Origin of the sequence: Cupriavidus sp. CuC1, from assembly GCF_044627735.1 — a bacterium.
Taxonomy (GTDB): Bacteria; Pseudomonadota; Gammaproteobacteria; order Burkholderiales; family Burkholderiaceae; genus Cupriavidus; species Cupriavidus ulmosensis.
In genome coordinates, this window is record NZ_JBIUHC010000006.1 from 52,957 (window position 1) to 109,299 (window position 56,343).

The window sequence follows — 56,343 nt, forward strand, 5'->3', positions numbered from 1 at the left end:
GCGCACCCTGATGGACGTGCTGAAAAACGATCCGTCGATCCAGGATGCCACCCAGGCCGGCGCTTACGAGACCGTGCGCATTCGCGGCTTCTTTGTCGACTGGACCAATACCATCCGGCGCGATGGCATGTCGGTGGCGCCATACTATGAGATCCCGCTGGAGAACATCGAGCAGATCGACGTGCTCAAGGGCCCGTCGGGCTTCCTGTACGGCATCAACTCGCCGGGCGGCACCATCAACTATGTGATCAAGCGCCCCACCCGCGAGCGCTTTGCCAGCGTCAAGGCGGCCGTCCGCGATCACGACGGCTACTACGCCAGCGTGGACGCCGGCGGCCCGCTAGGCGACGGCCGCTTTGGCTACCGGCTCAATGCAGCAGGTGAGAAGGTCGGCAACTTCGGCCACAACGGCGACGTGTCCCGCAAGTTCATTGCCGGCGCCTTCGACTGGGGCATCACGCCGCAAGCCCTGCTGCAGCTGAACTTCGACTACCAGGAACGCAGGATCGCCGCCCAGCCCGCGGTGGGCCCTTACCTGGATGGCACGCTGCCGTCGCCGGTCAACCCGCGCGTGCTGCTGGGCCAGCCCTGGCTGCAGTACGAGACCAAGACCTACAACGTCGGCGCGGACTTCAACTACCGCTTCAACGACGACTGGAGGCTCACCAGCCGCGTAGCACAGTCGTACAACGACCGGGTCGCGGCGTTTCCCGATATCTACAACGTCAGCCGCGGCGGCGACATCCTCTCCGGCGATATCTACCTGAACCCGGACCAGAACTTCCGCGTTCTCTCCACCGATACCTACATCTCCGGCAACTTCAACACCGGGCCGATCCGGCACCAGATGGTGGCGGGCATCTCCACGCGCAATTTCAGCGCGGTGGAATCCGGCTTCACCGTGCTTGGGACCACGGTGGGCAATATCTACCAGCCGGTCTACTCGCCGCAGCCAACGAACCTGACCTTCCCGAAAAAGAATATCTCGAAGAACTACCAGCCCAGCATCTTCATCAGCGACGTGATGGCGCTGTCGCCCAAGTGGGACCTGCTGATGGGTCTGCGCCATATCCGCTACAAGAACGACAGCATGCCCGCCTCGGGCAAGAACACCGAGCAAAGCGCCAGCGTCAACGCGCCCTCCTTCGCGCTGACGTTCAAGCCGCTGGCGAGCCTGTCGGCCTACGTCAGCTACGCCGAAGGCTATGAGCAGCCCGGCCCCGCCGGCTACGACACCAACAATGCGGGCGAGAACATGCCGCCGCTGAAGACGCGGCAATACGAGTTCGGCGTGAAGTCGAAGGTGACGGACAACCTGTTGCTGACCGGCGCAGTGTTCCGCCTGGAAAAGACCCTGCAGTATGTGAACGCGGACCACTTCACCGTGCAAGGCGGCACCCAGCGCCATACCGGGCTGGAACTCACCGCCAATGGCCGGCTAACCGGCGCGCTGTCGGTGGTGAGCGGCCTGGCGCTGCTGCACACCGAGGCAGACAGCCCGGCCGACCCGACCGTGGCTGGCAAGCGCATTGCCGATGTGCCGAACTTCCAGGCGAGCACCTTCCTCGACTACCGGATCGGCGCGCTGCCGGGAATGAGCCTCAATGGCGGGGTGTATTACGTTGGCCGCCGAGCCCTGAACGCGCAGAACACCAGCTGGATGGCGGGCTACACCCGCTTCGATGCCGGTGCGCGCTACGCCACGCGGTTGGGGAGCTACCGCACCACATTTGCGCTCAGCATCCAGAACCTGACCGACAAGCGCTTCTGGGCAGCCGGCGACCCGAGCATCAACGGCGCCTGGGCCGGCAGGCCGCGCACGGTCTGGCTGTCGGCGCAGTTCGACATGTGAGCATGGGGCTGGCGGGCATGGCCAGCCCGCCAGCCTTAAGAGTTTCTTAAGCCGCTGTGCCCTATCCTTGTCGCATCGCCAGAATCCCACGTGCCCGATGCCGACGCTCCTTGCCCTGAACCTCACGCTGTTCCAGCACCTGAACGCCCCCGCCGGGCTGTCAGGCGCCGGCTTGTGGGTGGCCGCCTTCCTCGCCGAAGCGCTGATCGCGGCCGCGCCGCTGGTGCTGGCCGCCGGCTGGCTGCGCGGGCGGCCGGGTGAGCGCCAGATGGTGATCAGCGCACTGGCGGCCGTGGCACTGGGCGGGCTCTGCTCGACCTTGTTCAGCCTGCTGCTGCCGATGCCGCGGCCCTTCATGGCTGGCATCGGACACACCTACCTGGCGCATACCGCCGACCCCTCCTTTCCGAGCGACCACGTCACGCTGCTGGCCGCGCTGGCCTTCGTCCTGCTGCGCGCGCCTGGCAGGGCCCAGCGCCTGAGCGGGACCGGCTTGCTGGTAGCCGCGGCACTAACGGGCTGGGCCCGTGTCTTCCTCGGCGTACACTTTCCACTGGACATCGTCGGCGCGTTCGCGATCGCGGCATGCTGCGCGGCCGTGGCTACGTCTGCCTTCGCGCGCCCGGTGCTTGCCGCTGTCACGGTGCGTGCAGAGCAACTTTACCGACACCTGCTGGCCTACCCCATCGCACGCGGATGGCTCAACCCATGACAACCACTGACACGCTGCCGCCCCTTGCCGCCGTTGGCGCCCTGCCGTCAACGCGCGATGCCGACGCCAGCCTTGGCATCATCGGCCTCGAAGGCGCCGGCCGCGGGCCGTTCAGCCTCACCGTCGAGCCCGGCAGTTGCGTGATCCTGTCCGGCGCTTCCGGCGCGGGCAAGAGCCTGCTGTTGCGCATGATTGCCGATCTCGACCCCAATCGCGGGCAGGTCCGGCTGGGCCAGTCCCCGCGCGAGAGCATGAGCGGACCGGCCTGGCGGCGCCAGGTCATGTACGTGGCGGCCGAGTCCGGCTGGTGGGGCGACGACGTGCTCGAACATATGGCGGACGTGCCGGCGGCCCAGGCGCTGCTGGCGCGGCTGCGCCTGCCCGCGGACATCCTGCAGGCGCCCGTGAGCCGCCTGTCCACCGGCGAGCGCCAGCGCCTCGCGCTGATTCGCGCGCTGGTGCGCCGTCCGCGCTTCCTGCTGCTGGATGAGCCGACCTCGGCGCTGGACGCCGAGACCACGCTGGCCGTCGAAGCGCTGCTGCACGACTGCAAGGCACAGGGGCTCGGGCTGCTGATCGTCTCGCACAATCCCGCGCAGGCGGCACGCCTGCAGGACCGGCACTATCGCCTCGGCGCCGCCGGGCTGGAAGCGGTGGCGGCATGAGCCCGATCCCGCTCACAGCCTATGACCTGGCGCTGGCCAGCCTGCTGGTGCTGGCTGGCGCGGGTGCCTCGCTGGCAATGTCGCTGGACGTGCACCGCAGCCTGCTCTGGGCCGCGGGCCGCATGGTGGTGCAGCTGCTGCTGGTCGGCCTGGTGCTGCGCACGGTGTTTGGCTTGTCGTCGCCGCTGGTGACCGCGTTGACGGTGGCAGCCATGATCGCAGCGGCCGCCCGCGAGGTGGGCAGCCGGCAGGAGCGACGCCTGGCGGGGCCCTGGCACGCGCTGATCGGCGCCGCCGCGGTGAGCCTGCCGACGCTGCTGGTGACCGTGCTGGCGCTGACCACGGCCTTGCGCCCGACACCCTGGTATGACGCCCGCCACGCCATCCCGCTGGCCGGCATCATCCTGGGCAATGTGATGAACGCTGCGAGCCTGGCGCTCAACGGCGCCTTTACCGCGGTCTGGCACCAGCGCGCCGCCATCGATGCGCGCCTGGCACTGGGCGACGACCGCCATGCGGCGCTGCGCGTGATCGTGCGCCAGGCGGTGCGCAGCGGCATGCTGCCCACCATGAACACCATGGCGGCGGCCGGCATCATCACCATGCCAGGCATCATGACCGGCCAGATCCTGGCCGGGATGGACCCGATCGCCGCGGCCCGGTACCAGATCCTGCTGATGTTCCTGCTCGCCGGCGGCAGCATGCTGGGCGTGATCCTGGCCGCCACGCTGGCGGTCCGGCGCCTGACCGACCACCGCCACCGCTTGCGCCTGGACCGGCTGCAACGCCGTTGACCCCGGGACACCAGCGAATCACCCATAAACCAAGGAACCCTTGCCATGCGCCTGCTGCTGGTGGAAGACGACCCGATGATCGGTGAAAGCGTGGAGGAAGGCCTGCGGGCCGAAGGCTACGCGGTCGACTGGGTCAGGGATGGCCGCCTCGCCGATGCCGCGCTGGCCGCCAATGCGCCAGGCACCTACGATGCCGTGCTGCTCGACCTTGGCCTGCCCGGCCGCTCCGGCGAGGAGGTGCTGCGGCAACTGCGCGCCCGCGGGCTGGCGCTGCCGGTGCTGATCCTGACCGCGCGCGACGCCACCGCCGACCGCGTGCGCGGCCTGGACGCCGGCGCCGACGACTACCTGGTCAAGCCGTTCGACCTGGACGAGTTGTTCGCGCGCATCCGGGCCCTGCTGCGCCGTAGCGCCGGGCGCGTCAGCACCGAGCTGGCGCATGGCCCGGTGCGCCTGGACCCCGCCACGCGCGAGGTGCGCTGCGCCGGCGAGATCGTTGCGCTGTCGATGCGCGAGTTCATGGTGCTGCAAGCCTTGATGGAGCAGCCCGGCCACGTTGTGACCCACGAGCGCCTGCGCGAGGCGGTCTACAACATGAACGAGGAAATCAGCAGCAATACGGTGGAAGTCCATATCCACGCGCTGCGCAAGAAGCTTGGCGCCGACTTCATCCGCAATGTGCGCGGTGTCGGCTACAAGCTGGGCGGCCCGGCATGAGGACGATCCGCGCCCAGTTGCTGGCCGGCCTGCTCGGGGCCATGCTCGCGTGCGCCCTGGTGGCGGGCGCCGCCGCTTATTTCAAGGTGCGGCGCGAAGCTAACGAGGTCTTCGATGCGCAACTGCAGCAAGCGGCGCGCATGCTGCCACCCCATCTGGAGCGCGACGCCACGCCGCCGCTGGGCGGTAGCGAACTTGACGAAGAGATCGTGGTGCAAGCCTGGGATGTGCAGGGTCGCCAGATCTACGCCTCGCATCCGGTCAAGCTGCCGCGCGCGGACCTGCCGGGCTTTCATGACCTGCAAGTGAGCGGCAGCGAATGGCGCATCTACGGCGTGCTCACCGGGGATCGCTATGTGCAGGCTGCGCAATCGGTGGTGTTTCGCCGCAAGCTGGCGGCCTCGCTGTCGCTTGGCGCGCTGCTGCCCATCCTGGCGCTGGTGCCGGTGCTTGGCTTGTTGATCCACCTGGTGGTCAGGCGCTCGCTGCGCCCGGTGGAGGAGATCGCGCACGCGGTCGGCAGCCGCTCGGCGGACACCCTCGCGCCGCTGCACGCGCACGGCTGGCCGCCGGAGCTGGTGCCGGTGGTGGAAGCCCTCAATGCCCTGCTGGCCCGCCTGCAGCAATCCATGGACACCCAGCGCGCCTTTGTCGCCGACGCCGCGCACGAACTGCGCACGCCGCTCACCGCGCTCAAGCTGCAACTGCAGCTGGCCCTGCGTGCCGACAGCGAAGACAAGCAGAAACTGGCACTCGCCAAGCTGGGCGAGCGCCTGGACCGCACCACCCACCTGGTGGCGCAGTTGCTGACGCTGGCACGCAGCGAGGACGGCGCCCCTGCCACCCAGGCCCCGCTCGCCGAAGTGCGCTTGCACGATGTGGCGGTGCAGGTGGTGCGCGAGTTGCTGCCCATGGCGGAAGCCAAGGATGTGGACCTGGGCCTGGACGCGAGCGCGCCCGAATGCCGGGTGCGCGGCGTGGCCGGCGATCTCTTCATCCTGCTGCGCAACCTGGCTGACAACGCGATCCGCTACACCAGCCCCGGCGGCCGGGTCGACCTGCGCATCGAATGGCGCAACGGCGCGCCGATGCTGGGCGTGAGCGACACCGGCCCAGGCATCGCGCCGGCCGAGCGCGATAATGTGTTCCATCGCTTTCACCGCGGCGACGCCAGCGACGCGCATGGCAGCGGACTGGGCCTGGCGATCGTGCAGAGCATTGCCGCGCGCCATGGCGCCACGGTGCTGCTGGAGGACGGACCCGGGGGCCGCGGGCTTACGGTGGCCGTGGTGTTCCCGCCCGAGGGCGGCGCATGAGCAAGCCTGCCCGCATGGCCGCCTGCCTGCCCCTGCTGCTGGCGGCCGGCTGCACGCTCTATCGCCCGCAGCCCCTGCCCACGGCCACGGACTTTGCCGCGGACCCGGCGCATGTGCAGGTCGACGCCGCCAGCATGTCGTTGCCCGCACTGGCCGCGCACCGCTTCGATCCCGCCAACGGGCTTGATATCACCGACGTGGCCATGCTGGCTGTGGTGAACAATCCCGATCTCAAGATTGCCCGCGCCGGGGCGCATGTGTCGCAGGCGCAGGCCTTCGCCGCCCGGCTGCTGCCCGACCCGCAGTTCAACCTGACGCGGGACTTCCCCGTCATCGGCGGCCCCGGCACGTCCACCGCGTTCAACGCCGCGCTTAGCTATGCGGTGAGCAGCCTGCTCACCTATGGCAGCACGCGCGACGCTGCCCGCGCCGAAGCGCAACAGGCCGATCTCAACCTGCTGTGGCAGGAGTGGCAGGTGGTGGCGCAGGCGCGCATCTTGTTCGTCCGCCTCGACGCCGCCGCCCGGCGCATGGCGCTGCTGGCGCGCACGCGCGCGGTGCTGGCCGATCGCTACCAGCGCACCAGCGCCGCGCTGGACCGTGGCCTGCTCACGCTGGATGTGGTCACGCCCAACCTGAGCGCGCTGCAGGATGTCGACAAGCAGATCCACGACCTGGAGCGCCAGGTCAACCAGGCTCGGCACGATCTCAACCAGTTGCTCGGCATCGCCCCCACCACGGAGCTAGCGCTCAAGGACGGCATGGCGCCGGCGGCGCTCGATGCTGCGGCGGTACGCGCGCTGCTGCCCGCGCTGCCGCGCCGCCGCCCGGACCTGCTTGCGCTGCAAGCCGGCTACGCCGCGCAGGACGCGCGCTACCGCGCCGCCATCCTGGGCCAGTTTCCCAGCCTCAATGTGGGCGTGCAGCGCACCCGCGACACCAGCAATACGTATACCCGCGGCTTTGGCATCACCATGAGCCTGCCCATCTTCAACGGCAACCGGGGCGAAGTGGCGATCCAGCAAGCCACCCGCGACAAGCTGCGCACGGAGTACCAGCAGCGCCTGAATGCCAGCAACGCCGAGATCGAGCGCCTGCTGGCAGAGCAGCAGATCAACCAGCGCCAGCTGGCCGAGACCAGCGCCGCGCTGGCGGGCCTGCGCCAGGCCAGCGAGCGCATGCGCGCCGCATTTGCCGCCCGCAACATCGACGCGCTGGCGCTGGCCACGCTGGAGCTGAGCGTGCTGGCCAAGGAAGTCGAGCGGGTCGACCTGGAGCAAGCCATGCGCGAACAGCAGATCGGCCTGCAAGCCCTGCTCGGTGGCGATCCGCCCGGCGCGCCGCCGGCCTGAGTCCCACGCAATACCTTAATGCGCCGCTTCGGCCGCCCTTCGTCATGCCCCCTTTGAGAAAACCCTTGATCCTGTGCGGCGCCCTCGCGCTGGCCGCCGCGGCCGGCTGGGCCTGGCTGCGCCCGGCAGCACCGCCTCCCAAGGACGGCGCCGAGGTGGTCGCCAGCGTGTCGACCGTGGCCGCCCGCAGCGCAACCCTGCCACTCATCATGACCGTCTTCGGGGAGATCTCGCCCGGGCGCGAGCAGAGCATCAGCTTTCCCCGCGCCGGCCAGGTGCAGCGCCTGCCCGTGCTGCCGGGGCAGCGCGTGGCCAAGGGCGAGCCGCTGGCCACACTGGTCAGCGATCCCATGGCCGAGGCGGCCTATCGCCAGGCGCTGGCGGCCCTGACGCTGGCCGAGGGAGAAGCCCAACGCACGGGCGAGCTGTTCGCGCTGCAACTGGCCACCGCCGGCCAGGTCCAGACGGCCAGCAAGGCCGTGGCAGACGCGCGAGCCAATGCCGAGGCGCAGCGCAAGCTGGGCGGCGATGTGGCCAGCGCGGTGGTGGCCGCGCCCTTCGATGGCGTGGTGGTGGCGGTCAACGTGGCCCAGGGCGAGCGCGTGCAGCCCGGCACGGCGCTGGTCCGGCTCGGACGCATCGATAGCCTGCGCGTGGTGCTTGGCATCGAGCCGGCGGAGCGCATGCGCGTGCATCCCGGCGATGCCGTTACGCTGTCGCCGCTGCAGGCGCCCGCCACCACCGCGCAGGGCAGCATCGGCGAACTGCAGGACCTGATCAATCCCAAGACCCAGTTGATCGATGCCGTGGTCACGCTGCCCGCGCGTGCCGCGGTGGATTTCGTGCCCGGCATGCGAGTGCGCGCGGAGATCCGCACCGGCGAGCAAGCGGGCTGGGTGGTGCCCAGGCTGGCGGTGCTCAACGATGCGGCCGGCGCCTATCTCTACCAGGTGCGGCAAGGCAAGGCCCGCCGGGTAGCGGTGCGCGTGCTGGCCGAACAGGACCAGTCGCTGAGCGTGAACGGCCCGCTGGACGCCGCGCTGCCGGTGGTGAGCCGTGGCAACTATGAGCTGGCCGATGGCATGAAAATACGCCTGGGGGCCGCGGAGCCGGCACGATGAGCACCGCGCGCTGGGTCCACGGCCATCGCCGCTCCATCCTCTTCCTGGTGGCGCTGCTCGCCATTGCCGGCCTGGTCTCGGCCTTGCGCCTGCCGGTCTCGCTGTTCCCGACGGTGGAATTTCCGCGCGTGGCGCTCTCGCTCGACGCCGGCGACCGCCCCGCCAGCCAGATGGAGCTGGAGGTGACGCGGCCGGTGGAAGAAGCGGTGCGCCGCATTCCAGGGGTGGCCAACGTGCGCTCGCGCACCAGCCGCGGCAGCGCCGAGGTCTCGGTCAATTTTGCCTGGGGCACGGACATGGCGGCCGCCACGCTGCAGGTCAGCGCGGCGGTGGGCCAGATCCTGCCGCAGTTGCCGGCCGGCACGCGCCTGACCACGCGGCGCATGGACCCGACCGTGTTCCCGATCATCGCCTATAGCCTGACCGCGAGCGGGACCTCGCTCACCGCGCTGCGGGACCTGGCCGAGTACCAGTTGCGGCCCCTGCTGACCGGCGTGGCGGGCGTGGCAAGCGTGCAGGTGTCCGGCGGCGCCGTGGAGGAAACCCGCGTCAGTGTCGATCCGCGCCGGCTGCAGGCCTATGGCCTGTCGATGGACGACGTGGGCCGGGCGCTGAGCGCGGCCAATGTGATCAGCGCGGTGGGCCGCCTGGAGGACCACTACAAGCTCTACCTGGTGGTCTCGGACACGCGCTTCAAGGATCTCGGCGCCATTCGCCAGACAGTGCTCGCCTCCGGCACCAACGGTCTGGTGCGGCTGGACGACGTAGCCACTGTCGAGCGCTCGACCCGGCCGGAGTGGCTGCGCGTCACCGCCGACGGCAAGGACGCGGTGGTGCTGGCGGTATTCCAGCAGCCCGGCAGCAACAGCGTGCAGATCGCGCGGGACATCCGTGCCGCGCTCGATGGCTACGCCGCGCAGTTGCCGCGCGACGTCAAGCTGTCGAACTGGTACGACCAGAGCCAGCTGGTGACCGCATCGGCCACCAGCGTGCGCGATGCCATCCTGATCGGGGTGGCGCTGGCAGCCGTGGTGCTGATGCTGTTCCTGCGCAGCTTGCGCATCACCGTGATCGCCGTGCTGGTGGTGCCGGCGGTTCTGGCCACCACGGTGGTGGTGCTGCAATTGTTCGGCATGAGCTTCAACATCATGACGCTGGGCGGCATGGCGGCCGCGGTGGGCCTGATCATCGACGATGCCATCGTCATGATCGAGCATATCGAGCGGCGCCTGGCCGCCGCTACCGGCGGCCATGAGGACACGCCCCGCCGGGTAATGCTGGCGGCCATCGAGTTCTTCCGCCCGCTGGCCGGCTCCAGCGCCGCCACCCTGATCGTGTTTGCCCCGTTGGCCCTGCTGACCGGCGTCACCGGCGCCTTCTTCAAGGCGCTGTCCATCACCATGGCCTCCGGCCTGGCGATCTCGTTCCTGCTGACCTGGCTGGCGGTGCCGCTGCTGGCGCAATACCTGCTGCGCGGACACCGCCCGGCGGCTGCGTCCGGCAGGTTCACCGCCTGGTGCCACCGCCGCTACGGGCTCTGGCTGGCGCGCGCGCTGGCGCGGCCGTGGCAGGTATTCGCCGCGATGGCCGTGCTGCTGGCAGCCGGCGCGATCGCGTTCCAGCATGTGGGCTCGGGCTTCATGCCGGCCATGGACGAAGGCGGCTTTGTGCTGGATTACCGCTCCCCGCCAGGCACGGCGCTGTCGGAGACCGACCGGCTGCTGCGCCAGGTGGAGGGCATCCTCGCGGCCACGCCCGAGGTCGAGACCTATTCGCGGCGCACCGGCACCGGCCTGGGCGGCGGACTGTCGGAAACCAACCAGGGTGACCTCTTTATCCGGCTCAAGAACGGGCCGCGCCGCCCGGTCGACCAGGTCATGCAGGACATCCGCGCACGCATCGAGCACGAGGTGCCGGGCCTGAGCGTGGAACTGGCGCAGTTGATGGAAGACCTGATCGGCGACCTGACCGCGGTGCCGCAGCCGGTGGAGATCAAGCTGTTCGCCCAGGACGCCGCCACGCTGCCGGCGCTGGCCGACCGGGTCGCCGCCAGCATCGGCAAGATCAACGGCATCGTCGACGTGAAGAACGGCATCAATCCCGCCGGCGACGCCATCAATGTGCGGGTCGACCGGGTCAAGGCCGCCGTGGAAGGACTGGACCCGGACGCCATCACGCGGGCGCTGCAGACCTACCTGGCGGGCACGGTCACCACCTCGGTGGCGCAAGGGCCCAAGATGGTCGACGTGCGGCTCTGGACCCCGCCCGGGCTGCGCGCCACCGACGCCAGCCTGGGCGAGCTGCCGCTGCGCGCGCCGGATGGCCACCTGGTGCCGCTGCGGCGGGTAGCCACGCTGGAGCCGGTCAGCGGCCAGGCCCAGATCACGCGCGAAAACCTCAAGCAGATGGTGGCGGTGACCGCGCGCATCGAAGGCCGCGACCTGGGCTCGGTGATCGCCGACGTCAAGGCAGCGCTGGCACGGCCGGGCGCGCTGCCGCGCGGCAGCTACTACGCGCTGGGCGGCCTCTACGAGCAGCAGCAGATCGCCTTCCACGGGCTGATGATGGTGTTCGCCGCGGCCGCCGCGCTGGTCTACCTGCTGTTACTCTTCCTGTACGAGAGTTTTCGGCTGGCGAGCGCCATCCTGTGCGTGTCGCTGCTGTCGGTGTCCGCGGTCTTCATCGGCCTGTGGGTCACCGGCACCGAGCTGAACATTTCCGCCATGATGGGCATGACCATGATCATCGGCATCGTCACCGAGGTGGCGATCTTCTATTTCTCGGAGCAGCGGGCGCTGGCCGGCGACGGCGCGCCCACGCGCGAGGGCCTGGCGCACAGCCTGGTGGAAGCCGGCAAGCAACGCATGCGGCCGATCGCCATGACCACGCTCGCCGCCATCCTCACCCTGCTGCCGCTGGCCCTCGCGCTGGGCCAGGGTTCCGAGATGCAGCAGCCGCTGGCCATCGCCATCATCGCGGGCCTGCTCGTGCAGTTGCCGCTCGTGCTGCTGCTGATGCCGGTGCTGTATGCGCTGATGCACCGCAAGGCCGCGCGCGCCTGAGGCCCAGATCCATGTCAAACCAGTCCGGAGTTCCGATGCATCCCCAATCCGACTCTCGCTCCCCTGCGTTCTTCGCCCGGCGGGTGGCCGGCCTGCCCACGGCCCCGTGGCTGCTCGCCGGGCTGCTGATCCTGCTGCTGTGGTTCGGCACGCTCGATTTCCGGCACCTGCTCAGCTCCGATGAAGGCCGCTACGCCGAGATCTCGCGCGAGATGTTCGCCAGCGGCGACTGGGTGACGATCCGCTACAACGCGCTCAAGTACTTCGAGAAACCGCCTTTCCATATGTGGGTGACGGCGCTGTCGTACACCCTGTTCGACGTGGGCGACTGGCAGGCGCGGCTGAGCGTGGCGCTGTTCGGCATGGTCGGGCTCATCGCGTCGATGTTCGCGGCCACCCGTTGGTACGGCATCCGCGCCGGCCTGCTGACCGGCCTGGTCCTGGTGGCCGCGCCGATGTGGAGCGTGGCTTCGCACTTCAACTCCGTGGACATGACGCTGTCCGGCGCCATGGCCTGCGTGCTGGCCTTCATGCTGGTGGCGCAGCATCCTGCTGCCACGCCGGCGGCCCGGCGCTACTGGATGTGGGCTTGCTGGGTAGCGATGGGCGTGGCGATCCTGACCAAGGGGCTGGTGGGCATTGCCCTGCCCGGCCTCGTGCTGGTCATCTACACCCTGATCTCCCGGGATTTCGGCCTGTGGCGCCGCCTGCACCTGATCACCGGCATCGCGCTGATGCTGATCGTCACGGTGCCCTGGTTCTGGCTGGTGTCGGAGCGCAACCCCGAATTCCTGAATTTCTTCTTTATCCACGAGCACTGGCAGCGCTACACCTCGACGGTGCACTCGCGCAAGGGCCCGCTGTGGTACTTCGTGCCGTTGCTGGTGGCGGGCTTCGTCCCCTGGCTGGGGCTGGCGCCGCGCATGTGGGAGGTGGTCCGCGAGGATGGCGCCGCGGCGCGCGTGGCGGCGGTGCGGCCGTTCCGGCCGGCGCTGTTGCTGGCCGTGTGGGCCGTTGCGATCTTTGTTTTCTTCAGCCTGTCCGGCTCCAAGCTGCCCGGCTATATCGTGCCGATCTTCCCGGCGCTGGGCATGCTGGCAGCCATGGCGCTGGAGCGCATCGACGAGCGGGGCTGGCGCCGGCAACTCAACGCCATGCTGGTGATCATGGCGATCGGCTTGCTGGCCAGCCCGGTGGTGGCCACGCTGCATTCCAACCATACCGCGACCGCAGACTACCGCCGCTACGCGGTCTGGGTGGCCGCTGCGTTTGTCGTGATGCTGACGGGCCTGTGGCTGGCGCGCCGGCTGCTGCGCACCCACGGCCTGATGCCGAGCATCCTGGTCTACACGCTAGCGCTGTTCACGGGCTTTACCACCGCGCTGCTCGGACACGAATCGATCGGCGGCGCGGCCTCGGGCGCCAGCCTGGTGCCGGCCATCCGGGCGGTGCTCAAGGACGACATGCCGATCTATGGCGTGCGCACGCTGGACCATACCCTGCCGTTCTACCTGCGCCATACCACCGTGATGGTGGAGCACCCCGACGAGCTGGAGTTCGGCACCCAGCAGGAGCCGCAGAAATGGCTGCCTACGCTCGACAGCTTTATCGCGCGCTGGCGCGAGGGGCCGCCGGCGCTGGCGATCATGTCCGCCGATACCTATCGCGAGCTGACCACGCGGCAGGTGCCGATGCACCTGGTTGCGCAAGACCAGCGGCGTATCGTGGTGGCCAATTTTCCGGTGCCGCCTTCGCCTGGCCGCTGAGCGCGGCTCAGGCGTATTCAGAACACCACGCCATCCAGCTTCTCATGGTGGCTGGCGCACAAATAGTAACGATTATCATTTATAATCCGCGCCCAACCCTTCCCTTGTTCCAGACCCCTTCTCACGCGCGGTGCCCTCCGATCCCGATAACCAGAATCTGCTCGCCACCCTGGTCCGGCATTACGAGGACCTTGTTGAGCACGTGCGGCGCCGTTTCTCCGGCCGCAGCTTCGCGCGCGACGTAGTGCACGACCTGTGCGTGCAACTGCTGGAGCGCCCTGCGCGCGAAACGGCCCGCCAGCCGCTGGCGTTTCTGCGGCGCGCCTCGCTCTACCGCGCCATCGACCGCCAGCGCGCCGAGTCCAGCTATGCGAATATCGTGGTCTCGGTTGATGAACTGCCCGAGCTGCCTGGTCACGAGGGCGATGGCGCGCAGCAGCTCCACCTTGCGCAGCAGATCCAGGCGCTGCGCAAGGCCATCGAATCCCTGCCGACACGCTGCCGCCAGGTCTTCCTGCTGCACCGCCTGCACGACATGACGCAAGAAGAGGTAGCCAGCGCGCTCGGCATCACGCGCAATATGGTGGCCCGCCACATGGCGCGCGCCATGCAGACGCTCAGGCCGGCACTGGACCTGCCCGTGATGGCGCCCGCGCTGCCTGCGGCGCGGCCAATGCCCGCCGCGATACCACCCAATGCCACCGTGAGGCCGCCAGATGGACAAGCCGCCTAGCACCGCACGCAAGATGCCGCCCTCGCCCGCCGATCCGCTGGCGCCGTTCAAGGACGAACTGCGCCCGTACTTCCCCAGCAAGGATGCCCTGCTGAAGGAGGCCCGCGCGTACCGCCGGGGGCGATCGCGCACGATCAAGGCAGTGGCCGCACTGGCCCTGGCCTTCAGCGCGCTATGGCTTGCCGATCCGGCCTGGCAGACCGAGCACCTGGCCACGCGCATTGGCGAGCGCAGCGAATGGACACTGCGCGACGGCACCCGCATCCAGCTCAACACCGCCTCGGCGCTCGTCGTCGAGAACCACTTGCGCAGCCGCCGCCTGCGGCTGGAGCAAGGCGAAGCCATGTTTACCGTTGCGCATGGGTGGCGCAGTTTCGTGGTGACGGCGGCCGGTGCCGAGATCCGCGATATCGGCACCGTGTTCAATGTACGCAGAGATGGCGCCACGGTAAGCGTGGCGGTGGTGCAAGGCGCGGTTGAGGTGTCGCCGCGAGCGGGCAACCGGGGTACGCTGCTGGCCGGCGGCCAGGCCATGTCCGTCAGCGCTGGACAGCTCGGCGTGCCGGCCGGCTTCGGGGCGGACATCGTGGCCTGGGCCGACGGCAAGCTGGTGCTGGATGGCACGCCGCTGCGCCAGGTGGTGGCCGAGATGCAGCGCTACCGCCGCGCGCCGATCCGCTTGCGCGACGACCGTGCCGGCAACCTGCGCCTCTCAGGCGAATACCGCATCAATGACATGGAATCCCTGGTCGATGCGCTGCCCGATATCCTGCCGATCAGCATGACCCGCGCAGCGGATGGCGCCATCGACATCAGCTCTCGTTGAGTTCAGGCCGGTGAAGATGCGGGGGCCGGCGCCATCAGGTCTTCGAGAAAATACGCTGAAAGCTGGTGGCGCCCTTCCAGTTCGGCCTTGGCGTACACATTGGCGGCATGCTGGCGCACCGTCTTGGCGCGGCTCTCGCGCAGCGCTGCGATCTCTTCCAGCGACAGCCCCTTGACCAGCAGCAGCGCCACATCTTTCTCCGCCGGGGTCAGCTTCCAGCTTTCGAACTGGTCCTGCATCAGTTGCAGGAAATTGCGCGTCAAGGCGCGGGCGGCGTCGTCACGTTCGGCCCTCGCGCGCTCGCCGGCGTGCGCCGCGTTGCGCAGCGCCACCAGGTCGCGCGCGGCGCGCTCCCGTTCCCGCACAAACACATAGAGGATCCACACGAAGACCAGCGTGGCGATGGCCTCCACCACCAGATGGTAGTTGACGCCGCCGGTCAGGTGGATCTGACTCAGGTCCCAGACCTGGTAGGCCGGGAAGAAGGCGAGCAAAAATAAAAGCTTGGGCGACATTGGGATGGATTTCCGGGCATGCGGGCAACGAAAACCCGCTCGCGCTGACGGCGCGAGAACGAAATGTAACTGATTCTCGTTACCAAGAAAAGCCCAAACTTCGGTGGCGTCTCGGATCGGCCAAAAAAGCGCCTCTTTCGATACCTATCCGTACCGGGACATATGTCCCGCAGCCCTTCCGTAACACCCGCAAGGCCAATGCCCACGCGGCAAACAGCCCGCGCACACAGGGCAGATGTCCAGCCCGCGCGAACTTCCGTTGAATACAAGAATGATTCGCATTAACCTCCGCTGACTTCTGCTCCGAGGGCATTGCAGCCCGCTGCGAGCGGGCTTTCCACTCTCTGCATCCAGCCAACTTTTCCGCGAGTTTTTCTTTCATGTCACGTGATTCCCGTCCCGGCTTCGTCCCACGCCCCCACGCCATTGCGGCACTGGCTTCCGCGCTGATCGCCGGCCTGCCGCTCGCAGTGCGGGCGCAGGCCGCCCAGTCTTCGCAGTCGGAACAGACCCTGCCCCAGGTCACCACCTCTGCCGGCAAGGTGGCGCCCGGCAGCCTGCGCGACACGGTGACGACCGGCACCAAGACGGACACCCCCTTGCGCGACATCCCGGCCGCCATCACCGTCATTCCCGACAGCGTGCTGCGCGAGCAAGGCGCGGTGGACATGAACTACGCGCTGCAGAACTCCGCCGGGGTGCAGCCTCTGCTGGCCGGAGGCTACGGCTTTGCCAACAACTACACCATCCGCGGCCTGGGCATGCGCTTCCTGCGCGACGGCTACCTCGACGGCCCCACCCAGAACGGCTACTACCGCACCATGTACGACGTGGACCGGATCGAAGTGCTCAAGGGCCCCGGCTCGGCGTTGTACGGCTCCGGCCAGCCTGGTGGCACCGTCAACGTCGTCACCAAGGCGCCGCTCTCGAAGTTCGGCGCGGAGATCGGTGCGTTCGGCGGCAGCTTCGGCACCTGGGGCACGTATGTGGACGTGGGCGGGCCGGTCAGCTCGCAGCTCTCCACCCGGCTGATCGCCGATGTGGAAAAGAGCGACGGCTACCGCGGGCTGTCGCGCGACATCAAGGAGGTCTCGCCCTCGCTGAGCTGGGCGTATGACAACAACAAGACACTGACGCTGGATTACGACCACCGCGATATCCGCATCAAGCCAGACAACTACGGCATCGTGTTCAATGCCCAGGGCAACATCGCCTCGGCCCCGCGCGACTCGCGCTACTACAGCCCGTTCAACGACACCCGGCAAACCATCGACCGCGTCACGCTGAGCCACGACTGGCATATCGATCCCGCGCTCAGCATGCGCACCGCCTTTATCTATGACGAGCGCGGCCTCAACATGACGCGCAATGCCGGCGGCAACGGCGGCAATGCCGCCAACCAGATGACCGGGCGCGCCGTGCGCACCCAGGTGGACGACAGCCAGTTCGCGCTGGTGCAAAACGAACTGGTCTGGAAAACCCGCACCGGCCCGGTCGATCACACCGTGCTGTTCGGCCTGGAATACGCCGACACGCGCATCGACACGGTCCGCACCGGCTACAACCTGCCCAACATCCTCAATATCAACGCGCCGGTGGTCCCGGAGACCACCCTCAACGGCCTCGCGCCGGTGCCGGCGCAGGGCTTCAACCGCAAGCTCAAGCAGGAGGATTTTGGCGTCTACCTGCAGGACCAGCTGGCGCTTGGCGAGCAGTTCAAGCTGCGTGCGGCGGTGCGGACCGACCGCGTCAAGTTCAGCGACGTGGGCACGGCGGGTGGCGCCTTCCGCTCCATCGGCGATACGCAGAACCTGACATCCGGCTCGCTCGGCGCAGTCTGGCAGCCCCGTCAGTCGCTGTCCTTCTATGCCGGGGTTTCGACCAGCAAGTTCATCAACGTCTCTACCGAGCCCGCAGCCCTGAGCCCGCAGCCGGAGAGCGCGTTGCAAAAGGAAATCGGCGTCAAGGCGGACTTCCTGGACGGGCGCCTGCAGACCAACGTCGCCCTGTTCGAGACCGAGCGCAAGAACTACTACATCACGCTGCCCGGCGCGCTCAACCCCACCCCGGACGGCCGCGACCGCTCGCGCGGGCTTGAGCTGGAAGTCACCGCACGGCCTCTGGCCGGCTGGTCGGTGCTGGCGAACTTTGTGGTGCAGAACGTCAAGGTCGAATCCAATGCCCTGGCCTCGAATGCACCGATGGGCGTCGCCAACCGGAGCATCGCTGGCACGCGCCCGACCGGCGTGGCGCGCACCGGCGGACGCCTGTGGACCACCTACGACTTCCAGCAGATGGCACTGCACGGCTGGGGGGTCGGCCTCGGCCTGACCTATAAGGGCGATAGCTACGCCGACAGCCTGAACCTGTACCGCGTGCCGGCCTACGTGGTGCTTGACGCCGCGGTCTACTATCGTCAAAAGACCTGGGACTTGACGCTAAACCTGCGCAACCTGACCGACAAGACCTATTACATCTCGCCGACCTTCTCAGGCGCGCTCCCGGGCGACACCCGCAGCGCGATGCTGACCGCACGCTATCGTTTCCAGTAAGGACATCATGATGCAGACAACCTTGGCCCATAGCGCGCGCAGCACCCGCCGCCGCCCAGGCGCGATCGCACGCATCGCCCTGACGCTCGCCGGCATTGCCCTGGCGGCGCCTGCAGGCGCGCACTACCTGTGGCTGGAACCCGGCAAGCCCCTTGCGCATCTCTACTTCGGCGAGTTCGAGGAAGGCTTGCGCGAGCGCTCGCCGGGGCGTCTGGACGAGATGCCCGCGCCAGAAATCAGCGCCCCGGACGGCGCCGGCAAAACCGTCGCGCTCGATGCCACTCGTGGCCCGCAAGGCTTCAGCTTTGCCATGCCGGCCCAGCGCAAAGCCGTCGTGGCCAGCGAGGGCCGGTACGCCGTAAAAGACTGGACGCATGCGGGGCTCGGCGTGGTCAAGCCGATGTTCTATGCGCGCCTGCTGGGCGAGGCCAAGGCAGGCATGGCCGCGGTGCCGCCCGATACGATCCAGGCGCTCGATATCCTGCCGACGGGCAAGGCCGGGGAATTCCGCGTGGTGTTCCAGGGCGCGCCGCTCCCCGCTACCGACGTGCGGATCATCGCGCCGAATGCCTGGACCCGCGAAGTGGCGACCGATAGCCAGGGCCTGGTCAGTTTCAAGTTCCCGTGGCGGGGCCAGTACATCCTGCACGTAATCCACCTGGAGCGCACGGCAGGCACGTTCGAGGGTGCGCCCTACGCGGCCATCCGCCATCGCGCCACGGCCACCTTGACGACCTCCAGCGGCGCCCGGACCGAAACCCCCACGGCATGGCGCGCCTCCCCAGCGCACTGATGCGGCTTCGGCAAGGTGCAGGCAGAACGCGCGTGAAGTCGCTGCCCGCACGATGCTGAAGGTCACCCGGCGCGCCGGCGCCGCCCTCGCCCTTGCTCCCGGCGGCATGGCGCGCGCCGCCACGCAGGGATCCATCTGGGGAGAGGCCGGCAAAGCTGCCGCCCAAGAGATTGCGGCGAGCGGGCTTGCGGCTTCCATTGCCCGGATCTCGGTGTTGCTGGTGATGCGGCAGTTTCCGTCGCGGCACGCCACCGCCGAGCAGATCTGCCGGGAGATGCTGCTATCCCCGTACCGCACGCCGCTTTCGACGTTCAGGACGGCCATCTACGAGCTCACGGATTCTGGCCTGCTGTGGCGGCTATCCGTGCCCGCCAGCGACCATGCCCCGGCGCATTACTACGAGCTGGCCGACCGCCCCCCGCATGAGCACCTCTATTGCCTTCAATGCCACCGCATGGAAGAGGTGTGCGACGAGCCGCTGATGGGCTTGCAGCGCGCGCGGCTTGCGGCGCAGGGATTGCGTCCCGCCAACATACGCAGCGCGCTCATTGGCCGATGCAGGGATTGCGCCGGCCACAAGGCGCGGCAACAGGACTGAGATCAAACGCCAAAGCGCCGGAACGCATGCCCGGCAGGGTTCAGTCGCGGCCGGTTGCCTTGCGCCCCATGACCTGGTGGATCCAGAACAACGCACAGACAACGACGCCGCCGCCCCAGTGCAGCCACTCCGTCGCGTTGCGCAAGGCTTCGCCATTGAAGTAATAGAGGCCGAAGCCGGTTGCGACCAGTAATGCCACAATGCCGCCGAACAAGCCCCCGGCAAGGCGATTGTGGCGCCGCGTCCAGCAGTACCGGATGTGCACCGACCAGATGACGCCAAGCAGGAACGTGACATAGAACGCCGCTGCCCCGTGCACTCGCATGCTCCAGGCCTGCCACGGCGCGGTGGTTTCCGGCTCGAACGCAAGAAAATGCACAAGCAACCATGCCAGGCCGGTCAGCAGCAGCAACGCAAACGCCGCGTACAAGGCCCAGCGCCGCTGGCGACTGAGGCGCAAGGTCCGGTGCAACTGGCGAGAAGAGAGATGGGGATTCGACATCGGGCCGGAGTGACTGGTAATTCCTGGACACGGAACCGCAAAAGCGCTAGCCGCCTGAATGGCCATCGCGGTAGAGCAAGGTGCGGGCGCCATATCGGGCCAGCAGCGGATGTTCTGGCGCGCGGCACGCCAATACTACCTTGGTCAGGGCATCGGCAAACAGGCACGATGGCGCCAGCACGCTCACGCCTGCGCCAGCGGCTAGCGCGTTTGGCAGGTGCGGGCTGTCGATGCGCGCAGGCGAGCCGGGTTCCGGCCACAGGCCGCCAACGCTGGAACTCGCAAGCGCCGCGTTGTCGAGCCGCCAGACCATCGCCGTGCAGGCTGGCGCACCCGGCTCGCGCAGCGCAACCGTAGCCGGGGCGGTGCCGGCATGGCGCATGTCGCCGCCCGCGTTGACCAGCGCGTAGTCGAGATCGAAACCGCCCAGGGCCTCGACCGCGCAGTCTACCGCGTAGCCCTTGGCAATGCCGCCCAGGTCGAGTTGCAGTGGCCTGTGCTTGCGCACCTTTGTGCCCTCGATGACCCACGCCCGGCCCCCCGCGGCGCGCGGCCTTGGCGTGCCGCGCTCGCAGTCGAACGCGCCGTCGCTCTCGGCCTGCAGCCGGGCCGCGACGGTGAGCACGGCCAGCGTGCGCGCATCCATCTCCACCGGCTGGTCCACCCCGGCCGCATTGAAGCGGCCGATGTCGCTAAAGCGGTCGTGGCAACTCATCAGCCGCTGGACCTGCGCGATCCGGGCAAACGCGGCGCGCACCGCCTGCGCGGCGTCGGCGCCGCGCGCCTGGATATCCACCAGCGTACCAAGCAGCGGGCGGGCGCGGCGGCATGCGCAGGCGGCAGCGTGGCTCACGACGGCGTCACTCCTTCAGCCCTTCACCAGCGCCATTTGCGCCATCACCACGATGCGCCGGATCCCGTCCGTGATATGCGTGCACGACAGCGTGGCGCCACTGATGTTGTCGATGTCGTCCCCGATGCGCAGCGGTGCCTGCGCGGACTTGCCGGTGAACTGGCTGCGCCAGGGCTTGTTGCGCACCTCGTAGCCGTGGCTCTCGCGATAGGCCAGGATCTCCACGTCGCGGATCTCGCCCGCCGGGCTCAGGGCAATGGCATAGTTGATCAGCTCGAACTTGCCGATCACGGCGTCGGCCACGACAAAGCCGAGCACATGGGTGCCCTGCCTAGCCTGCCAGATCCGCCATGCGCTCATGCGTGCCGGCCCGCCGGCACGCTCCGCCAGTTGCCGGAGCTGGTCCGGATTGAGCGCGACCACCATCGGCACGAACTCGGTGGCATCGGCGAACATGAGTTTCTGGCTATCGGCCACGCTCATGTATTCCGCCGCGTGCACGTGGGTGACGACCAACCCGGCGCACGCGGTGGCCGCGGCGCAGACCAGGGCGGTAGGTACAGACCGGTAACGCATCGCATCCTCCTTGTTAGCGGCGGGTGCCGCGAGCAGGCGTTTAGAAATACACGCCCAGGCCAAAATCGACCCGCGTGAAATCGCGATTGATGCGGAAGCGCTGATAGTCGATCTTGAACACGACGTTCGGGTTCAGGTAAAAATTCAGGCCCGCCGTCCACACGATATCGTAGGGCTTGGGGAAGACTGCGCCCGTTGCCGTGACCGGCTGGCTCGGCGTGGCCGAGAAGCCCGGGGCAATGCCTTCGTACCTGGCGCCCATGTTGTAGCGCTCGAAACGCACGAACGGCACCGCACGATAGTTGCCGTGCTGCCACACGTTGTAGGCGGCCTGCAGGTACCACCCATAGAAGGAGGCAGGCATCGGGTTGGCCGTACCCAGGAACTGCGCGTTGACTTGGGCGGTATTGCTGATGCTGCCCTGCGCATAGAGGGCTGACAGGTCCCACTTGCCCGGGTTCCAGCGTGCGTGGGTCTCCCACAAGGTAGAGCGTTGACTGCCCGCGCCCGCCGCCGGGTTGGCATTGCCGGTAAATACCGAGCCGCCCAGCAACAGCGAGGACACGCCACGATAGTTCAGCGAGATGTATTGCGCAGCATTCTTTGCATTTGCCAGGGACATTTCCTGGTGGGTCGCCTGCATCGGCGCCACGCCGTTGATCTGCAGGTCAAGCGCCGAACTGTAGAGCGGCGTCTCCGGCGTGAAATTCCACTTGGATAGGTCCAGGCCGGTGGTCAGCCCGACATTCCAGTCGAGGCCGAAATCCGTATTGCCATGCAGGGCAAAGCCGCCCTCGCGCCAGGTGCTCGGGATGATCAGGGTCTCGATGAAGTTACGGTAGACGCCATAGTACGCAGTGGGCTCGTGGTGCTCGTTGATCAGGCCCACCGGCATCAGGAACACCCCGGCCGTCATGCCCACCTTGTTGGTGAACATGTGATCGATGTAGAACTGCTCGACCTCGAACTCGCCCCGGTCCGAGGAGGACGCGATGGCATGCTCGACCTCGAACTCGGAGGCGAACCGGGTCTTCTCGTCGAAGCGGTAACCGAAGCCGAACACTGCCCGCCCGATATCCGCGCGCGTGTCGTTGGTATTGCGGCTGGGCCGCGCGTAGTTGATCTCGCCGTAGCCGAACACGCTCAGGTTATCCAGCGGCGATGGCTTGGCGGCTACCTGCTGCAGGGTCTCCTGCGAGGCCTGCAACTGCGCCACCTGCGCGGTCTGGTCCGCCTGCTGCCTGGCCTGGGACTGTTGCTGCGTGGCCATGGTGGCGTTCTGGTCCTTCACGGCCTTGAGCTCGGCCTTGAGGGCTTCGAGCTGGCTGGCCATGTCGTCGATCTTGCGCTCAAGCTGCTGCACCACGGCAGGGCTCACTGTCGCCGGCGCACCAAACGCAGGTGCCCCGACCGCGGCCAGCACGGCCGCGGCAATTGTGCTTCTCTTCATCTCACTCCCCCCTTTTCCTGATTATTTGCTTTGCGTGGTAGCTACAACGGGCCCGGCACGGGTGGCGGCAACGCTGGCGGCGGTCGACTGGCACTGCGCCGGAACTGGATAGGCCGACGGGTTGGCGGGATCGAACCCATCTGTCAGGGTGCACAGGAATCGCACCAGGTCGGCGATCTCGCTATTGGTCAGGTTCGGGGCCAGCGACGGGATGTAGGGCACCTCGGTCACGTTGACATTGGCGCCGTAGGCCGTTGGCAGGTCGTTGTAGGGAATATCGGGGGTGCCGTCGGCTTTGACGTACCAACGGGCGGGATCGGTATCGCGCGTGATGTACCACGTCACCGCCTCTTCCAGCGTGTTGAAGACGCCGTTGTGGAAGTACGGCCCGGTCAGCGCGATATTGCGCAGGGTCGGTACCTTGAACGCACCGCACACGCTGGTGCGGCCGGAGAACTCGGTGCGCAGCGGGCCGCACAGCCCCAGGTCGAAGTAGTCGTGATTGGGCGCGCCCAGTGCCGTGCCGTTCTTGGGTACGTAGTCGAGGGTGTTGCCATCGATATTCGCGGCAATCTTCCAGTTGCGCGGGATGCCGACATTGTCATAGCTGAAGTCGGTAAACAGAGCTGGCGTGGTGGCCGTCGGCGTGGACACGTGACAAGCCGTGCAGTTGCCTTTGGCCGGGTTGTTGAACAGCGCCAGGCCATTGAGTTCCTGCGGGGCCAATGCCACGCTGCCCTTCAGGTAGGCGTCGTACTTGCTCGAGAAGGGATGGAAGGATGGGTCTTCCTTCTGGTATTGGGCAAGCGCCTGCCCGATATTGTGCAGCGTGGCTGTCGCATCCTTGACGGAATCCTGGCCGAAGACGGCCTTGAAGTCCGCCAGGTAAGGCCGCGTCAGCAGCTTCGCCAGCACCTCGTCGGCGGATGCATTGGCCATTTCGAATGGCGTCACGAACGGCTGCTCGCCCTGGTCGGCAAGCGACGCCGACCGCCCATCCCGGAAGAACCCGCCGACGGCCTTGCCGCCTGCCGGGAAACTGAATGCCGGCGTGAATTGCGTATAGACAAGCGACGGCGCATTGCGCAGGCCTGGCAGATCCATATTGGGCCCGCCCAGCGGCACGGCCAGCCCGTCATCCGCGGCATAAGCCCGGCTCTGCACATGGCAGGTGGCGCAGGATTGCTTGCCGGAGGCCGACAGTGCCGTATCGGAGAAGATCTTCTCGCCGACCTGCGCCATGGCCGACAGCGAGTTGGCGGCCGGCGTGGCGCTGGACGATGTCGAGCTGCTGTCGCTGCCGCCACCGCAACCCGCCAGCAGCGCAACCGCCAGTGCCGCGCCAACCCAGGCGCGCACGGCTCCCTCCCCGCAGTGCCGCTCCCCGCGACCTGTTCTTGTTGTCATGTCCCTGTGGCTCTTTAAGCGCGATGCTTGCGCGATCGACGGGTCGCATCCGCTGCGAATCACGAATACGAACGATTTGTGTTATCGATTATATGGAAAGAAAAGCAAGCACCGCTAGTAGCCTTTCGGGCTTCGTTGCGGCCCAAGCGAAAGTGTTGCACCGGCACAGCAGATGATGGAAAAAGCGGCCATTTTAATGTAGGCATGGCCGAATTTAGAGGCACTTGCAAACAACTCAAATGCATCTCGAATGTCTGCTGATGACAACAAGACAAAGGAAAGTCACGGTAGATGCACATCGATCACACGCGCCAGATGAGGGAGGTGCTGGCTTCGGCCCCGACCGCCCAGCCTCATTGATGGGCACCAACCACAATGAAAATCAAAGCAATACGCATTTGCAATATAGCCCGGCAATTTAATTAATATCTTGTCTTCCAAAATAATGAAATTATTATATTGATTGAATTCGCCAGTTTTAAATCAGCTAATTGGGAATCAATATCATGAAAGGCGACAAGAAGGTTCTTCAGCTTCTCAATGGCCAGCTGAAGCATGAATTAACTGCAATCAACCAGTACTTTTTGCACGCGCGCATGTACAAGCACTGGGGCTTGAGCGCGCTCGGCAAGCACGAGTATGAAGAGTCGATTGAAGAAATGAAGCATGCAGACAAGCTCATTGAACGCATCCTCATGCTCGATGGGCTCCCAAACCTCCAGGACCTCGACAAACTGCTGCTTGGAGAAAACACCGAAGAGATGCTGGGTTGCGACCTGAAGCTTGAACTTGTTTCACAAGCCAGTTGCAAAGAAGCCATCAAGCACTTTGAGTCCGTCAGCGATTACGTGTCGCGGGAAATCATCGTCGGGATTCTGGATGACACGGAAGAGCACATCGACTGGCTCCAGACGCAGTTGGAGCTTGTCGCGAAAGTTGGCTTGCAAAACTACCTGCAGTCCGCCATGGGCGCTCCCGACTGATACCGGTTCGCCCGGTTTGGCCGGGCGCCGCCCGGCGCCCGGCCACCCTGATGCGCCCTTGCGCATCCAGGCCAATCACACCGCACATCTGCCCGGCGGGTCCCTTCCCCTCGCCTGCGCGGCCGTGATCGTCATTGCCACAGGCATCCCCGCCTTGTTATACTGAGAATCGTTCTCATTTCTTTTATCCGGTGCCGCGCACCTCCTCCCGAGTAGAAAGTGCCCATGCCGGCCGCCGATTCTCCGCTTCAGCGCGACTTGCTCGCGCTTTACAGTGACCACCACCGCTGGCTGTGCGGCTGGCTGCGCAAGAAGCTCGGCTGTACGCATCGCGCCGCGGATCTGGCCCACGACACCTTCCTGCGCCTGCTTGCCCGCGAAGAAGCCATCGCGATCCAGGAGCCGCGCGCGTTTCTCACCACGGTTGCCCAGCGGGTGCTGGCCAATCACTGGCGGCGCGAGCAAATCGAACGCGCCTACCTCGAAGCGCTGGCGCAGATGCCGCAACCGCTGGCGCCCTCGCCCGAAGAGCGCGCCATCCTGCTGGAAACCTTGTTTGAAATCGACCGCTTGCTGGCCGGCCTGCCCACGCCGGTCAAGCGGGCGTTCCTGCTCTCGCAGCTCGACGGGCTTGGCCAGGCCGAGATCGCCACGCAACTCGGTATCTCCGTGACTACCGTGAAACGCTACCTCGTTCGTGCCGGCACGCAGTGCTATTTCGCGCTGCCGGTGGATTGACACCATGCCGCTAAGCACATCCGCAGGAATTCCCCCCGAGGTCGCCACGCGCGCGGTCGAATGGCTGCTCGCGCTGCAAGCCGAGGATGCCACCGGCGCCACGCGGCTTGCCTGGCAGCAGTGGCTGAAAGCCCACCCCGATCACGCCCGCGCCTGGCAACGCATTGAAGCGGTCAATGGCCGGCTGCGCGCGCTCTCGTCGCCGGTGGCCTCGGCCGTGGCCCACGCCACGCTGGCACCGCCGCGCTCGCCGCGGCGCCGCGACGCCGTCAAGACCCTGGCGCTGCTGCTGTTTGCCGGCGGTGGCGCGTGGATGGTGCAAGAGCGCACACCGTGGCGGGAATGGGTGGCGGACGAGCGCACACGCGTGGGCGAGCGGCGCACCGTCACGCTGGCAGACGGCACCGTGGTCTCGCTGAATACCGATAGCGCCTTCAACGTGCGTTTTTCAGGTGCCGAGCGCCGTGTGCGGCTGCTTGCCGGCGAGATCATGGTGATTACCGGTAACGACGGCGGCACGGGGGCGCGCCCCTTCACCGTCGAGACCGCGCACGGAGAACTGCAACCGCTCGGCACGCGCTTCACGGTGCGGCTGCAGCCCGACGCCAGCCGGGTCGCCGTATTCGAAGGCGCGGTGGCCATCCGCCCGCGCGACGGGCATGGCCTGGCACGCACGCTGCAGGCCGGCGAGCAGGCGCGCTTTACCGGCACGGCAATCGGCGAGTCCGAGCGGGCCAACGACGCCGACACCGCCTGGGTCGACAACATGCTCGTGGCCAGCGCCATGCGCCTGGACCGGTTCCTGGCCGAGCTCGGCCGGCATCGTCCGGGGCTCCTGCTCTGCGATCCGGCGATCGCCGGCCTGCGCGTTTCCGGCACGTACCCGCTGGCGGAGACCGACCGCGTCCTCGATATGTTGCGCACCACGCTGCCGGTGGAAATCCACTTCATGACACGCTACTGGGCAACCGTGCGGCCTGCGCGCTCTTAGGCGGGCTCATAGGCGCGCCCCTGGATTTACCCCTTTCATCTCTTTTCACGAAAAAAACTGCCGGAGGTGGTCTGTTTTCGATTCTCGCGTGACATAGGAGGTAAGCGCACCACATCTCCCATCCTCCACCGAGCCATCGAATATGGAACCTCATCAAAACGCCGACGCCTTCGGCTGCCTCAAGCGACATCCGCTAGCGTCCGCCATCGGGCATGTCGCGGTGGCCATGGGCCTCACCACGGCCAGCCTGCTTCCCGGCATGGCGCGGGCGGCAGACGCGCCGGCAGCGCCGGCGCCGGCGACCGCCAGGGCCTACGACATCCCGGGCGGCCCGCTGGAGGGCGCGCTCAACCGCCTGGGCCGCGAAGCCGGCATCCTGCTCTCTTTCCCCACGGAAACCACGGCTGGCCTGCAAAGCAAGGGCTTGCACGGCCGTTATGACGTGCCGGACGCGCTGGCCCGACTGCTGCAAGGCACGGGCCTGGCCGCCGTGGCGCAGGCCAACGGCGGCTATGCGCTGGTCAGGCGCATCGAGTCCTCGGCAGCGGTACCTGGCGCGAGCGGCAACGAGGCCGCCCTGCCGCCGGTCACCGTGCGCGCCGATGCCGCCCGTGAAGACAGCTACCGTGCCCCGCCCACGGCATCCGTGATGCGTTCGGACACGCCCCTGCTCGACACGCCGCAGGTGGTGAACGTGGTGCCGGCCCAGGCGCTGCGCGATCAGCGTCCCCGCAACCTGGACGACGCGCTCGGCAATATCAGCGGCATCACCCAGGGCAATACGCTGGCCGGCACGCAGGACACCATCATGAAGCGCGGCTTTGGCGGCAATCGCGATGGCTCGGTGATGCACAACGGCATGCCCCTGATACAGGGCCGCGGGCTCAACGCGGCGGCCGACAGCGTGGAGGTGCTCAAGGGCCCGTCCTCGCTGCTGTACGGCATCATGGATCCGGGCGGCGTGATCAACATCGTCAGCAAGCGACCCATGCTTGAGCAATACAACGCCATCTCCGTGCTCGGCTCCACCTATGGCCACGGCAAGAACGGCGCGGGCGCCACGCTGGATTCCACCGGCCCCATCGGCACCTCCGGCCTGGCTTATCGCCTGGTGGTGGACCAGGTCGACGAGCAATACTGGCGCAACTTCGGCGAGCATCGCGAGACGCTGGTAGCGCCGTCGCTGGCCTGGTACGGCAAGGACACGCAGGTAGTCCTGTCCTACGAATACCGGAAGTTTCTCTATCCGTTCGATCGCGGCACGGCCATCGACCCGAAGACCAACGAGCCGCTGGCCATCCCCAGCCGGCGCCGGCTGGATGAGCCGTTCAACAGCATGGACGGGCAATCGCACCTGGTGCAGCTGGCGGTCGATCATCAGATCAATGCCGACTGGAAGGGACACTTCGGCTACAGCTACAACCGCGAGAGCTACGACGCCAACCAGTTGCGCGTGTTCGGGGTCAACTCCACCACCGGCGTGCTGTCGCGCAGCAATGACGCCACCCATGGCGCCTTGAGCACGGACAGCTACGGCATTGCCTATGTGGATGGCCGCTTCAATGTGGCCGGGCTGCGCAACGACCTGCAGGTTGGCGTCGACAGCGAGTACCGCAGGATCTACCGGGCGGACCTGCTGCGCCAGAACACCACCCGCACCTTCAACTACCTGAACCCGGTCTACGGGCTGGAGTCGCCATCCAGCACGGTCTCGGCGAGCGACAGCGACCAGACGGACACGCTGCACGACACCTCGTTGTTCTTCCAGGACAGCCTGCACCTGAGCGAGAAATGGATCCTGGTGGGCGGCGCCCGCTTCCTGTCGTACAGCCAGGTGGCCGGGCGCGGCCGGCCGTTCAACGTCAACACTGACATCAACGGCAACAAATGGCTGCCGCGCGCCGGCCTGGTCTACAAATGGACCGAGGCCGTGTCGCTGTATGGCAGCTACACCCAGTCGCTCAAGCCAACCTCGACCATCGCGCCGCTTAGCTCCGGCGTGGTGATCGACTCGGGCGTGCTGCCGGAACAAGCCACGTCCTGGGAGCTGGGCACCAAGCTGGACCTGCCGGGCAGCATGACGGGCTCGCTGGCGTTCTTCAACATCGACAAGAAGAACGTGCTGGTCTCCCAATACAACGACGTGACCCGGCAGACCGACTGGCGCACCTCCGGCCGCGCGCGCTCGCGCGGGATCGAGATGGACGTGGCCGGCCAGATCGGCGAGCGCTGGAACCTGATCGGCAGCTACGCCTATATCGACGCCAAGACCACCGAGGATCCCTTGTACGCGGGCAATCGGCTGTGGAACGTGGCGCAGCACACGGCGTCGCTGTCGGCCGTCTACGACTTCGGCCAGATCTTCGGCGGCGACAAGCTGCGCCTGGGCGCGGGCGCGCACTATGTGGGCAACCGCCCGGGCGATTCGGCCAACAGCTTCACGCTGCCCGCCTACACCGTGGCGGACGCCTTTGCCACCTACGAGACCAAGGTCGGGCAGCGCAAGCTCAGGTTCCAGCTCAACGTGAAGAATCTGTTCAACCGGACCTACTACCCGTCCAGCGTCAATAAGTACTTCGTATCGGTGGGCGACGCGCGTCAGGTCACGCTCCTTTCCACCTTTGAATTCTGAGATAGCGCCACGGATTACCCGATAAGGAATGCAGACACCATGAAGACTGAAGACCCCCACCCCGCCACCTTCGCTGGCGCCCTGGCCAGAACGCTGCGCGCGGCGATCGCCGGCGTGCTGATGGCCGCCTGCGGCGCCGGCATGTCCGCCCACGCCGCGCAAGCCAACGGGCAAGGCAAGAGGATCGCGCTGATCGTCCAGACCGATGGGCCCAACGTGGCTGTCGACCAGAAGATCAAATCGCACCTGGAAGCACGCGGCTACGCGGTCAGCCTCGTCGAGCAGGATCAATCGCCTGAAGCAGTGCGCGACGCGGATCTCGTCGTCATGTCGTCCACCGTCTCGGCCAAGCGCGTCGCGCCCGGATGGCGCCAGTTGCCCAAGCCGCTGCTGACCTGGGAGAACGACTTGCTGGACGACCTGGCCATGACCGGCAAGCGCCACGACGTGGACTTTGGCGAGGCGGCGAAGGAGCGCTATGTGTGGCTGGTCAATGCGCCGCATCCCATTGCCGCGGGCCTGCCGGCCGGGGCGATCAACGTCTACGACCGCCAGGCCGGCATGAGCTGGGGCAAGCCCGGCCTGGGCGCCAGCATCATCGCCACCCTGTACGGCCAGCCTGAGAAAGCGGCCATCTTCGCCTACGAAAAGGGCGCGACGATGGATTATGAATCGCTTGCCCCGGCACGCCGCGTCATGTTCTTCCTCGACAACGATACGTTCACCAACCTTGCGGCGCCAGGGCGGCAGCTCTTCGACGCGGCGGTGGATTGGGCAGTGGGCTTGCGGTAGGACACCGACAAAGGGGGGCTTCCTCCTCGCTTTAATTTACAAAGCATATGCTTGTGTAATTGATGGCGGCGCCTTATTATCCAAGAATTAATTTGGATAATAAGGCAATGACAGCCAGCCTACGCCAGCGTGGCCTTGCTGCTGGTCGGCACCACCACCGAAGTCTTCGTGCCGTATTTCCTGCAAACCTTGCATGGCCACACACCGCTGGCCGCGGGATACCTCACGGCGGCCATGGCGGGTGGCTGGAGCCTGGGCTCGCTGCTCTCCTCCGGCCAGGACGGCGCCCGCGCGGCGCGCCTGCTGCGCGTGGGGCCGGTGCTGTGCGCGGCTAGCTTGCTCGCTCTGGCGCTGGTCGTGCCTGCGGGCGCAAGCCTCGCGCCGGCGGTGCGCACGCTGCTATGCGGGCTGGCACTGGCCGGCGCGGGTGCCGGCGTGGGCATCGGCTGGCCGCACCTGCTGACACACGTGTTGACGCTGGCGCCCCGCGGCGAGGAAGGCATGGCCTCGGCCGCGATCACTACGGTCCAGCTCTACGGCATGGCGATCGGCGCGGCGGTCGCCGGGCTGGTAGCCAATGCGGCCGGGCTCATCACGCCGGGCGGCACGGCGGGCGCGCAGTCCGCCGCTGCCTGGCTGTTTGCCAGCTTTGCCCTGGCACCCACGCTGGCAGCGCTGGCGGCGCACCGGATCACCAGCATGGCGCGATAGCCGGACGGGGCAACGCATGACGCTCGCCCCTCGCATCGGCAACGCCATCAGCATGCACGCAGCCATCGTGCCGTGGCCAGAGGGGCACCTCGGTGGCCTGCGTGTGCCTCATGCCTGAGGCCCGCCCTCGCGCTTCAGCGCCATCGCCAGCACACGAGCCACGTGCATGGCATCGGTGTGGGCACCGTCCAGGATCTGGTGGCGGCAACTGGTGCCGTCGGCCACCACGATGGCATTAGCGGCGCGCTGGCGCACGGCCGGCAGCAGAGACAATTCGGCCATCGCCTTGGACGCCTCGTAGTGCTCGGCCTCGTAGCCAAAGCTGCCGGCCATGCCGCAGCAGGACGATTCCACCGCAGATACCTTCAGGCCGGGGATCCAGCCAAGCACGGTCTGCACCGGCGTGAAGGCGTCGAATGCCTTTTGGTGGCAGTGGCCATGCACCACGGCCTCGCTCGTCTGCAGCGCATCGAGGTCCAGCGCGAGGCGGCCGGCTTTTTTCTCACGCACCAGGAACTCCTCGAACAGGAAGGCCTGCGCGGCCAGCTTCCTGGCCTCGTCGCCATAGCCATAGTTGAGGAACTCATCGCGCAAGGACAGCAGGCACGAAGGCTCCAGCCCGACGATCGGGATGTCGCGGTCCACATAGGGCTTGACCGCATCCAGCAAGCGCCGCGCCTCCTCCTTGGCCTGGTCCACCAGCCCCGCCGCGAGGAAGGTGCGGCCGCAGCACAAGGGGCGCTCGCCCTCGCGGCGGTTGAAATGCACCTTGTACCCCGCTGCCTCCAGCACCTGTTGCGCCGCCCGCGCGTCCTCTGGCTCCATGTAGTTGCTGAAGGTGTCGACGAAGAGCATGACTTCGCGGCCCGGCGTGCCTTGGTGCTTCGCCTTGGCCTTCGACAGGAACGAGGCCTTGAAGCGTGGCAACGAGCGCTGCGGTGCAAATCCCAGCGCCCGCTTCACCACGCCGGAGATACCGGGAATGCTGTCGGCCAGCGCGAGCAGCGCCGGGAAGCGGCTGGCCAGCGGCGCATAGCGCGGCATGAAGGCCACCATGCGTTCGCGCAGGGTGATGCCGTGCCGCCGGGTCCAGGCGTGGCGCGCCTCGATCTTGAACCTGGCCATGTCCACGCCCGTCGGGCAATCGCGCTTGCAGCCTTTGCAGGAGACGCACAGGTCCAGCGCTTCCTTGACTTCCACGCTGGCGAGCCCGTCGTCGCCCAGCTGGCCTGACACCGCCAGCCGCAGCGTATTGGCACGGCCGCGCGTGACGTGCTGCTCGTCCTTGGTCACGCGATAGCTCGGGCACATGGTGCCCGCGTCGAACTTGCGGCAGTGGCCGTTGTTGTTGCACATCTCTACCGCCGCGGCCAGGCCGCCGGCACGGTCGGTGCCAGTGCCGGGCGCCGTTTCCTCGCCGCTCAACGGGTTGCGGCTGACATTCCACGCGGACCAGTCGAGCGCCGGCGTGAGCGGCAAGGCGGCATAGCCCGGCGCGAAGCGGAAGTTCTCGCGTGCGTCCATCTTCGGCGGCCGTACGATCTTGTCCGGGTTGAAGCGGTTGTCCGGATCGAACAACGCCTTGATCTCGCCGAAAGCGGCGTTGATGCGCGGGCCGTACTGCCAGGCCACCCACTCGCCGCGGCACAGGCCGTCGCCGTGTTCGCCGGAATACGCACCCTTGTATTCACGCACCAGCTCCGCCGCTTCCTCGGCAATCTCGCGCATGCGCACCGCGCCGTCGCGCCGCATGTCCAGGATCGGGCGCACATGCAGCGTGCCCACGCTGGCATGGGCGTACCAGGTGCCTTCGGTCTCGTGCTTGTGGAACACGGCGGTGAGCCGGCGCGTGTATTCGGCCAGGTGCTCCAGCGGCACGGCGCAATCCTCGATGAAGGAGACCGGCTTGCCGTCACCCTTCATGCTCATCATGATATTGAGACCGGCCTTGCGCACATCCCACAGCGCCTTCTGGGATTTGGCGTCGGGCATCTTGACCACGGATCCCGGCAGGCCCAGATCGCTCATCAGCGTCGCCAGATCGTCCAGTTGTGCCAGCAGCGCGCTGTGCTCCTCCCCCGCGAACTCGACCAGCAGGATAGCCTGCGGCTCGCCCGACAAGGCGCTCTCGATGACGGGGCGAAACGCCGGGTTCTCCATCGACAGGTCGATCATGGTGCGATCCACCAGTTCCACCGCAACCGGCTTGAGCTTGACGATATGCTGCGTCATGTCCATGGCCTGGTAGAACGTGGGGAAGTTCACCACGCCCAACACCTTGTGCCGCGGCAGCGCAGACAGCTTCAGCGTGACCTGGCGGCTATAGGCCAGCGTGCCTTCGGAGCCCACCAGGATATGCGAGAGATTGGCGTAGCCGTCGTCGGTGTAGGCGCGCGGGTTCTGGCATTCGAACAGGTCGATGTTGTAGCCGGCCACACGGCGCAGCACCTTCGGCATGCGCTCGGCAATCTCGCCCTGCTCGCGCGTGGCGATGCGTTGCAGGCCCTTCAGGATGCCGTCCACGCGCGCATCGGCCACGGGTGCTTTCAGCGAGCCGAAATGGCATTGGCTGCCGTCGGCCAGCACCGCATCGATGCCCAGCACGTTGTGCACCATGTTGCCGTACTCGATGGAGCGCGAGCCGCATGAATTATTGCCGGCCATGCCGCCGATGGTGCATTGCGCGCCCGTCGATACGTCCACCGGAAACCACAGGCCATGCCGCTTCAGCCAGGCGTTGAGGTGATCCAGCACGATGCCGGGCTCGACCGTGACGGTCGCGGCCACGGGATCGAAATCCACCACATTGTTCAGCCACTTGCTGTTGTCGATCACCAGCGCCTCGCCAACCGTCTGGCCGCACTGGCTGGTGCCAGCGCCGCGCGCCAGCACCGGGGCCTTTTCGTCGCGGGCGATCTCCAGCGCCAGCAACAGGTCCGCCTGGTCGCGCGGCACCACCACGCCGATAGGCGTGATCTGGTAGATAGAGGCATCGGTGGCGTAGCGGCCCCGGTTGGCGCGATCGAAGAACACGTCGCCGCGCAGTTCCTTGCGCAAGCGGGCCGACAGTGGCGACAGGGCCGGGCCGGCGCGGCCTGGCGAAGGCACAAGATGGATCGGCTTGACGAGCAAAGGGGAGGAGGAATGATTCATGGCTTTCTACCAGGGCTTGTGTGGCGCGGTGCCGTGCCGGCGCGACTTGTCATGCGAGGATCAATTCAACCGGCGGCAGGCCGGCGACCCGGCCCAGCGCCACGCCCGCCTGGGCGGGAAAATGCATGCCCATGTAGGACCCGGTGGTCACCAGCGTGCCGTGCCCCAGCGTCATGCCGCGCATGGTGCAGTGGTTGACGATCCACGGGTTTTCGGGTCGGTTGGCATGTCTGCGTGGCTCAGGCGTGCAACGGCTTCGAGGCGGTCGCGGGCTCGGTTTCGAACTTGCTCTCGGGCTGCATGCGCAAGGCCAGCACCACGCCGATGCCCATCAGCACCATGCTGCCGATAAAGGGCAGCTCCCAGCTGCCGAAGCGGTCGATCAGGTAGCCCGACAGCACCGGCGAGATGATCGCGGCCAGCGCGGAGCCGGAATTCATCATCCCGCTGGCGGTACCAGAATGCTCCGGCGCGATATCCATGGGGATCGCCCACATCGGCCCGATGGTCATCTCGGAGAAGAAGAAACCGGCGGCCAGGCAAGCCATCGAGACGTAGAGCTGGTGGGTAAACAACATAGGGATCAGCGACAGCATCGTCAGCAGCATGCAGACCGCCACCATCCAGCTGCGGGCGCGCTTCAGGCTACCGGTACGCTCAAAGAGCTTGTCGGTGACGATGCCGCCGAGCGTGTCGCCGAGCACGCCAGCGAAGAACACGGCGGAGGCGAAGATGGCGGACTTCTTCAGGTCCAGATCGTAGCTATGCAGGAAGTACTGGGGAATCCAGCTCAGGAACAGCCACAGGGTCCAGGCGTAGCAGAAGTAGACGATGGTGACCGGCGCCATGCGCTTGAACAGGCGGCGCCAGGGTACGTTGCCAGCCTTCTTCTTGGCGGCGGGCATCGTTTCGAGTTCGTCCGCCGTGATGCGGGGATGATCCTTGGGGTGCTCGGTGAAGGTCACCGCCCACAACGCCACCCAGACCAGGCTGATTACGCCACAGATGTAAAACGATTCGCGCCAGCCGTAGACCGCCATGATGGCGACGACCGCGGCCGGGGCCACCGCGTTGCCTACCCGTGCGCAGGCATGGGTGATGCCCTGCGCGAAGCCGCGCTTTTCCTTGGGCACCCAGCGCGCCATGGCGGCGGTGGCCGCCGGAAACGTAGCGCCCTCGCCCAGGCCCAGCAGCAGGCGCGCGGCGAGCAGGGAAATCAGCCCGCCGGCAAAGCCCGTGAGCAAGGTGGCGATGGCCCAGAGCACGCCGCAGGCCATCAGGGTGCGCTTGGCGCCGAACCGGTCGCTGACCCAGCCGCCGATGATCTGGAACACCAGGTAGGGATAGGCAAAGGCCGAGAACACCAGCCCGATCTCGGTCTTGCTGAGGTTGAACTCCTGGCCAAAGCCGGCCGCGGCCGTGCTCACATTGACGCGGTCCAGGTAGGTGATGAAATACATGATGCATAGCATCCCCAGCACGACGCTGGTTGCGCGCAGGCGTTTCATGGCTTGTCTCCGTTTTTGTTCCTGCCCGCCCGGCGGGTGCCGGGGCCGGGGCAAATTCGTCGCGGCCGGCTCTATGGCCGGTTCCCGCTCCTGCGCACAGGCGGCGGTACGGCTGCCGGACCAAAAAAAGGCAGCACGTCTGCCTGGCCTCACCCCAGGGGTGAAGCCATGCCTGCTTGCACTTGTTGTTGCGTTGCGGTGGTTCAGGAAGGCCGCCCGGCCCTCCTGCGCCGGCCTATGCCGCGGCCTTCAGCACCGGGGTATCCGCATGCGAGGCCAGGTACTCCATCGCCGCCACGACGCCGCTGGCGGCCACCGGCACGCCGGCGAGCTTCAGCCCCATCTCGCAGCCGGACAACGTGGCCATCAGCGTGAGGTCGTTGCAGTCGCCGAGATGGCCGATACGGAACATCTTGCCGCGCATCTTGCCCAGCGCCTGTCCCAGCGACATGTCGAAGCGTTCATAGATGCGCTTGCGCACTTCGTCGGCATCCACGCCGTCCGGCATCATCACGCCCGTCAGCACCGGGCTGTACACGGCGGCATCCGCGCACTGGATCTCCAGGCCCCACGCCCGCACAGCGCGGCGGGTGGCTTCGGCCAGCCGCTGGTGCCGCGCGAACACGTTGTCCAGGCCCTCCGCCAGGATCATGTCCAGCGCTTCGGACAGGCCGTAGAGCAGATTGGTGTTGGGGGTGTACGGCCAGTAGCCGTTCTTGTTGGCTTCGATGATCTCGTCCCAGCCCCAGAACGCGCGCGGCAGCTTTGCCGCCTTGCTGGCCGCGATGGCCTTGGGCGACAGCGCGTTGAAGCTGATCCCCGGCGGCAGCATCAGCCCCTTCTGCGAGCCCGACACCGTCACGTCCACGCCCCATTCGTCGTGGCGGTAGTCCGCCGAGGCCAGGCCGGAGATGGTGTCCACCAGCAGCAGCGCCGGGTGGCCGGCCGCGTCGATGGCGCGGCGCACCGCGGCGATGTTCGAGGTCACGCCGGTCGAGGTCTCGTTGTGCACCACGCACACCGCCTTGATGGCATGCGCACTGTCGGCGCGCAGGCGGGCTTCGATCATGTCGGCCTGCACGCCACGGCGCCAGCCCTCGATGCCCGGCAGCCCCAGGAATTCCGGCTTCAGCCCGAGCGCTTGCGCCATCTTCTGCCACAGCGTGGCGAAGTGACCCGTCTCGAACATCAGCACCGTGTCGCCCGGGCTCAGCGTGTTGGTCAGCGCTGCCTCCCAGGCGCCGGTGCCGGAGGCCGGATAGATGATGACCGGCTGCTCGGTCTTGAAGATCTTCTTGATGTCCGCCAGCACCTTGCGGCCCAGCGCGCCGAATTCCGGGCCGCGATGGTCGATGGTCGGGTAGCTCATCGCACGCAGGATCCGGTCAGGCACGGGGCTCGGGCCGGGGATCTGCAGGAAGTGGCGGCCAGCGGGATGGAAGTCGAGTTTGATCATGGGTTGTGCCTTTTTGTGAATTATGCATTTTGCATTCAAAATACTTTAGCAGACGAAACCCTTCGCATCCAAGCGCTGTTTTGGCCTGAACACTGGGTGTTTACCCCGAAACTGGGCGCCTGCCAAGAGATGCAGTAGAATGCGAAAAACGCAAAGATAAGGACTTTGAATGCAGAATCCATCTGGCGGCGACTTCACGCGCCCTGCAGCGGTCCTCCCCAAGGTCGAGCGCCAACGGCTGCACGACACCGTGGTCGAGCACCTGCGCCGGTTCATCGTGGAAGGCGTGCTGTCCCCGGGCATGAAGCTCAACGAACGCGAGCTGTGCGAAACGCTGGGTATTTCCCGCACGCCGCTGCGCGAGGCGTTCAAGGTGCTGGCGGCGGAAGGCCTGATCGAGATCTCGCCCAACCGGGGCGCCAGCGTCTCGCGCATGACGGAGGCGGAAGTCTGGGAGACGTTCGAGCTGATGAGCGGCCTGGAGGCATTCTCGGGCGAGCTGGCTTGCGAGCGCATCACGCCGGCCGAGCTGGCCGAGATCAAGGCGCTGCATTATTCGATGCTGGCCTGCCGCGTGCAGAACGACCTGCCGGGCTACTACAGCCGCAACCAGGAAATCCACGACCGCATCAACGAGGCGGCGCGCAACGCTACGCTGCGCCAGACCTACCAGGGCATCAACCGCCGCCTGAAGGCGCTGCGCTTTCGCTCCAACCACCAGACGGAGAAGTGGGACCGCGCCGTGCACGATCACGAAGACATGATCAAGGCACTGGAGGCACGTGACGGCAAGCTGCTAGGCGCCATCCTCAAACGCCACTTGCTGGAAAAGCGCGACGCCATCATGCAGATCCATCAGGATCCGATCGGCGACCCGCCCACCCCGAACGACTAGACGAGCGCCCGTTTGCCGATAAAACCATGCCCGCGCCCGGGCATGGTGGTCGACGGGTGGTCGACGCGTCAAAGCGCGGTGCTCCTTGATGGTGCCCACGTCCGCATGGCGCTGCGCGACGCGTATCTTCTGCCGCACAAGCTCCTTTTGCCAATGCGATTTGCGAGGGATGCAGCGCAAAAAGGCCTCTTCCCTTGCGGCATGTTTCTTGCGAAGCATGCGGGGGTGCTGCCATGCGCGCACGAGATGCGCACGAGATGCGTACGACGGGAAGGCGCCCATCATCGCGCCACTGCGTAAGGGTGGCAGCGCACTGCGGTGTCAGACGGTCCCCGATTGCCATGCGCGATAGCAGGACCAGAATAGAGGTATCCGTTATCGGTAAGAACCCCACAGGAGATCGCCATGACAGCCCATAACATCCACGTTTTGCCGCATGGCACCGGCTGGGACGTGATCCAGGAGGGCGCGAGGTATGCCAACTCGCATCACGCGTCCCAGGAAGAAGCCGTGGAGGCGGGTACCCGGGATGCCCAGCGCGAGCAGGTCGAGTTATTGATTCACGGGCTGGACGGACAGATCCGTGCCCGCAACAGCTTTGGGCATGATCCTCGCTCGACGATATAGAGCGGAATGCGGGACCGAGCGATGAAGACTTTTTTACCTGTGTTGCAGGATTCGGTGCAGGGGCACAGCGGGTTTCGCACGGCTCAGCTGGCGCGGTCCACAGGCATATGGTTTGCTTCATGCAAGTAGCTGCCTGGGCTGGTGCCCGACGGCAGCCACTCCCATTGACCGCTTAAAGGACGCCTGAAAGGACGCCTGAACGACGGAGACCTCCCATGCCCGCAAAATCCAAGGCACAGCAAATGGCCGCCGGCGTTGCGCTCTCTGCAAAGCGTGGCGACAGGAAGGCCAGTACATTGAAAGGCGCTTCCAGATCAATGGTCAAGTCGATGAGCGAAGCCGAGCTGCACGACATGGCCTCCACCAGCCAGAAGGGCAAGCCAGGGCATAAGTCCAAGTCCTGACGCGGCGCCCGCTGCGAGGGCCATGGCAAGCAATGAAGCCACCGCACATCGGTGGCTTCATTCATTCAGGGGCAAATTCAGGGGCTGGCGTTCTACGTGCCGTTCTTGTCGCCCGTGCTGGCCACCGTTGCCGCCTGCGCTGGCACCCCCTGTGCCGGCGCAGGCGGCGCACCGCTGATCTTGGGCACGCACTCGGAGCGGAACCATGCAACGGTGATCGGCTCCCCGGCCATCAAGCGCTTCGCGGTCGGCACAACCTGCTCGCCAACCAGCATCCCAAGCAGCCCGATCAGGGCAATGGCGGGCGGGGCTGGCGAGCGGACCTGCAACAGCGCATAGATGATGCCGACCAGAATCCCCGCGCCGAACGAAACAAGAAACAGCTTCATGTCGCTTCTCCCTGGAAGTAGCCTCTGTTCACGATGGTGGTGCGGGCCGAAGGGTGCCCACTGCCATCAAAACGCCCAGCAGGAGCAACCCAGCGCGCCCCAGAACCCGCGATGATCCGACACCGGCGCACTGGACTGCCACGCACCCGCGTGCGCATGGCCATGCACGCCGCAGGCGCTCGCGCAGCCGCAGCCGGCCGTCACGGCCAGCGCCTGTGCGCCTGGCGCTCGCCGTGGCTGATAGCCGCCAAAGGCGCGCACCGGCGCCCAGTCCGGCATGGCGGGCGGCAGCGGTGGCGCCAGCTTGCCGAAGTCGCCGTCGCCGTACACGACCTTGCCGCCCAGCACGGTCAGCACGGAGGTGATGTCCTGGATCTCGTCGCCCGGCACGGAGAAATAATCGCTCGACAGCACCGCCAGGTCGGCCAGCTGCCCGGCCTGGATCTGGCCCTTCTTGCCTTCTTCCGAGGAGAACCACGTATTGGCCTCGGTCCACAGGCGCAGCGCGGCTTCGCGATCAAGCAGGTTGGCCTGCGGATACAGCGAAAGGCCGCCCAGCGTCTTGCCAGTGACCAGCCAGGACAGCGACACCCAGGGGTTGTACGATGCCACGCGCGTGGCATCGGTGCCGCCGCCGACCTTGACCCCGCGCTCCAGCATGCGCTTGATGGGCGGCGTGCTCTCGGCGGCCTTGGCACCGTAGCGCTCCACGAAGTACTCGCCCTGGTACGCCATGCGGTGTTGCACGGCAATCCCGCCGCCGAGCGCGGCAATGCGGTCGATGTTGCGATCGGTGATGGTCTCGGCGTGGTCGAAGAACCAGTGCAGCCCGTCGAGGGGCACGTCCCTCGCTACTTTTTCGTAGACGTCCAGCGCGCGGGAGATGGTCTCGTCATAGGTGGCGTGCAGCCGCCAGGGCCAGCGGTTTTCCGCCAGCAGCCGGATCACCGGCTCCAGGTCGCTCTCCATCGATGGCGGCATCTCGGGACGCTCGACACGAAAGTCTTCGAAGTCCGCTGCGCTATAGACCAGCATTTCCCCGGCGCCGTTGTGCCGATAGACGTCGTCGCCCTGCCCCGGCCTGACCTTGCCGGCCCAGGTCTTGAAATCGCTGAGCTCGTCCTTGGGCTTTTGCGTGAAGAGGTTGTAGGCCAGCCGGATGGTCAGCAGCCCTTCGGCATGCAGGGACTCGATGATGCTGTAGTCCTCCGGATAATTCTGGAAGCCGCCGCCGGCATCGATCACGCCGGTGACGCCAAGCCGGTTGACCTCGCGCATGAAATGCCGCGTGGAGTTCTTCTGGTATTCGGGCGGCAGCTTGGGGCCCTTGGCCAGCGTCGCGTAGAGAATGGTCGCATTAGGCTTGGCCAGCAGCAGCCCGGTGGGGTTTCCCAGGGCATCGCGCACGATCTCGCCGCCCGGCGGATTCGGCGTGTCCTTGGTGTAGCCCACGGTACGCAGCGCGGCGCCATTGAGGATGGCGCGGTCGTAAAGGTGCAGGATGAACACCGGGGTATCCGGCGCGGCCGCGTTCAGCTCGTCGATGGTCGGCAAGCGCTTTTCCGCGAACTGCTGGTCGGTGAACCCGCCCACCACGCGCACCCATTGCGGTGCCGGTGTGCGCGCCACTTGCTCCTTGAGCATGCGCATGGCATCGGCCAGCGAGCGCACGCCATCCCAGCGCAACTCCATGTTGTAGTTCAGCCCACCGCGGATGATGTGCATGTGGCTGTCGATCAGCCCCGGCACGGCGCAGCGGCCATGCAGGTCGATCACCTGGGTGCCGCTGTCCGCCAGCGCCATCACATCCTGCCGCGTGCCCACGGCAATGAACTTGCCAGCACGGATGGCAACGGCGTCGGCCTGCGGGTTGGCACGATCAAGCGTGGCAAAGCGCCCGTTCATCAGGATCAGTTCGGGCTTGGCGGTAGCATCCATGGTAAGGCTCCGGTCGATGGCAACGACACACGGCGGGGCCGCGGCAAAGCGGCGCCCGCCGGCTCGCGAAAGCGCTGTCTGGCGGCTAGCGCGCGGGCACTGCCGGCAGGGCATCGTGCTTGTCGCTGGTACGTTGCTCGGCCTTGTGCACCATCGTGTAGGCGTAGTCCACGCCCATGCCATAAGCGCCGGAATGCTCCTTGACCAGTTTCATCACGGCGTCATACGTGTCACGGTGCGCCCAGTCGCGTTGCCATTCGAGCAGGACCTGCTGCCAGGTCACGGGGACGACGCCGGCCTGGATCATGCGCTGCATGGCGTAGTCGTGCGCTTCCTTCGTAGTGCCGCCCGAGGCGTCGGCCACCATGTAGATTTCGTAGTTGCCCTCCGCCATCGCGCACAGCGCGAAGCTGTTGTTGCACACCTCGGTCCACAAGCCGGAGACGACAACCTTCTTGCGCCCGTTCGCCGCTAGCGCGTCGCGCACCTTCTGGTCATCCCAGGAGTTCATCGATGTGCGTTCAAGCAGCTTCTTGCCAGGAAATACATCGAGCAATTCCGGATAGGTGAACCCCGAAAAGCTCTCGGACTCCACGGTAGTGATCGTGGTGGGAATATTGAAGATCTTAGCGGCCTTGGCCAATCCGACCGTATTGTTCTTCAGGGCCTGCCGGTCCATGGATTGCACGCCGAAGGCCATTTGCGGCTGGTGATCGATGAAAATCAACTGACAGTTCTGCGGCGTCAATACCTCGAGCTTCGGGTTTGTCATGGTGGTTCTCCGATACGGACGTACGAATGGATTGAGGATGGGTGAGTCCCTCGCCTGGGATTCGCGTCGCGGGCGCGGCGCCCGCGCCCGGGCCCATGAAACGATGTGAAGCGCGCCCCGTGCTTTGAGCCTTACCAATATAGGAACTCTTTTCAAACCGGCCAGGCTTTTTCTTGTGCGGCAGCGTGCACATTTTTCTTCGCCTTCAGCTCCGGCATGGGGTGGCGCGCTTCAATGAATTTTGTGATCCGGCCCTGTCGGGAATCGCCTTTGGCGACCATACTCTTCTAACCTGGCGCTTGTCGGGCGGAGCCATCCGCACGCGCCAATCGGGAGAAACGCCATGGACCGCCTGGCCGGAAAAGTCGCCATCATCACAGGTGCCAGTGGCGGCATCGGATTCGCTACGGCGAAGCTGTTTGCCGCCCAGGGCGCCAAGGTCGTCATCGGGGCGCGGCGCCAGGATGAGCTGGACCAACTGGCCGCGCAGATCCGCGCGGCCGGCGGCGAAGCCGTCGCACTGGCTGGCGATGTGCGCGCGGAGGACTATGCCAAGGCGCTGGTCGCGCTGGCGGTCGAGCGCTACGGGAGGCTGGATGTCGCGTTCAACAACGCGGGCACGCTAGGAGAATCCGGCCCCAGCACAGGTGTCTCCGAAGCGGGCTGGAACGACGCCATCGCCATCAACCTGACGGGCGCCTTCCTGGGGGCCAAGCACCAGATCGCGCAAATGCTCAAGAACGGCGGTGGCTCGGTGATCTTCACCTCGACGTTCGTCGGCTACAGCTTTGCGTTCCCCGGCGTGGCAGCGTATGCGGCGAGCAAAGCGGGCCTGATCGGCCTGACCCAGGCGCTGGCCGCCGAGTTCGGGCCGCAAGGGGTGCGTGTCAATGCGATACTGCCGGGGGCGGTGGACACCGACATGTACCGCAGCATGAACAGCACGGCGGAGTCCCAGTCCTTTATCACCAACCTCCACGCCCTCAAGCGCGTGGCCAGCGCGGACGAACTGGCCCGTTCGGTGCTGTACCTGGCATCTGACGATTCAGCCTTCGTGACCGGTACAGCATCCCTGGTGGATGGTGGTGCATCGATCACCCGTACCTGAGCAAAGGCTCGAAAGCCACGACACCAGCAACGCGTTCCGATGCCCATCACTGCGCCACTCTCCTCCAAGCTTGCCCTGATCTCGGCCCAAGGATTCGCGTTCCGCGAAAGCCGCCAGCCGGACTACCGCGTCGAATGGCATACGCACGATTGCGCCATGCTGCTGTGGCCGCGCCTGGGCAGGCTCAAGAGTGCGTGGATGGCGCCAGGCCATGATTCCGATCGCGCCCCAGGCCTCGCAAACTCCCGCGCCGCAAGGCTGGTCCGGGGCTCGGCCGTCTTGCTTCCCGTTTGTGCCGCGCACCTCACCGTCTCGGACTCGGGCCGGCAACAACACGGGGAGCTGTACCTGCCGCCCGACAGCCTGCGCGAGTGCCGGCACTTCGGGGCCCTCCGTCTGGACGGCGCCACCATCGCCATGCTGGATGCCCTGCTGGCGCCGACCCTCACCACGGCCAGCGCCGCGCTATTGGTGCGCGCGATCGTTGCGCAAGTGCTATCGAGCCGGCCGCTGGCCTTGCCGCCAGCGCCCGTCTCCATCGGGAGCAGGATGGTGCAGTGCTACATGCGCGCATTGGAATACGAGGCCGCGCTCCCCGCCGTGGAAGCGGTGGCTTGCGAGCTCGGCGTCACAACGCGCCAGCTTCAACGCGCCGCGCAAGAGGAATTCGGCGCCAGTCCCGTCAGCATCCGGCGCAGGCTGCTGGCAGCGCACGCCAGGGCATTGCTGAGCGAGGGGCATTCACTGGCCCGGGTCAGCGAGCGGCTTGGATTCGCTACCAGCGGGCACCTCTCCAGGCTATTGCGGACGGCCGGCGAGCAAACCCGTGAGCCAACCGTCCGACAACGCGCTTAGCCGGCCAGCGCCCACGCATCAATCTCGATTTCGATCCAGGCATGGCTCGGCAGGCTCGCCACGCCAACCGCGCTGCGGGCAGGCAGCAACTGGCCGGGAAACGCCACGCACAGCACGGCCGAGGCCGCGTCCAGCACCGCGGGATGGTGCGCGAAATCCGCCGATGCACGAATGAAGCCGCGCAAGCGCATCACTTGTGCCACCCGGTCCAGCTGGCCGCCGCAAGCATCCCGCAGCGCCGCCAGCGCATTCAGCATGGCCACTTCGGCGGCAAGGCGCGCGCCGGCCACGTCGTACTCGCCGTGGCAAATGCCCGCGATGGCTATCCCATCTTGCCGGCAGGTCTGGCCGCTGATGGCAATCCATCGCCCAGCCTGCCCGGACACCATGCAGGAAGGGGCATACATGCCGCGCGGCACGGGCGCGCTCGGCAATGCAAAGCCGGCGGCTGCCAGCCGGGCCTCCGGAGATGCATGGCTCACGGCGCCTCCCATTCCACGTTGCCGCTTAACCAGCAACCATCGCTCCCCCCTTCCGGCGAATACCGAGGGCTCACCTGGATCTCGGACGGGCAGCCCATGGCTTCGCCTTGCACGACGGTGACCGCTTGCGAGCCAGCACCGTCGTTGGCAAACGCGCCCGACGCAATCAGATGCCCCCAGAGCGCGGACGCGGCGATGCCCGTCGCCGCGTCCTCCGGGTAGCCAGAGGATTTGGGGAACTGCCGGGCATGCACAACGTGCGGCACCGTCGCATCCATCGCAAACGGATAGAGCCCCGTGGAACCGATCGACTCGCACAGCGCTGCCATCGCGTCGAAATCCGGCTGCAACCGGTTGAGCGCCGCCACGTCCGGCAGTGCCACCAGGGTCTTGACCCGGCTGGTGGATGCGTTGGTCATGGCGTAGTACGCGGCGTCGGCCGGCAAACGAAGCACGTCGGCCACGCGCTGGCGCTCCGGCTCCGACAGCGCACGGCTATTGACGGGCGGCTGCGAGATCCAGGCGCGCTGGTGCGCTTCATCCCACCGCGCGATGACCGGGCCGCTCAAGGTCTCCACCCGTGCCGTGGGGCGGGTCCAGCGTTTCCATTGGCGCAGCGCCCAGAGCGTGCCGACGGTGGCGTGCCCGCACATTTCCATCTCGTGCTGCGGGACAAAGAAGCGCAGGCGCCAGTCGAAACGGCTATCGCTCGGCGGCAGGATAAAGGCGGATTCATGTCCATGGCTGAGCGCCACTTGCTGCATGGCAGCGTCGGACATGCCGCGCGCATCGGCGACAAGGGGAACCGGGTTGCCGCCACGGGCCGCGTTCGCACCGCGCACAAACACGCGCATGACCGTGACCGCGCCGGGCGTAGTGGGCATGCTGATCGAGGCGGGCTTATTCAACGGTGGCCCCCACGGATCTGGCAATGGCGCCCCAGTACGGAATGTCCTTGTTCACCGTTGCCTGCATCTCGGCCGGCGTGCCCGGGTGAGCGGTAACGCCCTTGGTGGCCAGGTCGCGGGCCACGTCGCGTTGCGAGAGCACCTTGTTCAGCGCCGCATTGAAGCGGCTGACGATGGCCGGCGGCGTGCCCTTGGGAAAGGCCACGCCATACCAGAGCTGCTGCTCGAAATTGGCGATGCCCTGCCTGGCGAAGGTCGGCACGTCCGCCAGCAGCGGCGTAGGCGCGGTCGTGGCGATGGCCGTGATCTTCTGCGCTTTCACGTAAGGCGCCAGGCCGACCGGGTTATCGAACATCAACTGGACCTGCCCGCCCATCAGGTCGGTATAGGCCGGCGCCGCGCCGCGATACGGCACGTGGATCATGGGCACGTTCGCCAGCTTGCTGAACTGCTCCCCCATCAGGTGGGAGACCGTGCCCACGCCGACCGAGCCGAACGTGGGCTGCCCGCCTGCCGCCTTCAGCTTCTCCACCAGCCCCTTGACGTCCTTGGCCTGCAAGGACCGGTTGACTGCCAGCACATAGGGCGACGTGCCGATGAAACCCGCGTAGGCGAAGTCGCTGGCCGGGTCATACGCCAGCTTCGGGTACACGCTGACGCTGACCGCATGCGTGATGGTGGTGACGACCCCGGCGGTGTAGCCATCCGGCGTGGCCCGCGCGACAAAGGTCGAGCCGATGGTGCCGCCGGCCCCGCTACGGTTGTCGATGACGACCGGCTGCCCGAGTTCCTTTTGCAGCAGCGGCTGGATCGACCGGATGACAAGGTCGGTGCCCCCGGCCGCCGGGAACGGGACGACCAGCGTGATGGGCCGGGCAGGCCAGCCCTGCGCAAAGGCCGTCCCGAAGCTCAGGGCGGCAAGGATGGCGGCCAAAGCCCCGCGGGCTCCGTAAAACAGAAAAGGTCGATGGAAAGGTCGGTAAGGCAGTCGTGGCGCAGATGACATGGCGTTCTCCCTGGATGGAAGCAACGAGTCTATTGAGGCGCCCTGGGCGGGCCAAACCCGGATGCGACAAGCGGCAAGCCCAAATGCGACACGCGCGCCGCGCGACCCCGCGCGTTCTACGACCTGGTGGTCGAGACGGCCATCGTCCGGCCGGGCCCGGTGCAAAGCGGCATGGTGCATCCTTACTGCGCCGCCGGCAGGGACTCGAGCCGGCCACTTATTCCAGCATCGCCATGGAGAAAGCGCTATCGCGCACGCTCGGCGTGCTGATCTTCCAGGAACAGGTCATGCAGGTGGCTATGAACGCGTTCCCCGCCCTCGCCTCAACCCGCCGAGCTGGCGGGAAGCACTGAAACGCGCACGCTGGTAATGCCCAGCGGCTCGCGCCCGGCCGCATCCGCCACAACCGTCCACGCCTTCAGCGTCTCGGCGGCCGACTGCAACAGCGCTGCGCCCGAAGCGGACGCCTGATCCAGCCCCAGCAGCACCTCGAACGAGGCGCTGCGCTCGCCCGCCGCCTGCAGCCGTGCATCCAGGTCGCCCAGCAAGGCGTACACGGCATTGGCCAGCTGCTGCACAAAACCGCGCTGGAGGCCAAGTGACTGGTACTGCGGGCGAATCCACGACTCGACCAGCGTAACGAAGATCACGCCGGTTTCGTCGGCGTTGATCTCGAACGCGCAGTACCCGACCGGATCCAGGTCCCGCGCGAGGATCAGGCGGTAGAACAGGACCTGGCCGCAAACCTCATCGGTGTCCATGTCCATCTCGAACGCCTGGCCCGGCTCCCAGTCCTCGCTGGCGAGGATTTCGCCAATGTCCGGTTCGTCGCCCGCCGGCGAAGGCGCGACGAGGTGCGCGTCGAGCTGGGCGCGCAGCGCGGCGAGCACCTCGTCGCGCCCCGGCGCTTCCGGCGGCTCGGTGTAGATGGCGAACCGCTCTGCGTCGCCCGCCTCGGCAAAGGCGGTGCCCATCAAGGGCGCGAGTTGCAAAGGCAGCGGTTCCTGCAAGGCGTGGCGGAGGGTGTGGGTGTTGGTGGACGCGGTCATGGGCCTGAGAGTGCTTGAGAGTGCTTGAGGGTGCTTGAGAGTAAACGGCGTGCCGGCGACGAAGGCGCAAGCACAAAAAAGGCAGTGCCGAGTTTGCCACAGATATGGCGCGGCGAAGCTGCCGGATGGGCCATCCCGCGAGATCCGTTGCGCATCCCTGTCAACGATCCCGCACTCCGAGGCGCCGCATGAGCAAGAAGCGAGTCGGCAGCGGCTGTGCCACAATCCCCCCGCCGGACGCAGACACTCCCCCACCAGATACCGGCCGGCCCACAGAAAAAGGAAGCCCATGTCCTCCCGCCGTCAATTCCTGAAGACAACGCCGCTGGCGGTTGTCGCCAGCCTCGCCGCCGCTTCGATGTCGCGTGGCGCTTACGCTGCCGCGCCCACGCTCGACGAGAACGATCCGCAAGCGGTCAAGCTGGGCTACAAGGCGGATACCCGCAAGGTGGACCAGGCGAAGTATCCCAAGCATGCAGCCAGCCAGACCTGCGCCAATTGCCAGCTATTCCAGGAAGGCGCCAATGCGGCAACGGGTGGCTGCGTGCTCTTTGGCGACAAGCAGGTGGCTGCAGCCGGATGGTGCAGTTCGTGGGAACAGGGTTAACAGCAGTGTTGACAGCTGGGGGTCGCAGGCTGAGCGCTCAGTTTTCCTGAGCGTTCCGGGGCGATGCCGGTGCCGTGCCTTGCGCCGGCGCTGCGCTGCGCTGCCTGTCTTGCGCATCCCACAAACGCCCGCGCGTGCGCGGATCGACGGGCAGCCGCTGCTGCATGGCTGCCTTGGCCAACATATGGGCGCTGATCGGCGCGGTGAGAAACAGGAATGCGGTAATCAGCAACTCATGCAGGCTCAGGCCGTCGCCCTGGTTGCTGAAGAACACTACCGACGCCACCACCACGCCGCCAACGCCAAGCGTGGTCGACTTGGTCGGGCCGTGCAGGCGCATGAAGAAGTCAGGCAGCCGGAACAGCCCGATGGCGCCGACCAGGGTAAAGACGCTGCCGATCAGCAGCAGCGCACAGGTGGCGAGTTCCGCGACGGGGCTCATCAGATCCATTGGGTCTCCCGGTGCCGGTTACTTGAGTTCGATAATGTCGCCGCGCTGCAGGTACTTGGTCAGCGCGACGGTGCCGATAAAGCCCATCACCGCGATCAGCAGCGCAATCTCGAAGAACAGCGCCGAGCGCAGCCAGATGCCGAACACCACGATCAGCGCGATCGCATTGATATTGAGCGTATCGAGCGCCACGATGCGGTCGGGCAGGCCCGGGCCGCGCACCAGCCGGATAAATGTCAGCAGGCAGGCAACCCCCAGGATCCCCAGCGAGATCGGTATTACGATGGCAAGCATTCAAATATCTCCCTTAACGGCGTCTCGTAGCGCGTCTTGATCAGCGCGATCAGCTTGGTTTCATCGTCAAGATCCAGCACATGCACCAGCAGGCGGCGGCGGTCGTCGCTGAGCTCGGCGCACAAGGTGCCCGGGCTGAGCGACACGATGCTGATCAGCGCGGACAGCGCCAGCTCGTGCTCGACATCGATCGGCACCTGGATAAAGGTCGGGCGCAGCCGGGATACCGGCCCCAGCACCAGAATGGCCACCTGCACATTGGCCACCACGATGTCGATGAGCACGTGCACGAACAAGCGCAGCATCAGGTCGGGACGGGACAGCCGCACCGGCCGCAGCCAGAGCCTTGACCCAATCGGCAGCGAGATGGCCCAGCCGAGGAAGGCACCCAGCGCCCAGTTGCCTGGCGACGCGCTATTGGTCAGCGGCAGCCAGATCGCCAGCAGTGCCAGGCTGAGCCACGGATGCGGGAACCAGCGTTTCCACATGGCGTCAGCCTCCCCCGGGTGGCAGCACCGCGCGCAGGTATGCGCCACGGTCGAACAACTGGGCGGTGGTGTCCGCAAGATACTGGCTCAGCGGACGGGCGCACACCACCAGCGCCACGCTGCAGGCCAGCAGGAACGCGCAGCAGCCCAGCTTCCAGCCGTCGGGCGCAATGCGCTGGTAGGCGCCATGGCGCTCGGGATCGTGATCCTGAGGCAGGCGCCACAACAGGCGCGTGCCCGTGCGGCTGACCGCGATCAGCAGCGCCAGGCTGGACAACAGGATGCAAGGCCACAGCACGGCCGCCGCCGGCAGCGAGGCACTGCGCATGACCATGACCTTGCCGATGAAGCCGGATAACGGCGGCAGGCCGATCGCCGCCACCGCCGCGACCAGGAACAGCAAGCCGGCCAGCCGCGAGCCACGGACCACCGCCACCGGCTCGCGCGCCGAGGAGGGAAGCGGCGCCGGCTCCAGCGCGTCCGCCAGCAGGAACAGCGCCGCCGTGCACAGCGTGGTGCTGAGCAGGTAATACAGCGCGCCGGCCCAGCTTTGCGTGGTCTGCATCGACACGCTGGCCGCCAGCAGCCCTACCGATGCCAGCACGAGGTAGCAGGTCAGCGATTTCAGGTTCGGGGCGGCCAGCGCGCCAAGGGCGCCGAACGCCATGGTGGCAAGGGCCAGCCACCACACCCAGTCATGCAGGAACGCGCCCAGCATGCCATCCGGCGCATCGAAGACCAGCGCGGCGCAGCGCAGGATGGCGTAGATGCCCACCTTGGTCATGATGGCGAACAGCGCCGCGGCAGATCCCGTGGCGCTGGCATAGGCCTTGGGCAGCCAGAAGACCATGGGAAACAGCGCGGCCTTGAGCGCAAACACCAGCATCAGCATGACGCCCGCCGCCGTGGCCAGCGGCACATCGGACGGGGCCAGCCCGGCCAGGCGCACGCCCATATGCGCCATGTTGAGCGTGCCGCTCAGCCCGTACAGCACACCGATCGCGATCAGGAAGAAAGCGGATCCGGCCAGGTTCAGCACGACGTAATGCAGCCCGGCGCCGATGCGCGCGCGCCCGCCGCCATGCAAGAGCAAGGCATAGGAGGCGATCAGCAGGATCTCGAAGAAGACGAAGAGGTTGAACAGGTCGCCGGCCAGGAAGGCGCCGTTGAGCCCCATCAGCTGGAACTGGAACAGCGCATGGAAATGCCGCCCGAGGCGCGCGTCGCCCCGGCCCGCCGCCACCACGGCGGCCACGCCCAGCACCGCGGTCAGCAACAGCATCATGGCGCCCAGCCGGTCGAGCTGGAGCACGATGCCAAACGGCGCTGGCCAGTTCCCGATGTGATCGACCGTGATGGCGCCCGTGGCTGCCGCGCTGACCATGCACGCCGCGACCGGCAACAGCAGCAGCGTGACCACCGTGCTGAGCACGCGCTGGGCCCGGGACCAGCGCGCCGGCGCGGCCACCAGCAGGCCGCCGGCAAACATCGGCAGCAGGATGGGCAGGAGGATCGACAAATGGAGGCAGTGGGTCATCGGCCGGTCGCCCTGTCGGTGCTGGGGGTGCCGGCTGCCGGCGGCGCGCCCTGCGCCGAGCCCGCTTCCTTGCCGTCCACATGATCGCTGCCCGTGATGCCGAGCGAGCGAAGGGCCAGCACGACCGCGAAAGCTGTCATGGCAAAGCCGATGACGATGGCTGTCAGCACGAGGCCCTGCGGCAGCGGATCCGCATACTGCGCCCCCATGGCGATGACCGGCGGGCGGCCGGTGGAAAGCCGGCCCATCCCCAGCAGGAACAGGCTCACGGCGTACGAGATCAGCGCCAGCCCCACCACCACGGAAAACGTGCGCGCACGCAGCAGCAGGTAGATGCCGCAGGCCATCAGGATGCCGACCGTGCCGGCGTAGACGGCTTCCATCAGCCCCCCTCCTTCACATTGACGCGCTTGTCGCGCACGCCGAGGTGCGACACGATCAGCAAGGTCGTGCCCACCACCGTGAAATAAACGCCAAGGTCAAAAATCATGGCGCTCGCCAGTTCGATTTCTCCCAGCACCGGTATGTGGAAATGGCCGAAGGCCGTGGTCAGGAACGGGAAGCCGAACGCCCAGCTGCCCAGGCCCGTCAGCCCCGCCACCAGGATGCCGCCACCGGCCAGCGCGCGATAGTTCAGCGCGATGCGCGCCTCGGTCCACAGCACGCCGCTGGCCACGTACTGCAGCAGCAAGGCCACCGCCGTGATCAGCGCGGCGATAAAGCCGCCGCCCGGCAGGTTGTGCCCGCGCAGCAGCACGAAGACCGCGACCAGCATGGTCAGCGGCAGCATCAGGCGGGCCAGGATGGCGAGCAGCAAGGGATGGCTCTGGCTCGACCACGGCAGCCCGTTGGGCCCCGCTGGCGGCGCCGTCAGGCGCATGCCCTTGAGCAAGGCCTGCACCGCCAGGCCGGCGATCAGCAGCACGCAGATCTCGCCCATCGTATCGAAGCCCCGGAAGTCCACCAGGATCACGTTCACCACATTGTGGCCACCGCCGCCATCCACGCTGTTGGCCAGGAAGAACGAAGAGATGGAGTCGTAGGGCCGCGTCATCACGGCGTAGGCCAGGATGGCCAGCAACGTACCGCCGCCCAGCGCCAGGCAACCATCGCGGACATGCCGGGCCACCGAGGACGAATCCGGCCGGTGAAAGGGCAGGAAGTACAAGGCCAGCACCAGCAGGAGGATCGTGACGACCTCGACCGAGACCTGCGTCAGCGCCAGGTCTGGCGCCGAGAATCGCGTGAACAGCAGCGCCACCAGCAAGCCGCTCACGCTCAGCAGGACCAGCGCGTTGAGCCGTTGCCGGTGGGCGATCACCACGCCGATCGCCGACAGGCCCAGCAAACCCATGCCCGCCACGGTCATGAGGTCGAGCGGGCTCGCCGGCACCGGGCCGGCCAGCGTGTCCAGGTCGGACAGGAAGGCGGCCGGAATCAGCAGCATGGCGGCCAGCATCCACGCCAGGTAGCCTTGCAGCGAACCATTCTCGAATGCGCCGGTGATGCGCCCGGCCATGCGCGCCAGGCTGTCGATGCCGGCCTCGAACGCATCGCGCGCGTTCAGGTGGGCAAAGCGCGCGTGCGTCCGATGAAAGGCGTTGCGCCGCAAGAAGAACAGCACGCCGCCGCAGCCCATCGAGACCAGGCTCATCAGCAGGGGCAGATTGAAGCCATGCCACAGGCTGAGGCTGTACTCCGGTAGCGGCCCGCCCAGCGTAACCAAGGCGGCAGTCGCCAGCAGCGGCCCCACCGTATACGCCGGGAACAGCCCCACCACGAGGCAGATGGCAACCAGCACCTCCACCGGGATCTTCATGGAGCGCGGCGGCTCATGCGGCGGATAGTTCGGCAGGTCGTCCGGCTTGCCACCGAAGAACACGCCGTAGATAAAGCGCAGCGAGTACGCCACCGTCAGCGCCCCGGCGAAGGTCGCCGCCGCCGGGATGATCCAGTTGAAATCGCCCAGCAGGCCCTGCGCGAGCGTCTCGCCAAAGAACATCTCCTTGCTCAGGAAGCCGTTGAACAGCGGCACGCCCGCCATCGAGAGCGACGCCACGATGGCCAGCAACGCGGTGTGCGGCATATAGCGGCGCAGGCCCCGCAGCCGTTGCAGGTCGCGCGTGCCGGTTTCATGATCGATGATGCCCGCCGCCATGAAAAGCGACGCCTTGAACACCGCATGGTTGATGATGTGGAACAGCGCGGCCACCGTGCTCAGCTGCGTGTCCAGGCCGAACAGCAGCGTGATCAGGCCAAGATGGCTGATGGTGGAATACGCCAGCAGGCCTTTGAGGTCGCGCTGCAGCAAGGCCATGCCCGCGCCAGCCACCAGAGTGGCAAGGCCGGTGAGGCTCACCATGTAGAACCACCAGTTGGTGCCGTCCAGCACGGGATACAGCCGCGCCAGCAGGAAGACGCCGGCCTTGACCATCGTGGCGGAATGCAGATAGGCGGACACCGGCGTGGGCGCCGCCATCGCATGCGGCAGCCAGAAACTGAAGGGAAACTGCGCGGACTTGGTAAACGCCGCCAGCAGGATCAGGCTCAGCATCACCGGATACAGCGGGTGGCGCTGCACGATGCCGGCCTGGGCCAGCACCACGGAGAGTTCCATGCTGCCGCAGATATGCCCGAGCAACAGCACGCCGGCCAGCAAGGCCAGCCCGCCCCCGCCGGTCACTGTCAGCGCCATGCGCGCGCCCTTGCGCGCGTCCGAGCGATAGGACCAAAAGCCGATCAGCAGGAACGACACAATGCTGGTCATCTCCCAGAACACCGCCAGCAGCAGCAGGTTGCTCGACAGCACCACGCCCAGCATGGCCGCCATGAACAGCAGCAGCAGGGAAAAGAAACGTACGGTGGATTCGCTGCGCGGCAGGTAATAGCGCGCATAGAGGATGACCAGCAAGCCGATGCCCAGCACCAGCAGCGCAAACACGTAGGCCAGGCCGTCAAGCCGCAGGCTAAGGCTTAGCCCGATGTCCTCGAGCCAGGGCTGGCGCCAGGCGATGGTGCGGCCGTCGAACACCTCGCCGCGCACGCTGAGCAGCAAGCCAAGGCCGATCAGCGGCGTGCCCACCACGATGGGCGCGGCCAGGAAGCGCGCGTGACGCCGCACCGGCAACAACAGCATCGCCGCCAGCAAGGGAAGCGCGATCAACCAGGCCATCACCATCGGCGGGCTCCGCAGGCGCGCCACGTGCTGCCGGCGACGGGGGCGTCAATGAGGTTCAAGGGGTTTTCGAGGGCGTTCAATGTGTCGGCGTCCTGGGAAGCTCCGTGGCGTTCATGGGGATGCGTGGCTGTCGTGGCCAGCGTGGCCTTCCGTCTCCATCTCTGTCTCTGTCTCCGGCCGGTTGACGACAAGCACCGGCACCTCCGATTTTGCAAGCAAGGCCGTGGCGACGGAGCCGAGCATGGCGTTGGCCAGCGCGCCGCGGCGCTTGGCCCCGACCACGATGGCATCGGCGTCACGCTCCGTTGCCAAGCGCATGATCTCACGTGCCGGGTCGCCGGTGAGCCAATGGCGATGGATTTCATGGGCCACCGGCGCAAGCACCGTGCTTGCCGCATCGAACGCACGAGCAGCCGCCGCGGTGTTTTCCAACGCAAGTTCCGCGCCCGGCCTCACCTGCCGGCCCGTCGCGCCCAGCGACGGGCAGACATGGACCAGGTGCACCACCAACGGCGGCGCGCCAGGCACGCCCGGGCGGCCTGGTTTCGCCGCGGCCGCCGTAGCATATTTTGCGCCACAACCACGCGCCTCCGGCTTGGCCCGCCATCCCGGATAAAGAATTCAGATCCGTCTCAAAAGAATGGAAAGCAGTTCCGCCAGTGGAAGGTGCCGATGCTGCCGGCTGTGAGCTGACACCGGGGGCGGACCTTGCCCGCTAGCCCAGGGCCGTAAACAACAGCCCCGCAAGGCCGAGCCCGACCGCCGCCAGCGCATCCCCCGCGATCAGCCCGCCACCCACCAGCGATGTCGTGCTCATGTCTTCGGGCAACGCATCCGGCGCGTTCTCCTGCCGGCGCAAGCTATTGAGCACGCTGGCCACGACGCCGCCCAGCGCAAACCACGCCGAGGTGGGCAGGTTGACGAACCCGCCAAAGGACGAGGCATAGGGCGATGGCAGCACGACCGTATCCAGCAGGAAATCGGCAATGCCGCCGACCCTTCCCGCCTGCACAAAGCGCTGGTAGCGCGGCCACGACTTGACCAGCAGGCGCAGCGCCGCGGTGGCCAGCCCAAGGCCGATGCCCAGCGCTACCGCCGTGCGCTGGTGCGGCAGGTCGGCGGTCAAGCCGCGCAATGCGCCGACGATCTTGTAGGTCATGGCCGAAGCCCAGTGATGGGGCTGCTCGCTGGCCGAGAGCACGGTCTGGTCGACCGCCAGCTCCGGATACGCTCGCATGAACAGCCTGGCGAACAACACCGCCAGCACCGCGCCGGCAACGATGCCCGCCACCTGGAAGCGGAACTGCGCAGTGCGGTTCGTGCCGAGCCGCCAGCCGGTGGAGCGGTCTTGCTGCATGTCGCACGCCTCGCTGGTCGACACCAGCAGCACCGTCGCCGCGATCAGCCCGACATTCGGGTCGCGCAAACCCAGCGCGGCCATCAGGATCACGGACAGCACGAAGGCGGAAGAAATCGGGTTCTGGTCGACCATCCCCACCGAGATGCCGTTGACCATGGCGAACACGAACACCAGCAGCACCGCCAGTACCATGTAGCCCGCGGGCTGATGCAGCAGGCCCACACCCACCGCCACCACAGCCAGCCCCCAGAACAGCACCCATGCCACCACCCGCCACAGGCTGCCGCCGCTAGCCACCGCCGAGGGCCCCGGTCGCATCCTTCCTGGCAACTGCCGCCCATGCCGGTACACCTTGAGCAGGATCAGCGAGATATCGATCAGCGCGGCGCCCATGATCATGCCGAGCGCAATCAGGAACGTGATCTTGCGAAACGGGTCTCCCGGCGCCAGCCAGCCGATGGAGACAAAGAAGGGAATCAGCGCCCAGCCCGCCAGCCCGGCAACAAGCGCCGCCACGCCGATGCGGGCCCCGACGATCATGCCCGCGCCAAAGGTGGACGCGGACAGATCGATGGCGGCAAGCCGCTCCACACGGGCCGCGCCGATGCCGCTGACGATGCCCAGCACCGTACCGCCGGCCAGGCGCGACACCGATTGCCTGAGCAGCACCGGATCCGTCAGGGCGCGCAGGATATTGGCCACCGCCAGCCCGGAGGGAAACGTGAGTTGCAGCCGATCGACCAGGATCGGCGTGTACAGCATGCCTACGCCCACGCCGAACATGCCCACGCAAAGCATGTACAGCATCAACTGCCATATCGGCGGCTCGGGCAGGCCCATCCAGGTCATCGCCTGGATCACCACGGCCA

52 protein-coding genes and 2 pseudogenes (2 of these 54 cut by a window edge) are annotated in these 56,343 nt (G+C 66.8%); 28 read left to right on the forward strand and 26 right to left on the reverse strand.

Features of this window, described 5'->3' with window-relative positions:
* The 12 genes from ACGLHR_RS04030 to ACGLHR_RS04085 all read left to right on the forward strand — a co-directional run.
* Positions 1-1,852, forward strand: the 3' portion of a protein-coding gene (locus ACGLHR_RS04030; protein WP_400092068.1) for a TonB-dependent siderophore receptor. 524 nt of this gene lie to the left of the window's left edge; 1,852 of the gene's 2,376 nt are visible here — the last part of the coding sequence; its start codon lies beyond the left edge, outside the window; the stop codon is at positions 1,850-1,852.
* Positions 1,853-1,949: 97 nt separating this feature from the next.
* Entirely contained in the window at positions 1,950-2,564 is a 615-nt protein-coding gene (locus ACGLHR_RS04035; protein WP_400092069.1) for an undecaprenyl-diphosphatase, read from the forward strand.
* Positions 2,561-3,229, forward strand: a complete 669-nt coding sequence (locus ACGLHR_RS04040) for an ATP-binding cassette domain-containing protein (RefSeq protein WP_400092071.1) — start codon at positions 2,561-2,563, stop codon at positions 3,227-3,229. The genes ACGLHR_RS04035 and ACGLHR_RS04040 overlap by 4 nt, the downstream gene beginning before the upstream one ends.
* Positions 3,226-4,023, forward strand: a complete 798-nt coding sequence (locus ACGLHR_RS04045) for an ABC transporter permease (RefSeq protein WP_150984604.1) — start codon at positions 3,226-3,228, stop codon at positions 4,021-4,023. Before ACGLHR_RS04040 ends, ACGLHR_RS04045 begins: the two co-directional genes overlap by 4 nt.
* Positions 4,024-4,068: 45 nt before the next feature.
* Positions 4,069-4,740 (forward strand): response regulator transcription factor, encoded by a 672-nt coding sequence (locus tag ACGLHR_RS04050; protein WP_318238452.1) that lies wholly within the window; start codon positions 4,069-4,071, stop codon positions 4,738-4,740.
* Entirely contained in the window at positions 4,737-6,056 is a 1,320-nt protein-coding gene (locus ACGLHR_RS04055) for an ATP-binding protein (protein ID WP_400092073.1), read from the forward strand. The genes ACGLHR_RS04050 and ACGLHR_RS04055 overlap by 4 nt, the downstream gene beginning before the upstream one ends.
* The gene (locus ACGLHR_RS04060; protein ID WP_400092075.1) at positions 6,053-7,408 is read left to right on the forward strand and encodes a TolC family protein; all 1,356 of its coding nucleotides are present in this window, start codon (positions 6,053-6,055) and stop codon (positions 7,406-7,408) included. Before ACGLHR_RS04055 ends, ACGLHR_RS04060 begins: the two co-directional genes overlap by 4 nt.
* A 65-nt stretch (positions 7,409-7,473) precedes the next feature.
* On the forward strand, positions 7,474-8,529 hold the full coding sequence (locus ACGLHR_RS04065) for an efflux RND transporter periplasmic adaptor subunit (protein WP_400092077.1): 1,056 nt from the start codon (positions 7,474-7,476) through the stop codon (positions 8,527-8,529).
* Positions 8,526-11,591 (forward strand): efflux RND transporter permease subunit, encoded by a 3,066-nt coding sequence (locus ACGLHR_RS04070; RefSeq protein ID WP_400092078.1) that lies wholly within the window; start codon positions 8,526-8,528, stop codon positions 11,589-11,591. Before ACGLHR_RS04065 ends, ACGLHR_RS04070 begins: the two co-directional genes overlap by 4 nt.
* 35 nt (positions 11,592-11,626) lie before the next feature.
* The gene (locus ACGLHR_RS04075; RefSeq protein WP_400092080.1) at positions 11,627-13,357 is read left to right on the forward strand and encodes a glycosyltransferase family 39 protein; all 1,731 of its coding nucleotides are present in this window, start codon (positions 11,627-11,629) and stop codon (positions 13,355-13,357) included.
* A 130-nt stretch (positions 13,358-13,487) separates the two neighbouring features.
* Positions 13,488-14,090 (forward strand): sigma-70 family RNA polymerase sigma factor, encoded by a 603-nt coding sequence (locus ACGLHR_RS04080; protein WP_400092082.1) that lies wholly within the window; start codon positions 13,488-13,490, stop codon positions 14,088-14,090.
* Entirely contained in the window at positions 14,074-14,916 is an 843-nt protein-coding gene (locus tag ACGLHR_RS04085; protein WP_400092083.1) for a FecR family protein, read from the forward strand. Before ACGLHR_RS04080 ends, ACGLHR_RS04085 begins: the two co-directional genes overlap by 17 nt.
* A gap of 2 nt (positions 14,917-14,918) precedes the next feature.
* Here ACGLHR_RS04085 and ACGLHR_RS04090 read toward each other — a convergent pair whose 3' ends face one another.
* Positions 14,919-15,431: a helix-turn-helix transcriptional regulator gene (locus ACGLHR_RS04090; RefSeq protein WP_400092084.1), complete on the reverse strand. Its 513-nt coding sequence runs from the start codon at positions 15,429-15,431 to the stop codon at positions 14,919-14,921.
* 380 nt (positions 15,432-15,811) lie between these two features.
* Between ACGLHR_RS04090 and ACGLHR_RS04095 the strand changes: the two genes are divergently transcribed.
* The 3 genes from ACGLHR_RS04095 to ACGLHR_RS04105 are packed head-to-tail and all read left to right on the forward strand — an operon-like array spanning position 15,812 to position 19,374.
* Positions 15,812-17,983: a TonB-dependent receptor gene (locus ACGLHR_RS04095; RefSeq protein WP_400092086.1), complete on the forward strand. Its 2,172-nt coding sequence runs from the start codon at positions 15,812-15,814 to the stop codon at positions 17,981-17,983.
* Between the two features lie 7 nt (positions 17,984-17,990).
* Positions 17,991-18,776 carry a DUF4198 domain-containing protein gene (locus tag ACGLHR_RS04100; protein ID WP_400092089.1) on the forward strand — a complete coding sequence of 262 codons (786 nt, stop codon included), beginning with the start codon at positions 17,991-17,993 and terminating at the stop codon, positions 18,774-18,776.
* 52 nt (positions 18,777-18,828) lie between these two features.
* Entirely contained in the window at positions 18,829-19,374 is a 546-nt protein-coding gene (locus ACGLHR_RS04105; RefSeq protein ID WP_400092090.1) for a Fur family transcriptional regulator, read from the forward strand.
* A gap of 40 nt (positions 19,375-19,414) precedes the next feature.
* On the opposite strand, the gene ACGLHR_RS04110 is transcribed toward ACGLHR_RS04105, so the two are convergent.
* The 5 genes from ACGLHR_RS04110 to ACGLHR_RS04130 form a co-directional block, all read right to left on the reverse strand.
* Positions 19,415-19,786, reverse strand: coding sequence for a hypothetical protein (locus ACGLHR_RS04110; RefSeq protein ID WP_318235369.1), 372 nt, complete (start codon positions 19,784-19,786; stop codon positions 19,415-19,417).
* A gap of 136 nt (positions 19,787-19,922) precedes the next feature.
* Positions 19,923-20,729, reverse strand: coding sequence for an FAD:protein FMN transferase (locus ACGLHR_RS04115; RefSeq protein WP_400092093.1), 807 nt, complete (start codon positions 20,727-20,729; stop codon positions 19,923-19,925).
* A gap of 15 nt (positions 20,730-20,744) precedes the next feature.
* On the reverse strand, positions 20,745-21,305 hold the full coding sequence (locus ACGLHR_RS04120; RefSeq protein ID WP_400092096.1) for an FMN-binding protein: 561 nt from the start codon (positions 21,303-21,305) through the stop codon (positions 20,745-20,747).
* A gap of 40 nt (positions 21,306-21,345) precedes the next feature.
* Entirely contained in the window at positions 21,346-22,755 is a 1,410-nt protein-coding gene (locus tag ACGLHR_RS04125) for a porin (RefSeq protein ID WP_400092098.1), read from the reverse strand.
* Positions 22,756-22,776: 21 nt separating this feature from the next.
* Positions 22,777-24,162: a cytochrome-c peroxidase gene (locus tag ACGLHR_RS04130; protein WP_400092100.1), complete on the reverse strand. Its 1,386-nt coding sequence runs from the start codon at positions 24,160-24,162 to the stop codon at positions 22,777-22,779.
* A gap of 506 nt (positions 24,163-24,668) precedes the next feature.
* Here ACGLHR_RS04130 and bfr point away from each other — a divergent pair.
* The 6 genes and pseudogenes from bfr to ACGLHR_RS04160 form a co-directional block, all read left to right on the forward strand.
* The gene (gene bfr, locus ACGLHR_RS04135) at positions 24,669-25,145 is read left to right on the forward strand and encodes a bacterioferritin (RefSeq protein ID WP_318235365.1); all 477 of its coding nucleotides are present in this window, start codon (positions 24,669-24,671) and stop codon (positions 25,143-25,145) included.
* 225 nt (positions 25,146-25,370) lie between these two features.
* On the forward strand, positions 25,371-25,883 hold the full coding sequence (locus ACGLHR_RS04140; protein WP_400092103.1) for a sigma-70 family RNA polymerase sigma factor: 513 nt from the start codon (positions 25,371-25,373) through the stop codon (positions 25,881-25,883).
* Positions 25,884-25,887: 4 nt separating this feature from the next.
* Entirely contained in the window at positions 25,888-26,874 is a 987-nt protein-coding gene (locus ACGLHR_RS04145) for a FecR domain-containing protein (RefSeq protein ID WP_400092106.1), read from the forward strand.
* 142 nt (positions 26,875-27,016) lie between these two features.
* Positions 27,017-29,506, forward strand: a complete 2,490-nt coding sequence (locus ACGLHR_RS04150) for a TonB-dependent siderophore receptor (protein WP_400092108.1) — start codon at positions 27,017-27,019, stop codon at positions 29,504-29,506.
* Between the two features lie 39 nt (positions 29,507-29,545).
* Positions 29,546-30,298 (forward strand): hypothetical protein, encoded by a 753-nt coding sequence (locus tag ACGLHR_RS04155; RefSeq protein ID WP_400092110.1) that lies wholly within the window; start codon positions 29,546-29,548, stop codon positions 30,296-30,298.
* A gap of 120 nt (positions 30,299-30,418) precedes the next feature.
* Positions 30,419-31,009 (forward strand): annotated as a pseudogene (locus tag ACGLHR_RS04160) (MFS transporter); the annotation flags it as partial.
* Between the two features lie 108 nt (positions 31,010-31,117).
* Here the strand turns inward: ACGLHR_RS04160 and ACGLHR_RS04165 are convergent.
* The 4 genes from ACGLHR_RS04165 to ACGLHR_RS04180 form a co-directional block, all read right to left on the reverse strand.
* Positions 31,118-34,162, reverse strand: a complete 3,045-nt coding sequence (locus tag ACGLHR_RS04165; protein WP_400092112.1) for an FAD-binding and (Fe-S)-binding domain-containing protein — start codon at positions 34,160-34,162, stop codon at positions 31,118-31,120.
* Positions 34,163-34,211: 49 nt separating this feature from the next.
* Positions 34,212-34,337: a hypothetical protein gene (locus ACGLHR_RS04170; RefSeq protein WP_400092114.1), complete on the reverse strand. Its 126-nt coding sequence runs from the start codon at positions 34,335-34,337 to the stop codon at positions 34,212-34,214.
* A gap of 64 nt (positions 34,338-34,401) precedes the next feature.
* Positions 34,402-35,670 carry an MFS transporter gene (locus ACGLHR_RS04175; protein WP_400092117.1) on the reverse strand — a complete coding sequence of 423 codons (1,269 nt, stop codon included), beginning with the start codon at positions 35,668-35,670 and terminating at the stop codon, positions 34,402-34,404.
* Between the two features lie 235 nt (positions 35,671-35,905).
* Complete coding sequence (locus ACGLHR_RS04180) at positions 35,906-37,126, reverse strand: pyridoxal-phosphate-dependent aminotransferase family protein (protein WP_400092120.1); 1,221 nt, start codon at positions 37,124-37,126, stop codon at positions 35,906-35,908.
* Between the two features lie 169 nt (positions 37,127-37,295).
* Between ACGLHR_RS04180 and ACGLHR_RS04185 the strand changes: the two genes are divergently transcribed.
* From ACGLHR_RS04185 to ACGLHR_RS04195, 3 genes are all read left to right on the forward strand, one after another.
* Positions 37,296-38,021 (forward strand): GntR family transcriptional regulator, encoded by a 726-nt coding sequence (locus ACGLHR_RS04185; RefSeq protein WP_400092123.1) that lies wholly within the window; start codon positions 37,296-37,298, stop codon positions 38,019-38,021.
* A gap of 405 nt (positions 38,022-38,426) precedes the next feature.
* Positions 38,427-38,648 carry a DUF2188 domain-containing protein gene (locus ACGLHR_RS04190; protein ID WP_318235356.1) on the forward strand — a complete coding sequence of 74 codons (222 nt, stop codon included), beginning with the start codon at positions 38,427-38,429 and terminating at the stop codon, positions 38,646-38,648.
* A 215-nt stretch (positions 38,649-38,863) separates the two neighbouring features.
* The gene (locus ACGLHR_RS04195; RefSeq protein ID WP_318235355.1) at positions 38,864-39,052 is read left to right on the forward strand and encodes a DUF3008 family protein; all 189 of its coding nucleotides are present in this window, start codon (positions 38,864-38,866) and stop codon (positions 39,050-39,052) included.
* Between the two features lie 92 nt (positions 39,053-39,144).
* On the opposite strand, the gene ACGLHR_RS04200 is transcribed toward ACGLHR_RS04195, so the two are convergent.
* From ACGLHR_RS04200 to ACGLHR_RS04215, 4 genes are all read right to left on the reverse strand, one after another.
* A complete protein-coding gene (locus ACGLHR_RS04200; RefSeq protein ID WP_318235354.1) occupies positions 39,145-39,441 on the reverse strand; it encodes a XapX domain-containing protein in 297 nt (98 codons plus the stop codon).
* Positions 39,442-39,507: 66 nt separating this feature from the next.
* On the reverse strand, positions 39,508-41,379 hold the full coding sequence (locus tag ACGLHR_RS04205) for an amidohydrolase (protein WP_400092126.1): 1,872 nt from the start codon (positions 41,377-41,379) through the stop codon (positions 39,508-39,510).
* A gap of 85 nt (positions 41,380-41,464) precedes the next feature.
* On the reverse strand, positions 41,465-42,151 hold the full coding sequence (locus tag ACGLHR_RS04210; protein WP_400092128.1) for a hydrolase: 687 nt from the start codon (positions 42,149-42,151) through the stop codon (positions 41,465-41,467).
* Between the two features lie 152 nt (positions 42,152-42,303).
* Positions 42,304-42,432, reverse strand: a complete 129-nt coding sequence (locus ACGLHR_RS04215) for a hypothetical protein (RefSeq protein ID WP_400092129.1) — start codon at positions 42,430-42,432, stop codon at positions 42,304-42,306.
* Between the two features lie 62 nt (positions 42,433-42,494).
* On the opposite strand from ACGLHR_RS04215, the gene ACGLHR_RS04220 reads away from it, so the two are divergent.
* Positions 42,495-43,259 carry an SDR family oxidoreductase gene (locus tag ACGLHR_RS04220; RefSeq protein WP_400092131.1) on the forward strand — a complete coding sequence of 255 codons (765 nt, stop codon included), beginning with the start codon at positions 42,495-42,497 and terminating at the stop codon, positions 43,257-43,259.
* 39 nt (positions 43,260-43,298) lie between these two features.
* On the forward strand, positions 43,299-44,114 hold the full coding sequence (locus ACGLHR_RS04225; RefSeq protein WP_400092133.1) for a helix-turn-helix domain-containing protein: 816 nt from the start codon (positions 43,299-43,301) through the stop codon (positions 44,112-44,114).
* Here the strand turns inward: ACGLHR_RS04225 and ACGLHR_RS04230 are convergent.
* From ACGLHR_RS04230 to ACGLHR_RS04240, 3 genes are read right to left on the reverse strand one after another with little or no spacing between them, the layout of a single operon-like run.
* Complete coding sequence (locus ACGLHR_RS04230) at positions 44,111-44,596, reverse strand: RidA family protein (protein ID WP_400092134.1); 486 nt, start codon at positions 44,594-44,596, stop codon at positions 44,111-44,113. The two genes, ACGLHR_RS04225 and ACGLHR_RS04230, sit on opposite strands and share 4 nt — an antisense overlap.
* Positions 44,593-45,480: a PhzF family phenazine biosynthesis protein gene (locus ACGLHR_RS04235; RefSeq protein WP_400092136.1), complete on the reverse strand. Its 888-nt coding sequence runs from the start codon at positions 45,478-45,480 to the stop codon at positions 44,593-44,595. Before ACGLHR_RS04235 ends, ACGLHR_RS04230 begins: the two co-directional genes overlap by 4 nt.
* A gap of 16 nt (positions 45,481-45,496) precedes the next feature.
* A complete protein-coding gene (locus ACGLHR_RS04240; protein ID WP_400092137.1) occupies positions 45,497-46,510 on the reverse strand; it encodes a Bug family tripartite tricarboxylate transporter substrate binding protein in 1,014 nt (337 codons plus the stop codon).
* Positions 46,511-46,612: 102 nt separating this feature from the next.
* Here ACGLHR_RS04240 and ACGLHR_RS04245 point away from each other — a divergent pair.
* A pseudogene (locus ACGLHR_RS04245) lies at positions 46,613-46,854 on the forward strand (hypothetical protein); the annotation flags it as partial.
* Here the strand turns inward: ACGLHR_RS04245 and ACGLHR_RS04250 are convergent.
* The gene (locus tag ACGLHR_RS04250; protein ID WP_400092139.1) at positions 46,834-47,559 is read right to left on the reverse strand and encodes a hypothetical protein; all 726 of its coding nucleotides are present in this window, start codon (positions 47,557-47,559) and stop codon (positions 46,834-46,836) included. The pseudogene ACGLHR_RS04245 and the gene ACGLHR_RS04250 overlap by 21 nt on opposite strands.
* A 289-nt stretch (positions 47,560-47,848) precedes the next feature.
* Between ACGLHR_RS04250 and ACGLHR_RS04255 the strand changes: the two genes are divergently transcribed.
* Positions 47,849-48,166 (forward strand): high-potential iron-sulfur protein, encoded by a 318-nt coding sequence (locus ACGLHR_RS04255; protein WP_400092140.1) that lies wholly within the window; start codon positions 47,849-47,851, stop codon positions 48,164-48,166.
* Positions 48,167-48,203: 37 nt separating this feature from the next.
* Here the strand turns inward: ACGLHR_RS04255 and ACGLHR_RS04260 are convergent, their stop codons facing one another.
* From ACGLHR_RS04260 to ACGLHR_RS04295, 8 genes are all read right to left on the reverse strand, one after another.
* Positions 48,204-48,611, reverse strand: coding sequence for a Na+/H+ antiporter subunit G (locus ACGLHR_RS04260; RefSeq protein ID WP_400092200.1), 408 nt, complete (start codon positions 48,609-48,611; stop codon positions 48,204-48,206).
* Positions 48,612-48,635: 24 nt separating this feature from the next.
* A complete protein-coding gene (locus ACGLHR_RS04265; protein ID WP_400092142.1) occupies positions 48,636-48,911 on the reverse strand; it encodes a K+/H+ antiporter subunit F in 276 nt (91 codons plus the stop codon).
* Complete coding sequence (locus ACGLHR_RS04270) at positions 48,896-49,399, reverse strand: Na+/H+ antiporter subunit E (RefSeq protein ID WP_400092144.1); 504 nt, start codon at positions 49,397-49,399, stop codon at positions 48,896-48,898. Before ACGLHR_RS04270 ends, ACGLHR_RS04265 begins: the two co-directional genes overlap by 16 nt.
* Before the next feature lie 4 nt (positions 49,400-49,403).
* A complete protein-coding gene (locus tag ACGLHR_RS04275; RefSeq protein WP_400092145.1) occupies positions 49,404-50,936 on the reverse strand; it encodes a monovalent cation/H+ antiporter subunit D in 1,533 nt (510 codons plus the stop codon).
* On the reverse strand, positions 50,933-51,319 hold the full coding sequence (locus ACGLHR_RS04280; protein ID WP_400092147.1) for a Na+/H+ antiporter subunit C: 387 nt from the start codon (positions 51,317-51,319) through the stop codon (positions 50,933-50,935). Before ACGLHR_RS04280 ends, ACGLHR_RS04275 begins: the two co-directional genes overlap by 4 nt.
* Positions 51,319-54,114: a monovalent cation/H+ antiporter subunit A gene (locus ACGLHR_RS04285; RefSeq protein WP_400092149.1), complete on the reverse strand. Its 2,796-nt coding sequence runs from the start codon at positions 54,112-54,114 to the stop codon at positions 51,319-51,321. The genes ACGLHR_RS04280 and ACGLHR_RS04285 overlap by 1 nt, the downstream gene beginning before the upstream one ends.
* A 111-nt stretch (positions 54,115-54,225) precedes the next feature.
* Positions 54,226-54,642 (reverse strand): universal stress protein, encoded by a 417-nt coding sequence (locus ACGLHR_RS04290; protein ID WP_400092151.1) that lies wholly within the window; start codon positions 54,640-54,642, stop codon positions 54,226-54,228.
* Between the two features lie 187 nt (positions 54,643-54,829).
* Positions 54,830-56,343, reverse strand: the 3' portion of a protein-coding gene (locus ACGLHR_RS04295; RefSeq protein WP_400092152.1) for an OPT/YSL family transporter. The gene runs 337 nt beyond the window's last position; only the last 1,514 of its 1,851 coding nucleotides appear in the window; the start codon falls outside the window, past its right edge; it ends in the stop codon at positions 54,830-54,832.

What these genes read in the sequence shown, in the direction of transcription:
- ACGLHR_RS04035 (WP_400092069.1), top strand. Translation starts at nt 1,950, where the DNA reads ATGCCGACGCTCCTTGCCCTGAACCTCACGCTGTTCCAGCACCTGAAC.
- ACGLHR_RS04040 (WP_400092071.1), top strand. Translation starts at nt 2,561, where the DNA reads ATGACAACCACTGACACGCTGCCGCCCCTTGCCGCCGTTGGCGCCCTG.
- ACGLHR_RS04045 (WP_150984604.1), top strand. Translation starts at nt 3,226, where the DNA reads ATGAGCCCGATCCCGCTCACAGCCTATGACCTGGCGCTGGCCAGCCTG.
- ACGLHR_RS04050 (WP_318238452.1), top strand. Translation starts at nt 4,069, where the DNA reads ATGCGCCTGCTGCTGGTGGAAGACGACCCGATGATCGGTGAAAGCGTG.
- ACGLHR_RS04055 (WP_400092073.1), top strand. Translation starts at nt 4,737, where the DNA reads ATGAGGACGATCCGCGCCCAGTTGCTGGCCGGCCTGCTCGGGGCCATG.
- ACGLHR_RS04060 (WP_400092075.1), top strand. Translation starts at nt 6,053, where the DNA reads ATGAGCAAGCCTGCCCGCATGGCCGCCTGCCTGCCCCTGCTGCTGGCG.
- ACGLHR_RS04070 (WP_400092078.1), top strand. Translation starts at nt 8,526, where the DNA reads ATGAGCACCGCGCGCTGGGTCCACGGCCATCGCCGCTCCATCCTCTTC.
- ACGLHR_RS04075 (WP_400092080.1), top strand. Translation starts at nt 11,627, where the DNA reads ATGCATCCCCAATCCGACTCTCGCTCCCCTGCGTTCTTCGCCCGGCGG.
- ACGLHR_RS04085 (WP_400092083.1), top strand. Translation starts at nt 14,074, where the DNA reads ATGGACAAGCCGCCTAGCACCGCACGCAAGATGCCGCCCTCGCCCGCC.
- ACGLHR_RS04090 (WP_400092084.1), bottom strand. Translation starts at nt 15,431, where the DNA reads ATGTCGCCCAAGCTTTTATTTTTGCTCGCCTTCTTCCCGGCCTACCAG.
- ACGLHR_RS04095 (WP_400092086.1), top strand. Translation starts at nt 15,812, where the DNA reads ATGTCACGTGATTCCCGTCCCGGCTTCGTCCCACGCCCCCACGCCATT.
- ACGLHR_RS04100 (WP_400092089.1), top strand. Translation starts at nt 17,991, where the DNA reads ATGATGCAGACAACCTTGGCCCATAGCGCGCGCAGCACCCGCCGCCGC.
- ACGLHR_RS04105 (WP_400092090.1), top strand. Translation starts at nt 18,829, where the DNA reads ATGCTGAAGGTCACCCGGCGCGCCGGCGCCGCCCTCGCCCTTGCTCCC.
- ACGLHR_RS04120 (WP_400092096.1), bottom strand. Translation starts at nt 21,305, where the DNA reads ATGCGTTACCGGTCTGTACCTACCGCCCTGGTCTGCGCCGCGGCCACC.
- ACGLHR_RS04125 (WP_400092098.1), bottom strand. Translation starts at nt 22,755, where the DNA reads ATGAAGAGAAGCACAATTGCCGCGGCCGTGCTGGCCGCGGTCGGGGCA.
- ACGLHR_RS04130 (WP_400092100.1), bottom strand. Translation starts at nt 24,162, where the DNA reads ATGACAACAAGAACAGGTCGCGGGGAGCGGCACTGCGGGGAGGGAGCC.
- bfr (WP_318235365.1), top strand. Translation starts at nt 24,669, where the DNA reads ATGAAAGGCGACAAGAAGGTTCTTCAGCTTCTCAATGGCCAGCTGAAG.
- ACGLHR_RS04140 (WP_400092103.1), top strand. Translation starts at nt 25,371, where the DNA reads ATGCCGGCCGCCGATTCTCCGCTTCAGCGCGACTTGCTCGCGCTTTAC.
- ACGLHR_RS04145 (WP_400092106.1), top strand. Translation starts at nt 25,888, where the DNA reads ATGCCGCTAAGCACATCCGCAGGAATTCCCCCCGAGGTCGCCACGCGC.
- ACGLHR_RS04150 (WP_400092108.1), top strand. Translation starts at nt 27,017, where the DNA reads ATGGAACCTCATCAAAACGCCGACGCCTTCGGCTGCCTCAAGCGACAT.
- ACGLHR_RS04155 (WP_400092110.1), top strand. Translation starts at nt 29,546, where the DNA reads ATGAAGACTGAAGACCCCCACCCCGCCACCTTCGCTGGCGCCCTGGCC.
- ACGLHR_RS04165 (WP_400092112.1), bottom strand. Translation starts at nt 34,162, where the DNA reads ATGAATCATTCCTCCTCCCCTTTGCTCGTCAAGCCGATCCATCTTGTG.
- ACGLHR_RS04170 (WP_400092114.1), bottom strand. Translation starts at nt 34,337, where the DNA reads ATGACGCTGGGGCACGGCACGCTGGTGACCACCGGGTCCTACATGGGC.
- ACGLHR_RS04175 (WP_400092117.1), bottom strand. Translation starts at nt 35,670, where the DNA reads ATGAAACGCCTGCGCGCAACCAGCGTCGTGCTGGGGATGCTATGCATC.
- ACGLHR_RS04180 (WP_400092120.1), bottom strand. Translation starts at nt 37,126, where the DNA reads ATGATCAAACTCGACTTCCATCCCGCTGGCCGCCACTTCCTGCAGATC.
- ACGLHR_RS04185 (WP_400092123.1), top strand. Translation starts at nt 37,296, where the DNA reads ATGCAGAATCCATCTGGCGGCGACTTCACGCGCCCTGCAGCGGTCCTC.
- ACGLHR_RS04190 (WP_318235356.1), top strand. Translation starts at nt 38,427, where the DNA reads ATGACAGCCCATAACATCCACGTTTTGCCGCATGGCACCGGCTGGGAC.
- ACGLHR_RS04195 (WP_318235355.1), top strand. Translation starts at nt 38,864, where the DNA reads ATGCCCGCAAAATCCAAGGCACAGCAAATGGCCGCCGGCGTTGCGCTC.
- ACGLHR_RS04200 (WP_318235354.1), bottom strand. Translation starts at nt 39,441, where the DNA reads ATGAAGCTGTTTCTTGTTTCGTTCGGCGCGGGGATTCTGGTCGGCATC.
- ACGLHR_RS04205 (WP_400092126.1), bottom strand. Translation starts at nt 41,379, where the DNA reads ATGGATGCTACCGCCAAGCCCGAACTGATCCTGATGAACGGGCGCTTT.
- ACGLHR_RS04210 (WP_400092128.1), bottom strand. Translation starts at nt 42,151, where the DNA reads ATGACAAACCCGAAGCTCGAGGTATTGACGCCGCAGAACTGTCAGTTG.
- ACGLHR_RS04215 (WP_400092129.1), bottom strand. Translation starts at nt 42,432, where the DNA reads ATGGTCGCCAAAGGCGATTCCCGACAGGGCCGGATCACAAAATTCATT.
- ACGLHR_RS04220 (WP_400092131.1), top strand. Translation starts at nt 42,495, where the DNA reads ATGGACCGCCTGGCCGGAAAAGTCGCCATCATCACAGGTGCCAGTGGC.
- ACGLHR_RS04225 (WP_400092133.1), top strand. Translation starts at nt 43,299, where the DNA reads ATGCCCATCACTGCGCCACTCTCCTCCAAGCTTGCCCTGATCTCGGCC.
- ACGLHR_RS04235 (WP_400092136.1), bottom strand. Translation starts at nt 45,480, where the DNA reads ATGCCCACTACGCCCGGCGCGGTCACGGTCATGCGCGTGTTTGTGCGC.
- ACGLHR_RS04240 (WP_400092137.1), bottom strand. Translation starts at nt 46,510, where the DNA reads ATGTCATCTGCGCCACGACTGCCTTACCGACCTTTCCATCGACCTTTT.
- ACGLHR_RS04250 (WP_400092139.1), bottom strand. Translation starts at nt 47,559, where the DNA reads ATGACCGCGTCCACCAACACCCACACCCTCCGCCACGCCTTGCAGGAA.
- ACGLHR_RS04255 (WP_400092140.1), top strand. Translation starts at nt 47,849, where the DNA reads ATGTCCTCCCGCCGTCAATTCCTGAAGACAACGCCGCTGGCGGTTGTC.
- ACGLHR_RS04265 (WP_400092142.1), bottom strand. Translation starts at nt 48,911, where the DNA reads ATGCTTGCCATCGTAATACCGATCTCGCTGGGGATCCTGGGGGTTGCC.
- ACGLHR_RS04270 (WP_400092144.1), bottom strand. Translation starts at nt 49,399, where the DNA reads ATGTGGAAACGCTGGTTCCCGCATCCGTGGCTCAGCCTGGCACTGCTG.
- ACGLHR_RS04275 (WP_400092145.1), bottom strand. Translation starts at nt 50,936, where the DNA reads ATGACCCACTGCCTCCATTTGTCGATCCTCCTGCCCATCCTGCTGCCG.
- ACGLHR_RS04280 (WP_400092147.1), bottom strand. Translation starts at nt 51,319, where the DNA reads ATGGAAGCCGTCTACGCCGGCACGGTCGGCATCCTGATGGCCTGCGGC.
- ACGLHR_RS04285 (WP_400092149.1), bottom strand. Translation starts at nt 54,114, where the DNA reads ATGGTGATGGCCTGGTTGATCGCGCTTCCCTTGCTGGCGGCGATGCTG.